The sequence below is a fragment of the Rhizobium sp. Leaf453 genome (genome assembly GCF_001425605.1).
Classification (GTDB): Bacteria; Pseudomonadota; Alphaproteobacteria; order Rhizobiales; family Rhizobiaceae; genus Pararhizobium.
In genome coordinates this window covers 389,737-445,158 of record NZ_LMRG01000001.1, presented here as the reverse complement: position 1 = coordinate 445,158, position 55,422 = coordinate 389,737, and the positions used below count along the sequence as shown (strand labels likewise).

Sequence of the window (55,422 nt, the reverse complement as noted above, 5' to 3'; positions counted from 1 at the left end):
CATCACCCACAATATGGGTGTAGTGGCCGAGACCGCCGATCGCGTCATCGTCCAGTACAAGGGCCGCAAGATCGAGGAGGCGGACGTGCTGTCGCTGTTCGAATCCCCGAAGAGCGAGTACACGCGCGCGCTCCTGTCGGCGCTTCCCGACAATGCCACCGGCGACCGTCTGCCGACGATCGCGGAATTCCTCAGTGACGACCAGATCTTTGCAGGAGCTGTTCGATGACCCCAGTTCTCGAAGCCAGAAACCTTGTCCGCGATTATCACATCCCGGGCAGCCTCTTGAAAAAAGGCAAGACCGTTCACGCCGTCAAGGGCGTGAGCTTCTCGGTTGAGCAGGGCAAGACGCTGGCGATCGTCGGCGAAAGCGGCTGCGGAAAATCGACGCTCGCCCGCATCGTCACCATGATCGATCCAGCAACCTCGGGCGACATGCTGATTGACGGCCAGAAGGTCGATATCGCGCATCAGAAGCTGACGCCGGATATGCGCCGCAAGGTTCAGATCGTCTTCCAGAACCCTTACGGCACGCTCAATCCGCGCAAAAAGATCGGCGAAATCCTCACCGAGCCGCTGATCATCAACACGAGCATGAAGGCGGACGATCGGCGCGACAAGGCGCTCGCCATGCTGAAGAAGGTCGGCCTGGAAGAAAAGCATTACGGTCGCTATCCGCACATGTTTTCCGGCGGTCAGCGCCAGCGTGTCGCAATCGCCCGTGCGCTGATGCTCAATCCGCGTCTTCTTGTGCTCGACGAGCCGGTCTCGGCACTCGATTTGTCGGTGCAGGCACAGGTTCTCAACCTGCTGGCTGACCTGCAGGACGAGTTCCAACTTACCTATGTCTTCATCAGCCACGACCTATCGGTGGTGCGCTACATCGCCGACGACGTCATGGTGATGTATTACGGCGAGGCGGTGGAATACGGCAGCCGCGAGGAAGTCTTTGCCGATCCCAAGCACAGCTATACCAAGACGCTGTTCGCGGCGACGCCGCGGGCCGATGTCGATAGTATCAAGGCACGCCTTGCCCGGAAAAATGCCGCCTGATGGGCGGCATGATTTCGCAATCATGGTTCCACTAACCGGCGATCTGCGATAAAGCGCCAGCGTCACAACAATTTCAGACTGCGGTCCGCCGCATTTCATGAGGAATGGAAAGATGGATATCAAACGCTTCGAAACTGGTCCGCGCATGAGCCAGGCCGTCGTTCACAACGGCACCGTCTATCTCGCAGGCCAGGTCGGCGAGGCCGGCTCGGACGTTACCGAGCAGACCAAGCAGGCACTCGCATCCGTCGATCGCCTGCTGGCACAGGCCGGCACGGACAAGACCCGCATCCTGTCGGCCACCGTATGGCTCGCCGACATGGTCGATTTCCCGAAGATGAACGCTGTTTGGGATGCATGGGCACCGCAGGGCAACACCCCGGCTCGCGCCACCGGTGAGGCCAAGCTGGCAACACCGGAATATCTCGTCGAAGTCATCGTCATCGCTGCTCTCTGATCAGAGCATCGCATAGATGCAGAGCCGGTGCTCAGGCGGGTGCCGGCTTTTTCATTGTACAGTCAGTGTCAGTTTCCGATCCGCGCGATACCCGATTCGCCATTGTCACGGATCCATTTGACCTTGTTCGGTCCCGCGTCCGTCAGGTCGAAGCACATTTTAGAGCCGTCATACCAGACCTTGAACTGCTGGCAGAGCTTGTCGGACTGGATCCACCAGCGACCGCTGTCTGTCGGCTGGATGAACTTGCCAAGCCCCAGCGCCTTGCCACTTCCATCCACCACGCCCGAGGTTCGATAGTTGAGCGGGAATTCACCGCCCATCGGGGCTGCCAGATAGATTGTTCTTCCGATGATCTGGCTGCGGATATCCGCTTCCTTCATCTGGGTTGCCTCCGCCGCGGCGGCAAGGCCAGACGCTGCAATCCCGAAGCAGGCAACAAAAAGCGCCTTCATGACCATCTCCATCGCTTGATGCAGTTCGATACGCCGGGAAGGAGAATTGGATCACATCCGTTTCTTGCAAAAGTTTCTTCATCACCGACGTAGTCACGCGGAACAATCGCATGTCCACTTCGTTATGAGGATAATCCTTCGGGATGTTCTCCAACTATAAAAGGGACGTGCCATGTTGTACTGGTTGCCGAGGATTTTTCTGTTCCTGCTCATGGGCGCCATCCTGGGGCTGGGCGTTGTGTCCGCCACCTCGGATGATATCGCCAACACGCTGATCGTGGTTATTCTCGGTCTCGGTCTGTTTTCACTTACGCTTCATGTTTTTCCTCCGGAAAGATACTGACGACGCGGGCCCATATAGGGTGATAAAACGGTTTTCTTTTTTTATGAACGCTGTACGTTTGCAACGTAGACGTTCATGGGGAATTGCTCGGTGATCGGTTCGCGCATTTTGGCGAGAACAGGCTGTCCCGGCGGGAGAGGGACTTGACCGTCATGCACGGGGGCAGGTTGTGGTGATCGGGCGTTCGGTATTTTCCCGGACAGTGCCGCTGATCCTGTTCGCAGGCGCAGTCCTCCTTTTAGGCCTTGTGCTGGTTTCGCTCCGCTTCGCCTATGAGGCGGGGGAGAATTCTCAACAAGCTCTGGAGGCATCGCGCCTGAATGCGCGCGCCCTGCTTTTGTATAACCTTGTCCAGGATGCGGAGACGAGCCAGCGGGGTTATCTGCTGGCCGGAGAGGAAAAATACCTGGCGCCATTCAAACGTGCCGAGGTTCTGATCCGCCTTCAGTTTCTCAGCATCACCGGTGATATGGTCAAGGTCGGCATCAGCGGCATAACCGTTAATCGGCTGAAATCGCTGATTGATGCCAAGATCAGCGAATTGAAGAGCACCATCGCGCTTCAGGCTGCGGGGCGGCACGATGAAGCATTGGCCGTCGTGCAGACCGATGCCGGCAAGATGGCGATGGAAGAAATCCGCCAGATCATGACCCGGATTGACGCCATCACCGGCAATATCGGATTCCAGAGACGCCAAGCGCTGAACAGCGCCACCGCATGGCTGATGATTACTATTGGCGGCGGTGCGGTCCTGCTTGTCGCGCTCGTCGGCGGAGCCATTCTTCTGGTCTTCAACCATACCCGTCAGCTTGAGGAGGCGCGCAGGGCGCTGGCCGAGCAGAACGAAACCTTGGAGACGAGAATCCGTCAGCGCACGCAGCATCTGGAGCGTGCCAATCGTGAGTTGCAGAGTTACGCCTATATCGTTGGCCATGATCTGAGAGCGCCACTCGTCAATATCATGGGCTTCACCTCCGAACTGGAACGGGCGTCGGCGATCTTTTCCGATTATGTGAAAAAGCCGGATGGCGAGCGCGATGAACTTATCGAAAAGCAAGCGTGCGAAGCGGTCAATGTCGATATTCCCGAAGCGTTGGGGTTCATTCGATCCTCGATGAGGCGCATGGACGATCTGATCAATGAAATCCTGCGGCTGGCACGCGCGGGTAGTCGGCAATTGACACCGGAACGGGTAAGCCTTGCGGAACTTCTGTCCGAGGCCGTCGCCAACCTGCAGCACCGGCTTGATGAAACCGGTGCCAGCGTGGAAATCGCTGCGGATTTGCCGAACATTTCGTCCGACCGGCTTGCCCTGCAACAGATTTTTGGCAACCTTCTGGATAATGCGGTAAAATACGCACACCCGTCCCGGGCCCCCGTGATCCGCGTAACAGGCGTGGTGGCCGGAGATCAGGTGGTGATCGAGGTCGGGGACAATGGCAGAGGTATCGCTGAACGGGATCTGGAGCGGATCTTTGAACTCTTCCGGCGTTCAGGACCTCAGGACAAAGCAGGGGAAGGCATAGGTCTGGCGCATGTCCGTGCGCTTGCGCGGCGTCTGGGGGGAGACGTTCAGGTCAAATCCGCGCTGGGAGAGGGAACGACGTTTTTCGTCAGCCTCGCGGCAGATTTGCGGTTTGTGAAAGACAGGGGGGAGCAATGAGCAATGGTCTACAGCCCGTCGTCATCATCATGGTCGAGGATGATGAAGGCCATGCCCGTCTGATCGAAAAAAACATCCGCCGCGCGGGTGTCACCAACGAGATCGTCCCCTTCGTGACCGGAACGGCTGCGCTGTCATATCTGCTGGGCGCGGACGGTTCCGGCGCGGACCACGAGGGCAAGCAACTGCTGATTCTGCTCGACCTCAATCTGCCTGACATGACCGGCATGGATATTCTGGCGCAGGTGCGCGAGAGCGAGCATTTGAAGCGGCTGATGGTGATTGTCCTGACAACCACCGATGATCCCGTCGAGGTCCATCGCTGTTATGATCTCGGCGCCAATGTCTATGTCGCCAAGCCCATGCAATACGAGAAATTCGTTAATGCGATCCAGCAGCTTGGTCTTTTCCTCTCCGTGGTGACCGTGCCGGAGGCGTCCTGATGGATCGCTTTACCGGTGGCGATCGCGGCGAGATGCGCATTCTCTACATCGATGATGATGAAGCGCTTGGCGTTCTTCTGCGCAAGAACCTGACGCGACAGGGCTTTCAGGTCATTACCGCACTCGACCGCCAGGCCGGCATGGCTGTGCTGGAAGATGGCGGTGTGGATGCGGTTGCCCTCGATCATTATCTGCTCGGTGAAACCGGCCTCGATATCCTGCCGGCCATCGTTGCCATGCCCGACCATCCGCCCGTCGTTTACGTCACCGGTGCCGGCGAGGCGAGTATTGCCGTCGAGGCTTTGAAGCGCGGCGCTGAAGATTATGTGACGAAGAGCGTTTCGGCAGAGTTTTTCGATGTTCTGGGAACGGCACTCCGGCAGGCGCTGGAACGGGCGCGGTATCGCAAGGAGACGTCCGCGGCACAGGAAGCGGTGCGCCAGGAGCGTGACAAGGCTGAGCTTCTTTTGCGCGAAGTCAATCACCGTGTCGCCAACAGCCTCAGTCTGGCGGCATCGCTGGTGCGGATGCAGGCCTCGCTGGTAACCGATCCTGAGGCTCAGGCCGCACTGCAGGAGACACAGGTCCGCATCCACGCGATCGGCAATGTGCATCGGCATCTCTATGCCAAGAACCAGGTCGGCATTGTCGATATCGACGATTATCTGAAGAGCCTGCTGGAGGAGCTTCAATCGTCGATGCGTGACGATGCGCGCCCGCATACGATTGTCGTTTCGGTTGATGCTGTGCAACTGCCGACCGACAAGGTCGTGCCGCTAGGGCTGATCGTGAGCGAACTGGTCACCAACGCCTTCAAATATGCTTATCCGACGGGGAGCGCAGGTGAGATCCGCGTTCGCGTATCGCGTCTGGAGGATGAAACCGTGGAACTGGTGGTCGAGGATGATGGCGTCGGGCACGATCCGCTGCAGCCAGCCAAGGGGACGGGGCTGGGGACCAGGATCCTGAATGCGATGGCATCGACAATGGGCGGAAATCTGGCCTACGACAACGTTGCCGTCGGCACTCGAGCGCGCATGACATTCCAATACAGGTGATCCGTCGATACTGGAGAGCCGGACGGCTCTCCAGTCGTGAATGTCAGAGGCGCTGTTCTAAGCGACGGGGTGTTGCCACTTCCTGACCGTGATGAATCGATGAAACCTCCAATCGGGGCAGCATTCCATCATCGCGGATCGATAAAGCGCAATCTTCCGCGCAAAGATTCCTGCGGACGTTGTACGCCCAAAACGTAAGGCAAGGCTTATTGTTCCGGAGCAACGCCCCCGGAACTTTTTCGCAACCGTCGCGTTAACGGGCGACATGCCCTTGGCCAGCGCCCAAACGCGATCCGTCCGCGGCATTTTCCAGACATGAAGCATCGCTGCTCGACCTGTTGAACCGGGCCGGGCCAATGGAGATACTGAAAATGGGCGCCTTCCCGGCGAGTGGACTGATCAAGCAGCGGAAACAGGCGGAAATCGAGGCACGGGTTGCCGAAGCGGCGCCGCCGCAGTCCGCGCCGAAGACTGGGCTGGATCTCGTCGTCGCCTGGAGCATCGTCGGAACCTTCATCATCTTCGCATCGGCAGTGATCTACATGATGGAAGCGATCCTCATGCCTGTCACGCTTGCTATAGTCATCGGCATGGTGCTGGGGCTCGCCGCGGACCGTCTCGCCCGGTTCGGGTTGCCCCCTGTCCTTGGCGGTCTGCTTCTGGCGCTCGTCTTCGTCGTCGGGCTTTTCTTCCTTATCAATGCCATCATCGAGCCACTGTCCTCGCTGGCAGGACAGGCTCCGGCGATGCTGGAGGGGGCGATCGAGCGGATATTACCCTATCTGCAACGGTTCGAATGGGTGAAGCTCGCCATTGCCGGCACGGATGAAAAGGCGATGACGGATGTCGCCATCGCAAACGCCGGTACGATGCTCGGACTGGTCGCGTCGGGTATCACCCCGGCTTTCATCCAGATCATGATTTTCCTGGCGGCCTTGGGTCTGTTTCTGGTCGGGCGCGCGCATCTGCGCAAGACGATCATTCTCGCATTCGCGACGCGCGAACGCCGGCTCGCCGCGATCCGCATCATGAATGCCACCGAAAATGCCGTCGGTTTCTATTTCTCCACGGCGAGCCTGATCTACCTCGTTCTCGGGACGATCACTGCCGTAATTGCTTTCGTCGGAGGGCTGACGATGGCGCCGCTCTGGGGACTGTTCGCCTTTGTATCGAGCTTCATCCCCTATCTCGGCGTTACGCTGATGACGATCGCGCTCATGTGTGCGGGTCTGCTTACCCATGACGCATTGCTGCTGGCGCTCGCACCTGCCGCCGGCTTCTTCGTTCTGCATCTGGTCATGGAAAATATCGTCACTCCCTCGATTCTGGGTCACCGGCTGGAGGTCAACCCGTTCCTGATCTTCATCGCCATCATCTTCTGGACCTGGATGTGGGGTGCGGTCGGGGCAATGCTGGCCTTGCCGCTGTCGCTTATCGCGATGACCATATTCAACGAAGTCCGCACGCAGCCGCCGGAACGGCAATTGCCGGGCTGACAAGGGCCATCCGACAGGAACGCGATGGCCCGGATGCCGATCGTTATTTCATTCCGCCAATTGAGAGCCGCTGTATGCCATCAATGCTCGATGCTGGAGAGACCGCGCAGGACGACCTGCGTGGAGGACGTACTCCTTGGGGAGGGGGCGCCCTGCCTCCCCGCAAGAACCACCTGACCGAGAGTTTCAAGACCGAAGTGCTGGTCGTCGGTGGCGGGATTACCGGATCGCTCGCTGCCCAGCATCTGGTAGCGCGCGGCGTGGATGTGACCGTCATCGACAACGAGCAGCCGGGGCTTGGTAGCACGGCCGCCAGTACCGCGATGCTTCAATGGGAAATCGACCGGACGCTCGGCGAACTGACGGAGTTTTATGGCTTCGACCAGGCCGTCACCATCTATCGGCACAGTATCGCGGCTGTGCGTGGTCTCCACGATTTGGTCGGTACGCTCGGCCTGTCCTGTGCCTTTCGTCCGCGTTCGACCCTCTACCTCGCCGCCGGAGATGTCGGGCCTGCGGCCCTGCGTGACGAACACCTGTTGCGGGAGCGGGCAGGATTGCCGGGCATGCTGCTCGATCACGCCGAGCTTTTGTCGCGCACGGGTATCGACCGCGCTGCAGCGATCGCGTCGCCCGGTTCCGCCGACGCTGATCCGCTGCTTTTGTCTTGGGGGCTTATGCAAGATGCATCCATGCGCGGTGCGCGGTTAGTAGATGCCATGGTCACCGCCTATCACGACGCGCCCGGTTCGGTGACGGTCGAAACCGATAGCCCTTTCGTCATCGAAGCGCGACACGTCATTCTTGCCACCGGTTATGTCATGCCCGACTTCGTCCGCGCCGAAATCCACAAAACCTCATCCACCTGGGCGATCGCGACCGTGCCGCAGGCACAGCAAAAACTCTGGCCCGGTGGAGAACTGATCTGGGAGGCTTCGGACAATTATCACTATGCCCGCACGACGCAGGATGGCCGGATCATCATTGGTGGCGGAGACGACGACACCGTCGATCCTGACGAGCGCGATGCAAAGACGACCGTGAGGACCGCGCAACTTGTCGATACGCTTGCCGGCCTCTGGCCGGCAGCCGATCGTCAAGTGGACTTCGCCTGGTCTGGCGCTTTCGGGCAGACGGAGGACGGCCTGCCGCTGATCGGCCCAGTCGTCGGCATGCCCCGCATCTTCGCCGCCTATGGCTATGGCGGCAACGGTATCACCTTCAGCTATATGGCCTCGCGAATCCTCGCAGAGCTTTGCGCCGGCAACAGGCAGGCGTGGTTTGACGCCTTTGCGATCGAACGCCCGTCACCGAGGCAATAGAGGAAGGTTCAGGTCCTCCCGGACCGTGCGTTTTCGTCGAAGAAAAGCGCCTGGCTGATCAACGCCTTGACCATTTCGGGATTGAACGGCTTTGTCACGAGGAAGGCGGGCTCGGGCTTGGTGCCGGTCAGCAGACGCTCCGGAAAGGCGGTGATGAAGATCACCGGGATCGTCGCGCTCTTGAGGATTTCGTTGACCGCATCGATACCGGAACTGCCGTCCGCAAGCTGGATGTCTGCAAGAATCATCTTCGGTGCGGTCTTCTCGAACAGCGTGATGGCTTCGCCATGGGTTCTGGCCACGCCGGCAACGGTATGTCCGAGGCTGGTGACCATGTCCTCGATGTCCATGGCAATGAGCGGCTCGTCTTCGATGATCAGGATTTCGGTGGCCACCTGCAGCGAAATATCCTCGGACGCCTTATGCAGCAGGTTCGCGGCTTCGGCTTCACTAATCTCAAGGATTTCGGCGGTCTCCGCAGGCGAAAAGCCCTCGACCGAAACGAGCAGGAACGCTTTGCGCTCCTCCGGAGGGATCATCGAAAGATTGGCGGCCGCGCGCTTTTCCCAGCTGAAGGGTGATGCGGTTTCCGGCAGGTCGATGCTGATCTTGTCCATCTGCGAGCAGAACAACCGGAACAGATTAACCCTGTCATTGCTACCTTGCGGGAAAAGCGAGATATCGGCGATCAAAGCTTCCAGCACCGCTGCGACATAGGCATCGCCCGAAGTCTGCGATCCCGTTACCGCGCGCGAGAAGCGGCGAAGGTAGGGCAGGTGGGCTGCGATCCGCATGGAAAGTGACATTTATGACTTCCTTCAGTATGATGACGCCTCAATTTGCCGATGCGGGACGCTAATCCGAGTCGAACCATGTCGTTGGTTTGAACATGTTTTATGCTTTATGGGAAGTTTTGAAGCGGGCTGAATATGGATCGCGCCGTGGCAGAACCCGTAAAAATTCGGAACATCGCAAGAATTATAGTGTATCAAAACAGGCACAGAAAGGCATGGCGGCTTTGTGGTGCTTGCCGCCGATTCAGGAGTGAAACTGTCGATGAGTGACATCCCGGAAAATCATCGGCGTGCCGGGCCGGCAGGAAAGGCAGGCGCTTCTCTGAAAGACCCGAATGCCCAGATCGCATCCATGTTGAAAGCGCTCTACAACGCCGTCGAGCAGGAGCCCATCCCCGACATGTTTCTCGATCTGCTCGAGAAACTGGACCAGGCCGAACGCCTCGGAAAGTCCCGAACCTGAGCGCTGCCTCCACGCGACAACCCAGCCCTTAAACGTGAAAAACGGGCCGAAGCCCGTTTCTCGTCGTATCGATATATCATTCGTGCCGATCAGCAGGCGTCGACGTAGCGGCGGCCGTAGCGGTCGCGGTAATAGCACTGGCCCGGTTCACTGGCGTTGCCGATGAGGGCGCCGGCCACACCGCCGACAGCTGCACCAACGGCTGCGCCGCGGACATTACCGGTCGCTGCGCCGCCGATGATGGCGCCTGAAGCAGCACCGATGCCGGCACCCTTTTCAGTAGCGGTGCAGGCTGCGAGAGGCATAATGAGCGCGATTGCGAGGAGGATCTTTTTCATGGGTGGCTTCCTTTCATGGGTCTGAATGATGACGGAGTTCGGAACTTGCGGGTCAGATCCGACCCATCAGGACAAGGATGAGGAGGATGACGACGACCAGTCCGAGGCCACCCGAGGGACCATAGCCCCAACTGCGACTGTGACCCCAGGTCGGCAACGCGCCGATCAGCAACAGGATCAGAACAATCAGGAGAATCGTACCGAGCATTTTACTTCCTCTTCAGGTTCAAGGCCTTTTGGGCCACCAATTCCACTGCCAGAACGCCTGTCACATAATTTTGTTCCAGCGGCTCGTATGACCGTCACAGTCCAAATGGCAAGGACCGCGCGAAGGGGACGGATTCTGATTTTTTGGTAAGTTTATTCTTACGGCTTGAAGTCAGGGGGCCCAGCAACAGGAAGGCGCTGATCAGTTGATCCACCTTGTCTCCCGCTTCGGCCATGGGCAGATGGCCAACCTTGTCGAGGATGACCGTGTGAACCCGCGGCAGGCGGCCGGAGAGGTGGATCTGATGGGACGGCGGCACGATGGCGTCGTGCGCTCCGATAATGTTGAGGACGGGCACATCGATATGGGACAGCTCGGCGAACACGGATGTTCGCGACATCCACGAGACGAAGGCAGCAATTTCGTCGGCCCGGGATTTTAGTAAGTGCTCGCGCACGTTTTCCATCGTTGCCAGCGTCTCTTCGGTTTCCCATCCGACAGTCTTGTCGAATACGCTTTCGAGCGAGCCCCAACGAAAGCTCTCGCGCGTGGAAATCCATCGGGTAAAAAGCCGGATAAACAGGTGACGGCCGAGCAAAGGCAACCGGAGGATACGGGCGGCGATGCGCTCCTGGCCTTCGAAGCGGCCGCAGGCGAACGCTCCCATCAGGATGACATTGCTGACCAAATCCGGACGATGCCGCGCCAGCAGGAGTGACACAAATCCGCCGGTCGAATGGCCGATCAGGGTGACGGGTTCGCCATCGAAATCCCGTTCGATTGCTTGTGCGTAGGCATCGACGATGTCGTCCGTATTCAGAATACCGGTGAAGCCGTCCAGCATCCAAGGACTATGCCCTGGCAGGGGGTAGGCGAGCGCACGCCCCTCCTTCACGATGCTGGGCGCAAAGCTGCTCCAGAAGGAAGGTGCCATGACCATGCCGTGGATCAGCACGGTTCTCATGCCGGAATCTTCGGATAGCCAATGGGGAGATGGGGGACGCAACATGACGGACATTCCTTGAACGGCGTCAGCAGTCATGCCTGGAGAGTTGGTTGTCTGGGGCGGGCGGCCAAATCACGGCGCGGGTATCCGGGTTCACCAAGTCACGTCAGGCATTCCTTGACGCGCATTTTAAACGTCGAGTGAGTTCCAAAAGTTCCCGTCGATTTTTCGGGAACATCCGGGCGTGTGTGTCCGTTGTCTTGGCAAGTGAATCATTGTGCAGGGAGCACGAGGATGGAACACATAGCCGCAATCATGATGCTGGTCGGATGCAGCCAGGGCAACATCGAATGCAAGGAATTGCCGGCGCCAGCCGTCGGGTTCGAAACCGCCGAGGAGTGCCAGGAACTGCTGCGTCCGTCCATCAATGAGGTCCGAAAGGGTTACAAGATCGTCTACGGCAAGTGCGCCGAGATCGATCCTGCACTTTACATCGAAGACGCTACGATCACCTGGGACATCACCCCGTCGAACGAACTCGATGTCCAGATTACCTTCGATGAACCTGCATCGCCGATGATGGTCGCCGAGAAGGCCGGTCGCAAGGCCGTCATTTCGAACTGATCATTGGCGGAACCTTTTCAGGACACCCCGCGTTCAATCAACACCAACCAGAGGAGCACAATCATGAATTGGGACATTATCGAAGGCAAGTGGACCGAATATCGCGGCAAGGCCCAGACCCAGTGGGGCAAGCTGACCGATGACGATCTCGATGTCATCAACGGCCGCCGCAAGGAACTGGCCGGCCGCATCCAGGTCCGTTACGGCGTCGAAAAGGATGAGGCCGAGCGGCAGATCGACGAGTGGTCCTCCCGCCACTGATCCATGCGGGTAAAATCACTTGCAGGCTAAAAATCAGACGGCACGCGGATGTTCATCCGCGTGCCGTTTTGCGTCCGGGTAACTCGCGGCGGAAAATTCGGGGAACAAAACCGGGCTGTTTTCGTTCTCCGAATGTCATTTTGGCGGCGAGCCATAGGCCCCGCAAACAACTCCACTTCCATGAAGCATGAAGGAGCACACGATGATCCGCACTCTTTTGGCGACGACGGCCCTCGCGACATTCCTGGTATCAGGCGCTCTGGCTCAGGATGCTGCCAACCGGTCCGCGCCAGCGACAGCCGAAACCCCCAACACGCAACAGGGGCCGAACGGTTATTTTTCCGCGGCTCCAGAGCAGATCCTCGCAAGTTCGGTCCTCGGCAAGACCGTCTACACGGGCTCCGATGAACAGGGCGAGGCGATCGGTGATGTCAATGACGTTGTGATCAATGCCGATGGTGGTGCCGAAGCGCTGGTTGTCGGCGTCGGCGGCTTTCTCGGTCTTGGCGAAAAGGATGTGGCCGTCGGCTTCGACCGGGTTTCCTGGTCGGACCGTGACGGCCAGCGCATCATCGTGGTCACCGCCACCAAGGAGGAACTGCAGGCCGCACCGGAATTCGAACGCGGTGCGATGATGGAGGGCACTGCAGCAACGCTGCCCGAGGATGAAAGTGCTAATGCCGGCTCAGCCAAACCACCTGTGCTGGCAGACGAGACAGCGCAATCCACGCAGCCGGATCAGCCGACACTCGGTACCACACCGCAAATGACGGATCCGGATGCAGTGATGCCACTCGATACCAACACGACGGCATCAACCGACCCGGAAATGAAGCTGGTCGACCCGGCTTCGATATCGATCGATAAACTCATCGGCACAGACGTGAAGGTTGCGGATGACACGAAGGTCGGCGAGATCGGCGACGTCATCCGGACCACGGACGGCAAGGTGGAAGCGTATATCATTGATGTCGGCGGCTTCCTCGGCATTGGCCAGAAGCCGGTGGCAATGAGTGCAGAGAGTGTCCAGGTCATGGCGGACGCCGACGGCATCATGACGATTTACTCGCCGTTCACCCGCGAGCAACTCGAAAGCCAGGTCGCCTATGATGAGACGGCGTACAAGGCCAATCCCGAGGGAGTGTTGCTGCGCGCATCCGCGAATTGATGAAATATTTGAGGCTGGCATCGGAAAGAATACCAGCCTTTTCATTCCGGAATTTTCGAGGTTCAGACAATAAAAATGGCGGCCGGGTGGCCGCCATTTTCGTTTCAGCTGATCATGAAATTCTACTTGTCGCCATCGCGTTCTGACGCGTCGAGCTTGCCGAGAAGATCTGCGAAATGTCCTTCTGTCTTCGGCATGTCGTCCTTGAAGTACAGATCGCGCAGGGTCTTGCCGATATGCAAGTTCTTGTCCCGCGCCCGGATGGGTTGGCGGACTGCGGCTGCGGCCGACTTCCAGATATTCGATGTCGATACGGTCATTTTACTATCTCGCATGATGTATATGCCTTCACAACGTCACCTGCGCCGGTAATGTTCCGTGAATTGCGTGGCTTAACCGTGTCAAATTGGGGCAATTTTCCCCGTCATGGTTAAGGAAAGGTGTAGATTTGCCTTGGCGTGGCGCGCTGTGGAACGGCCGGAACAAAACTACTCCTAATACGTTTATGGCAAGACGAACAAACCAAGGAGAATTCACCATGCTGTACTATGCTCTCGTCTTCCTCGTCGTTGCCATTATTGCCGGTGTCCTGGGCTTCGGCGGCATCGCTGGCGCTTCCGCCGGTATCGCGCAGATCCTGTTCTTCCTGTTCCTGGCTTTCCTCGTCATCTCGCTGGTGGCTGGCCTGATGCGCAGAACCTGATCCCATCTCGGGTGATGCGAACAAAAAGGAGCGATGCGAAAGCACCGCTCCTTTTTCTTTGGGTTGATTTTCGGGACTGAGGCGACCTGTCGCGGTCCTCGCCTTGCCGAAGGACCACGGCTTGGCTATTCATGGCCGAAGCATTTCGCAATCGCACAATTGGAGCCATCAGCAGCATGAAGTCGCTGGAACTCATCGTCGAACGGATCATCCTGTCGAGCCGCTGGCTCCTGGTGGTTTTCTATCTAGGGCTTGTTGCCGCGCTCGGCCTCTATGCAGTCTCCTTCGTCTACAAATTCTACAAGGTCGCGATCATGGTCTTCGTGTTCGACGAATCCGACATGATTCTCGCGATGCTGGGACTGATCGATGCGGCGCTCGTCGCCAGCCTGATCGTCATGGTGATGATTTCGGGCTACGAGAATTTCGTCAGCCGCTTCGACGAGGCGGATGCGGAGGTCTCTTTCCTTGGAAAGCTCGATTCCGGCAGCTTGAAGATCAAGGTCGCCTCGTCGATCGTGGCGATCTCGTCCATTCACCTGTTGCAGATTTTCCTGAACACGCAGCAATATACCAATGACCAGCTGATGTGGGCGACGATCATCCATATCGCCTTCGTTGTATCGGCCCTGATGCTCGGCTTCCTTGAGCAGATCATGGCGAAGCTGAAGAAATAGATGTCGGCGAAGCCGGGATTGGAGAACGGGGCATGAAGACAGACGTCGTTGTTTTGGGGGCAGGCATTGTCGGCCTGTCGACAGCCATCCATCTGGCGCGGCGCGGCAAGTCCGTCGTCCTGCTCGACCGCCGCGGCGCCGGCGAGGAAACGTCCTACGGCAATGCCGGCCTGATCCAGCGCGAAGGCGTTTTCCCCTATGGTTTTCCGCACGATTTCGGCGCGCTCTTCCGCTATGCACTGAATAATACGATCGACGCGCACTACCATTTCCGGGCGCTGCCGGGTCTCGTGCCCTTCCTCATTCGCTACTGGTGGAATTCCGGTTTTACCCAGCACCAGAACATCGCCTCCATGTATGCTCCGCTGATCGAAAACTCGATTGCCGAGCACAGTGACCTGATCAACGCATCCGGGGCCGGCGATCTCATCCGCAAGGATGGCTGGATGAAGGTATTCCGTACGGAAGCCGCCCGTGATGCCGCCTACAAGGATGCCGAAAAGCTTTCATCGACATTCGGGGTTAGCCACCAGAAGCTATCGACCAGCGAATTGAAGACCATGGAACCGTCGATCAAGGCGGATCTCACCGGCGGCCTGCGCTGGACCGATCCGTGGTCGATTCTCGATCCCCATAGTCTGAACAAGGCCTATCTCATCTATTTCCAGTCGCTCGGCGGCAGGCTCGTTTCGGGCGATGCGGCTACTCTGGAGCATGTGCTTGAGGGTGCCGGCTGGCGTGTCGCAACGCCTGAAGGTCCGCTGGAAGCCAAGGAAGTCGTCGTAGCACTCGGTCCCTGGGCCGATACGGTCACCCGAAAGCTCGGCTATCGCTTCCCGCTCGCCGTCAAGCGTGGCTACCACATGCATTACGGCATGCAGGAGGGCGCGGAGCTCAACAACTGGGTGCTGGACGCGGAAAAGGGCTATTTCCTCGCACCGATGCTGCGCGGAGTACGCCTAACGACGGGGGCCGAATTCGCCAATCGCGATGCACCGAAGACCCCTGTTCAGCTAACCCGCGCCGAGCGTGTCGCCCGGGAGTTCTTCCCGCTGGCCGAGCGGCGCGATGACGAGCCGTGGATGGGCGCGCGCCCGTGCACGCCGGACATGATGCCGATCATCGGTAAGGCACCGCGCCACGAAGGCCTGTGGTTTGCCTTCGGCCATGCGCATCACGGCATGACACTCGGCCCGGTCACCGGAAGAGCGCTGGCCGAGAGAATGACCGGCGAAAAGACGGTGATCGATATCAAGCCCTATCGTCCGGACCGTTTCGTCGCCTGATTTGCGGCGATCTGTAAAAAAGTTTCTGTCCCGCGGAACAAACCTCGCGTTCGGCCGTTCAGCGGTTTGGCTGAAAACGAGGGTTCGGTCTGTCGCGCCATGCGCGGCCCGTGAAAATGACTGCCGAACACACGGCAGCGGGAGCAGATATTTCATGCAGAAGCAGGTTGTCGAGTTCAACGGCGAGGCCGTTGGCGCGCTGGTGCCGGAGGGCGAGCGGTTCCGGTTTATTGCGGTCAAGTTCAACGTCTGGGCTCTGGATGGGCGAGCGTTTTCCGCGCCGCTGGAAGCGCGGCGTGCCGTGATTGCATTGCTGTCGAGGGAGCCGGGGCAGACCATGCCATCGGCGAGTTTCTGGGTTCCCGGCGAGGATGATCCGTCCGAAAGCCAGTTCAAGTGGAACGAGACCTCCACAGTTCCGCCGGCCGCTGTCTGATCAGATCGGCCTCATTCGATTCAAGGATCGGTATAGCCCGATGCGCGAATATCGAGGGTGTGGGCCGACGGATTCTCCTTGAACAGCAGGGTTCCGGTTGCGCTCGACTTGTCCGGTACATAGTCGAAGGTGACTTCTCTTATTTCGATCGTAGTATCGCCGTCGGTTAGCGTTCCGGTGACTGGAACGCCAGCCGCGGTCCTCGTGCCCCGGTTTTCCACGACAAACGATACCTGATGGCCGCCGGCGACCTCCCGCTGGCCGGTGATGCGGACGGTGAGATCAGGCTTTCCGCCTGATACTGTTGCGCCTTCGTATCCGATCCAGCCAATCATGCTGACAACGAGAACCGTGCATAGAAGCCCTGTTACCCATTCCACCCAATGAGCATCGCGCGACACTGTACGGCTTCTGCTTGTGCCATCACCCTCTTGAGCCATCACGCCATCCTCACAGGATCAGCCGCGCGGCCGCCGCGCCGATCGCGCCGGGAAAGGCGAGAACGATCATGGCCATCATTGCGGGCGTGAAGGAGCCGCCATCGAGCCGTCCGAAACTCCAGAGGGCGTAGAGGCTGATCAGCAACGCAATCACGTAACCCGGCAAGGTGAAGCGGATCAGCGCATGCCAACGCGGTGTGTCGTCGGCCAGTTCGTGGCCACCCTTGAACGAGACAGCATAGACGAAGGCGTGCATGATCGCGATCGAGAGAAGGATGGTCGCGAGCGCATGCCAGGGTGTCATCTTGTAGGAAATGAGGATCATCTCCTCCGTCGGTGCCATATTGAGGTTGAGGAAAAGAGCGCCGACCGCCATCATGAAAAGCTCGCTGCCATAACCGGCCTGCGGATCGTCGTCGGCATCATCATCTCCGCTGCCAAGTTCGCTGCGCCCGAGCAATGCGCCGATGCTGGCGGGAACCGCCTGTACCGCGATCTTTCCGGTTATCTCCTGCAGCGGCATGTCTGACATCAGAAGCTTGAACAGCAGGAGAATCACTGCGCTGGTGACGATGCCAATGCCATAGGCGATCATCGCGTCGCGGGCGCTCTCGCGGAGCGAAAACGTTTCTTCGAAGCCGATTCTGTGGGAAATGCCGATCAACAGCGGAATAGCCAGAACAAGCAGGAGAGCGAGGCGCCAGCGATCCATGGTGAAACCGAGTGCCCACATTTCCATCGTCATCTGCATGGGCAGGGCAAAGAGAAGTGCGCCAGCGAACCCTCGCCCAAGGCCGACCAGAAACCGCGCCGGCGTCACTGCTCTTTCGTCAGACTCCCAAGGGCCGGCTGTCTCCATCCGTCGCCTCGTTACTCATCCCAGTCCGCGGGAATGCCTTCATCGACACCGCTTGTCGTCAGGCCATTGCGAATCTTGATGACGCCGGGAACTGCGTAGATCATCGCTTCGATCCTTCCGCGCTCGTGTGATGTGTCGACGGTACCGCTCAGCCAGACGGCCCCGCGGCGTACGGTGAGGTCAACGCCGGCTGTCTCGATCTCGCTGTCTTCAAGCGCAGTGGAAATCCTGTCTTCCAACGCGTCGTCGTTGACATCCGCCTCGGTGTCGTCGCCAAACAGGTCAGGGCCATTGGCACTTTCGATGACGGTATCGCTGCTTCGCTCGAAACCCGGATTGCCTGCTTCGTCGAAATTCTCGGCGGATTGTCCATAGGACCCGTTGCCGATCCTCGTCTGCCGTCCCGGCGTGCCATCGGCGTAGGGCCAGCCCTCGTTCACATCGCGATCCTCATAATCGCGATAATCCTCTTCCCGCCCCGTGGTTTTGGTGGTCCTGTCGATCATGGATCTGTCCTCGATGTTTGGATTGGAGAAGAAACGGATGGCCGTGCATTTGGTTCATTTGGAAACCATCGTGCCGGGACGAATTTACGGAATAAAAAAGGTGGAACTGCTGGCGCGGCTCCACCTCTTCGTCTGTCCGTACCGGCGGTTAGTTGGCCGGAGCGGTCTCATTGGTCTGCGGAGCCATGCCGTTGGTCTGGGGCTGCTGGTCAGCACCCGTGGCAGGGGTCTGCGTATCAGGAGTTGCCGGCGTGGCGTTCGGTGTCGCCGAGGTGTCCGGCGTAGCGGTGCCCGGTGTCGCGCTATTATCGGCCGGCGGGGTAGAATTGTCAGCCGGAGCGGTCGTCGACTGGTCGGTCGTGGCCGGCGGGGTTGCAGTATCCGTCGGCTGATCGCTCGACATTTCTGCCGGCAGCCAGACGAGCAGGGCCAGAACCAGGCCTGCAAGAAGAACAATCAACACAGGCCAGGTCGAGCGGGACGAACGCACTTCGACCTCCTCGGGCCGACGCTGGTTCAGGAGGGGATCATTCACCGGCTGAGATGTCACCGGATCGATACGCTGGCCAACCGTGTCGGCAGGCCATGCCGTCGGATTGACGGGGCGGTCACTGGGGTCAAAACGTTGATTCATGGCGTTCACATCCTTTCGAGAAATGGTGCCTGTGCCATCAAACGTTGAAGGCAACTGAGCCCTAAACGCCTTGGTAAGGCGAAGGTTCCTTGAAAAGCTGTCGCTACCGTGAGCGGTTTAAGAGGAAGGTAGCTCAGCGATCTCCCCATTGCGCCAGCAATCGCGGGCTGGTCATGTCGCCGGACTCTTCATCGACCTCGACGGCATAGGCTGCAACGCCGGCAAAACGACTGGCCATGGCACCCGCGATCTTCTCGGCGCTGACGGCATTGGAAGCCTGTCGCATCTCGCCCGGTACCAGATTTCCACGAACCTTGCGGTAGGGAAGGACAATGAATTTCTCGGCCATGATCGGCGCCTTTCAGAATCTCGGGCAGTGGGATTGCTTTTGCTGGTACGCCGGTGAATGGACAGAGCGGCGTATTGTGTGCTGCCTGCTGTAACATCGATTGCACAATCGCGTACTGGCAATCCGCAGAAGTCAGTGTTTCTTGAAGCAAGCGTCAGTTGCGCGAAGAAAAGGGCGTCGTTCGCGGCGGCAGCGCGACGACATCGAAATGTTCAGGCGGCAGCTTGGCCTTGGCCCGCTCCACCATCGTCTCGTAGGCGCTTTCCAGATGGCGGCAGAAGCGTTCGGCGTCGAAAAGCGGTGCGGTCAATCTCTGCTGGCCGATCACCTGTTTCAGGCGTGTGACTTCGGCCGGATTTTCCGCCAAGGTAACGGCCATGTCCACGAAAGCGTTTGCATCGGACCCCACCAGCCCTGGCATGCCCAACGCTGTGAGCAGGCTTTCGGAGACTCGCGAGGCGAAATTGTTGCCCTTGAACGTCACCACGGGAAGCCCGGCCCAGAGCTTGTCCGATGTTGTCGTATGGCCATTGTAGGGGAAGGTATCGAGCCCGATGTCTGCGGCCTGCAGCCTTGCGATATGGGCCTCATACGGGGCAGATTGCGCAAAGATGATCCGGTTTGGGTCGATGCCGCGTTCTTCGAACGCCGCAAGAAAATTGCTGCGGGCAAGCGGGCCGTCGATCATCACCCAGAGGACGGTGCAGCCAACTCGTCGGAGGATTTCGGCCCAGTGGTCGATAACCTCGAGCGAAATCTTTCGGGGTGCATTGAAGGCGGCAAGAACGATGTTTTCTTCGGGCAGTCCGAGGGACTGGCGGTGCGCCGCCGGCGGCAGGGCGCGATGGACGGGGTCATTCGGCTGGTAGCTCTCCGGCAGGCGGCAGAATTTCTCGTGATAGAAGGGCTTTGAGCTGTTGGGTAGAACGATCCGGTCGCCGATGACGAAGTCGCAGTCGATATTCGTGCCGCTGCCGGGAAAGCCGAGCCAGGCAACCTGGACCGGCGCCGGCATCTGGTTGAGAATGTTTGAGCGCGATCCGCCCGTATGCCCCTTGAGATCCACCAGGACATCGATGCCTTGCCGGCGGATGATCTCGGCGGCTTCAGCGTCGGTCTTGCCGAGGATCGGGACGATGCGCCCCCACCGTGCACGGTTGTCTTGATCGCCCGCCGTGTGGTGATCCTGCGTGTAGCAGAACAGGGTGACGTCGAAACGATCGCGGTCATGCGCCTCCAGCACGCTTTGCAGCAGCCGCATGGTGGCATGCGCGCTGAAGAAATCGTTGGAGAGGTAGCCAAGCCGGATTTTCGCTCCCCAGGCATGCGGTCGCGTCCGCCTTTGCCGGCTGGCCGCAGGCGAGGGAGGCGCCGTCAGGCCCGGATTGTTCGTTGCATGCCGGTTCAACCGTTCGTCACCGCAGCGCAGGAGATTGGAATAGGCGGTTTCCCCCTCCAGTGCGGAGAGGTCCCCTGCCTTCAGCTGCACGGCCAGCGCCTTTTCGAGTACCTCGATCGCCTTGAAGTCGCAGAAGTCGCGGGCGACCGACATGAACTTGAACTGCGTAAAGGGATCATCCGGATAAAGCGCCGCCAGCTTGCCGAAGACCGTCAGCGCTAGCGGGTTGCGTTCCTCTTCATTCAGGATTTCGCCCGCAAGCTTCAGGTGATCGGTGTCATTACTGGTGCAAAGCGTTTCCTTGACCAGATCGATGAGGGAGTGATCGCCGCTGCGCCGGAAGGAGCGGGTCAGCGCATAAGCGAGTTCCTTATCCTGTGGTAGGCTGTCGAGAAGTCGGATGCCGAGCAATTGTGCCCGGTCGTCATCACCAGCCTCAACGTAAAGAACAACGGCCCGCTTGCGCAGTAAGGGCGCCCCAAGACTATCCGCGCCATCCGCGGCCTGTTCGAAAATCTGCGCCGCCTCCGCGGGAAGGCCGAGCTTGACCAGTGTTTCGCCGAGGAGTGTCCGGGCGGCCGGATCCATGGCATCGCCGAGCATCGGCGTGAGGATCGTCAAGGCTTCGATGTAATCGCCTCGTTCGAAATCGGCGCGCGCCGCCGCCAGTGCTTGCCCGTCATCCATATGCGCTATTCCAAAAGACGCCCTGTCGGGCAAAGCAGGCACGCTAGAATGCACTCCTTGTGCGAGGCGGGTCTTGGAATCAGATGGGAGCGTGCTTGATGAAACAGGACGGCCACGTTCTTTCGTGGCAGCGAGAGAGACGTCAATCTGCTCGCCCGACCCTATTCTAAAGTTAATAGCAGTCGCGTCCGATCCTTGCGGATGTCGTCCGTTTCGCAGATTTTGCGGACAATTGATATGGGGATGATGTCAAATTGTCCGGGTTCGAAACGGGAAATACGTGGACGCGTCTGTTCACATCTCGACGGATCTCGCCATCAGGCATTTAACAGTGTTGCCCACCCATGCTATCCGGGACGTTCCATATGAAAGGATCACTGCGAATGTTCGAGGCAAAAGCGATATCCGGAACGGACAAACCCGCGTTCTACCGTGAACTCGGCGCTCAGTTGAGTGCCTTGCTGTCGGGCGAAAGCGATCCGATAGCCAACGCCGCCAATACTTCGGCGCTGATCTTCCAGATGATGCCGGACCTCAACTGGGCCGGGTTCTATTTCCTGCACAGCGAGGACGAACTGCTGCTGGGACCATTCCAGGGGAAGCCTGCCTGCGTGCGCATTGCCGTCGGCCGTGGCGTCTGCGGAACAGCCGTTGAACGTGGTGAATCCGTGCTGGTCGAGGATGTCCATGCTTTTCCGGGCCACATCGCCTGCGATGCCGCCTCCCGCTCGGAACTGGTCGTGCCGCTGCTGAGCGATGGAGGAGGTGTTTTCGGTGTCATTGATCTCGATAGCCCGCTGCCGGGCCGCTTCGATGGGGATGACCGGGACGGGATCGAGGCTTTGGCGGCAATCTATGTCGCCGCCACGTCCTGGAACGATTGATCGTCATTTGCCTTAAGGGGCAGAGCGCTTGGTCGGCGAGGGCACGCCGACGCGGATCGCCTTCGAGAAATCCGGCGACAGACCATCCGCTTTCGCCCGTTCGGCGATGTGCGCTTTCTCGCGCAATTCGGCAAGCGGCACGGATGTGTCGACGGCTTCGTGTTCATAAGCGTAGTCGGGAAGGTAGCCGTTGACGATCAGGCGCCAGTCGAACGGGATGCGACCACCGACCGCCCGCATCATCTTGACGACGGTGGTCGTACAATTGGTTGTCAGCGAATTATAGAATTCCGGCGTTTGCGCCAGCTTGTTGGCATCCGTGACATATTCCATCAGCAGTGTTCGCGCGGCCTGCGGAGATGCGCGCAGCCGGTAGATCTGCACGTCCTCCCCGCGCACGTTCGAACGAACGCCGACGACATCGCGTTCGTCCGCGGCAACGATGACCAGCGGGTTGGTCTTGAACAGGTCGGCAATAGGCGAGAAGGAGCCGCCGACCTTGCGGCGAACCTCGACAGACCAGGCAAGCTGGTCCCCGCCTTCGAAGCCGAAGCTGAGAATGAAATGGGCCATCTCCGGTCCCGCCCAATAGGACATGAACAGATCGATCCCTTCGATCTTGGTGAGATCATAGGTGCGCGTGTCCCATCGTTCGGTGAAATCGGTATTGCTCCGCCACGCGAAATTACGCACACCGGTTAGCGTCAGGACGTCGCCATCAACCGTGCCGGTCACCTGCCTGACGACATCCGGCGCCCAGTTTGCATCTCTTTCGGGTTCGATCGTGCTCCACCAGATGCAGACCAGTGCGAAGGCGACGGCATAGGCGGCAAACGCCTTCGACCGGTGACGTCCGAACAGTATGATCAGGGTGACGAGACCGAGAAGGCCGAACAGCGCGGCCCCGATCCCTCGGGGTATATCCGCCGCCGGCAGGCGATACCATAGCGCAAGACAGGCCCAGATGGAGGTCACGACCACCATCAGAATGAGCGCGGCGACAATGATGGTACGCGGGATGAAGCGCAAACCGGCCCCCTGAGACAACTGCAACCATGAAGGATGCCTTTATTCAGTATCTGCTCCTCAACCCGCTTTCAAGCGGTGTAAACACAGAGAAAGATTTAGGTCACGATACAGGCAAGGGTTGAGAAAACAGGCGGCGTTGGCCCTAGGTCCAACTATACATCCGCTTCTGAGGTCGCGAGAATACCGCGACACGAAATGGGTTGATTGAGCCGTTTTGGCATCTCCGAGCCAGTAGCACGTCAGCCGGCAGGTTCTCTGCGCATGTGGCAGGGCATCTCGGTCAAAAGGGGATTGAACATGTCTCGGATCTTTGGATCGCGCTTAGCCGCAGGCCTCGGACTGATGCTGGTCTTCGGGATATCGACGATTGGACCGGCGCATCTTTCGCCTGCTTTCGCGCAACAGACTGCGGCGGCCGACCCGGCGACTGGCGCCGAAGAATCGACCGATCCTCTGACCGACGATGAACTTGAGGTTCTTGTTGCACGCATCGCGCTCTATCCGGATGAACTCGTTGCGCTGGTGACGTCGGCGTCCCTCTATCCCCTGCAGATCATCGAGGCGCAGCGCTATCTGGACCAGTTGAAGAAGGACCCGAAGCTGAAACCCAAGTCGACCTGGGATGGCAGTATCGTCTCGCTTCTGAACTACCCGCAGATCGTCAAGATGATGAGTGATGATCTCGACTGGACGCAATCGCTTGGTGAGGCGCTGACGAACCAGCAGAAGGATGTGCTGATCGCAATCCAGCAATTGCGTGACAAGGCTGTCGCCGATGGCATCATCAAGACCGACGACAAGATCAAGGTGATCCACGAGAACGACAACGTCCTCATCCAGCCCGTCAGCTCCGAAACAGTCTATGTGCCGCAATATGCGCCGCAGATGCTCTATGAGCCGGGCTATGCGCCCGCGCCGATCGATTATTATGATGAACCCTATCCGAGCTACTACCTGCCGACCGCGACATTCTTTGCCGGTGCGGTGACCGGGGCTATCTGGGCGTCCGCCGTCGACTGGGACGATTGGGGGGTCTGGGGCGGCCGCTGGGGCGGCGATGTCGATATCGATTGCAACAATTGTTTCAATGATCGAGATTTCAACGGTAAATTGAATATCGGCGATGTCGATTGGAAGAACGTCGACCGCAGCAAGATCAATTTCGACAGGAACCAGTTCAACCGGATCGACCATCACGATTTCAAGAACAACATCAAGGCTGACGGTCGAAACAGTTTCAAGGCCAAAGCCAACACGATCAACAAGGATCGCGTTAGCAACATCCGCAACAAGCCCGGCAATATCTCGGTCAAGGACGTCCGCAACAGCAAGATCGATTCGGACAGGATCAATCGGGACAGAGCCAAGGCAGCAACTCGCAACAAACCCGGCCAAGGTCAGGCGGCGGCAGCGGCGGCAAACAGGAAGCAGGGTCAGGTCAACCGGCCGGCAAATGCGAAGCCGAAAGCGAAGGGCAGTGTGAAGGCCAACAGGCCGGCCGCCAAGAAGAAACCGGCCGCCAGGGTCGACAATCGCTCCAGGAAGCCGTCAGCGCTCGGGAAGGTCGATCATGGGCGGCGGACGCAGATGCAGTCCAATCGCGGCAGGCAATCGGTGGGTGGCGGCAATCGCGGTGGCGGACGCCAGATGCACCGTGGTGGCGGCGGTGGACGCCAGATTCATCGGGGCGGCGGACGGCGTCGGTAACTCTCGGCAACAAGGAAGACAGTCATGACACTCTCCGTCAAAAAATTGCTTCTGAGTTCGGTGTTCTCCGTTCTGTTGCTGGGCGCGACAACCGGAGTTGTAACCGCCGAGGAGCCCACCGAGGAAACCGTGATCGCCGGTTACGCGTCCGAGACCGATCCGCCCGTGTTCGACACGCCGGAACAGGCCGTCGATGCTTTGAAAGCAGCACTGGCGGCGGATGATTTTGACAAGCTCGCGACATTGATGGGTCTTGACCCTGCCAAGACGAAATTGGCCGAAGGGGTGATGGACACCTATGCGGATATTCGTGACGGCGTGAAGACAAAGCTTGTCGTGCGCGACGTCGAGGGCCGCAAGCTGCTCGATATCGGCGACCAGCTCTGGACGTTGCCGTTCCCCATCGTGAAAGGTGACGATGGAAAATGGGCCTTCGATACATATGCGGGGTTTGAGGAAATCCTGAACCGGCGCATCGGCGAGAACGAACTGCAGACGATCGATACCGTGCGCGCCTATGTGGATGCGCAAAAGGAATATGCCTCGGCGGACCATGACGACGACGGCGTCATGGAATATGCCCAGAAGTTGATAAGCAGCGATGGCAAGACCGATGGCCTCTACTGGCCTTCGGATTTGGGCGCCGGCGATAGCCCGGCGGGCGATGCTTTCGAAATGGATGAGGTCCTCACAAAGGCGAAGGCGGGGGCCGGTTATTTCGGATACCGCTACCGTATCCTGACTGCGCAGGGCGAGAACATTGCCGGGGGCAAGTTCGATTACATCATCAATGGCAACATGATCGCCGGCTTCGGTCTGATCGCCTGGCCCATTCGATATGGCCAAACCGGGGTGAAGACCTTCTCGGTCAACGCCAATGGCACGGTCTACGAAGCGGATCTCGGGAATGACACCGAAAAGATCGCCGCCGGCATCAAGACGTTTAACCCGGATGACAACTGGGAAGTTACGCCGGAGTGAGGAAAGCTGGCCTCAGTTGGTCGGGTCGCCGCCTTGATTGGTCTTGTCGTGTCACCTGATCAGGGGCATCTCCGGGTATCGCGTGCGTCGCCGGATAGCCGTTATTCAGCTGTGATCGGCCGCGCAAAGATCGTGATTGGCAAGCGCCCGGATGACGTAACAATCCCTGACCTGATTGCCATGGCAATGGCTGGTGATGCGCTCGAGCTCTGTTTCGAGCTTGCGTAGCTTGGCAATCTTGCGGCGCACCTCGGCCAATTGCGTTTCGGCGATCTTGTCGGCATCCGCGCAGGGATGGTCGGGATGCTCGCTGAGGTCGATCAGTTCGCGGATCGCTTCAATGGTCAGCCCGAGATCACGGGCGTGGCGGATGAAGGACAGTCGCTCCTGTTCCCTTGACGAATAACGCCGCTGGTTGCCGTCCGATCGCTCGGCATGGGAGAGCAGCCCCATCTGCTCGTAATATCGGATCGTCGGAATCTTGACGCCTGTCGAGCGGGAGAGATCACCAATGGTCAGCATGCTGCAACTCCGTATCTGTTTGTCTAAAGTGATCTTCCCCCGTTGTCGTTTCAAGGCACTGCCGGTGGTCGCAGCAGCCGCAGCGCATTGATCGTGACCAGCACCGTCGCGCCGGTATCCGCCAGGATCGCCGGCCAGAGCCCGGTGATCCCGATGACGGTGGTGACGAGAAAAACCGCCTTCAGGCCCAGCGATATCGCGATGTTCTGGCGGATATTGGCCATGGTGCGTTTCGACAGGTCGATCATCCCGGCGACATCGGCGACACGGCCGTGCAAGACGGCCGCATCGGCGGTCTCCAAAGCGACATCCGTGCCTCCGCCCATGGCGATGCCGATATCGGCGGCAGCCAGCGCCGGCGCGTCATTGATGCCGTCCCCGACCTTGGCAACGACAAAGCCCTCGGCCTTCAGTTCGCCGACAATACGCTGCTTGTCCTCAGGCATCAGTTCGGCGCGAACCTCGATACCGAGTTGCTTGCCAATGGCTTTTGCCGTGCGGGCATTGTCGCCGGTCAGCATGACCGTCCGGATGCCGGCATCCGTCAAGGCTTTCAGGCCGGCCAGGGCATCGGCACGCGGTTCGTCGCGCATGGCGATGGCACCGGCCAGAACATTGCCGATGATCAGCACCGATACGGTCTTGCCATCGTCGTTCAGTTCCGTGATCCGAGCCATCTGCTCGTCCGAAAGCGTAACACGTTCGCCGCCGGCGCGGGGAGAGCCGAGAAAGATTTCCGTGCCATTCACGATCGCGGTCACACCCTTTCCGGCCAGCGCCTTAGCATCGCTGGCCGGGGGAATAACCAGTCCCTGATCCGCGGCCCTGGCCAGGATGGCGGTTGCAAGCGGATGGCTCGATCCGGTCTCCAAGGCTGCCGCATAAGCCAGCACGTCCTGTTCGGAGCGCTCGAAGGCAACGATATCCGTGACCTTCGGCTTGCCGGCGGTGAGTGTGCCGGTCTTGTCGAGGGCAACGGCGGTCACGCGACCGATGTTTTCCAGGACCGCGCCGCCCTTGAGCAGCAATCCGCGCCGGGCGCCGGCTGAAAGCGAAGCGGCGATCGCCGCAGGCGTCGAGATGACGAGCGCGCAGGGGCAGCCGATCAGCAGGATGGCCAGGCCCTTATAGATCCATTCGCTCCAATTGCCGCCAAGAAGCAGCGGCGGCAGGACCGCCACAAGCGCGGCCACAACCACCACGCCCGGCGTGTAATAATGCGAAAAGCGGTCGATGAAACGTTCCGTCGGCGCCTTGGATTCCTGCGCCTCTTCCACCAGTTTGACGACACGGGCAATGGTGTTATCGGAAGCAGCCGCGCTCACGCGGATGCGCAGAGTGGAAGCGGCGTTGATGGTTCCGGCGAATACCGTGGCATCCACACCCTTGTTGACCGGCGTGCTCTCGCCTGTCACCGGCGATTCATCGATCGCCCCTTCGCCGGAGACGATGACGCCGTCGGCGGGGATAAGGTCGCCGGGACGGACGAGAATGATATTTCCGATCGCCAGCGTGTCGGCCGCGACCTCGCGCGTTTGATTGTTCCGTTCGACAAGGGCAGTCTTCGGGACGAGTTCGGTCAGCGCCTGGATGCTGGCACGCGCCTTGCCGGCTGCCACACCTTCAAGCAACTCGCCGACAAGGAAAAGGAACACGACAGCGGCCGCTTCTTCCCCGGCATTGATGAAGATGGCGCCGACAGCCGCGATCGTCATCAGCATTTCGATGGAGAAGGGCGTGCCGGCCATCGCTGCCATGACCGCGCGCCGTGCGATCGGGATCAGTCCGACCAGCATGGCTGCGATGAAAAGGGCAGGCGCGATCGATGGCACAAGATGGCCGATGGCATAGGCGACAGCCAATGCTGCGCCGCAAGCGATCGCCAGCTTGCCTTTCCGGCTCTTCCACCAGGAACCATCCGTAGGGCCATGATCGTGGCCGTGCAGTCCCGCCGCGGCCGGTTTCGCGTGATCGTGGCCATCGTGATGTTCGTGGTCGTGCGCGCTCGCGTTGGTATGATCATGTCCGTGACCATGGTCATGCCCGCAGCAGGACACACTTGCCGCCGGTGCGGGGTCTCTTTGGTCAAGCGGCGAAACGGGATAGCCGAGCCCGGTGACTTTCTTCGCGATCGCCGCAAGATCGCTGGTCGTATCGTGATGTACGGTCATCGTGCCCGCGGTCACCGACACGGAGACATCGGAAACCCCCGGCATACGGCGAACGGCCGTGTCGATCTTGGACGCGCAACTGGCGCAATCCATGCCGTCAACCCGGTAGCGGGACTGTGTTGCGTTCGTCTTCATGATGGGACTCCTGTTATCAGGCCCTACCAAGTACATGCTCTAGTAACTAGAGGTGCAAGAGGGAAAATCAGCAATTTTCGCCAACGGTGCGCTCTGGAGCCCTGGATGTTATCGACCTGGCGAATGAAACGCGATTTCGCCGAAAGTGATCCATTCATTGTTACCGTAACGTACTTCTCAACAGGCATTGAATACATAGAGTGCGACTCTCGTACTCAATGGGGAGGTAGACGCCTTGGGCCGAGGAAGCATCAACATAGGCCCGCTCCACGGCGCAGGGGGGCGGGGGTTGCGGCGGCTGATGCTTAGATTGCCGGGACTTCGCGGCAAACTTCAGTCGCTCGCGGCCAAGTCGGTGCCTGTCAGCAATCTCCTCGAAGCTTATGAGGATGCCAGTGTTGCGCTTAATCAACTGCGTACCGCTCCCGGGGAAGACAATTGCCCGCTTGTGAAGGAATACGACTCCATCTGCGCCGAGATCGAGGCCGAGATCATAGAATACTGCCTTGAGAAAAGAGCGTGAGGACAGGAAACGGACGCCGTCCGCTGCTATTTTCTGGACGGCTTTGAATGGCGTTCAACAGAGCAGTCGGCGACCCGTCCGATTTCCGCAAGTTCATCAGCTCGCTCGTTGCCCGCGAGACCGCTGTGGCTCTTGCACCATGCGACCGTCATCAAAGGCAGGTGAACAAGCCGCGCATCAATGGCCTGCCACAGGTCCGCGTCGGGGATGGTCCGCTTCCGCATCTTTGTATTCGGGCTGATCTTCTTCCAACCATTGTTCTTCCAGATGTGCCGCCAGCGATTGCAGCCGCTGACCGCATACGTGGAATCCGTCCAAAGGGTTACGGCTTCTTCCGTTGCATTCTCCTCGATCCATTGGGCGGCATTGAGGAGAGCAATCAGCTCCATTGTGTTGTTGGCTGTATCCAAGACTCCGCCGAAAGCGGATGCGATCTCAGTCGCATCCCGATACGCAACATAAGCCCAGCCACCTCGCCGGCTGCGCGGTTCGCAAGAACCGTCTGCAAAGACATTCAAAACGAGGGCCGTCTCCTGATGGGGCAAGCAGGCGTTCGTTCCGATCATGACATCATATGTTTCGAGCGACGCCCTGTTGCCGTCATGGGTTCTTCGACCGCAGCGTGGCGAAGACTGGAGTCGCGGCGTGCACGCCGACGATCGTTACCCCGCCGACCGCTATCGCGAGGATGGCCTGGATGGCCGATGTTACCAGCCAGTGAATGATGTCGGATAGAAACCCTATGGCGTGGCTGGCCAGGCTGGCGATCTCTTCGATCAGGTGCTCCGGCGCGTGATAACCGAGTTGGGCCAATCCGTGGACGAGGATGCTGCCGCCAACCCAGAGCATGGCCGCCGTCCCGATAGCCGCCAGAATTTTCAGAAACACGGGGACGCCGACGACAAGGCCGCGACCGAAGGCGCGCAGCATCGCGATTGACGAACGAGTCAAGGCGAGGCCCGCATCGTCCGCCTTGACGATCAGGGCGACAACACCGTAGACGGCGAGCGTGATCAGGATACCGACCGCCGCCAGCACGGCAGCTTGCGAATAGATGTTCGAGGTGGCGACATTGGCGAGTGTCAGGGCCATGATTTCTGCGGACAGGATGAAATCCGTGCGGATCGCGCCACGGATCTTCTGGTTCTCCAGCGCTACGGGATCTGTGGTGTCCAGAAGCGCCTCTTCGTGGGCGTGCGCCGCGTGCGGCATCACCGCTTCATAGAGCTTTTCGGCGCCCTCATAGCAGAGATAGATACCCCCGAGCATCAGCAGCGGCGTGATGAGCCAGGGCGCGAAATAGCCGAGAAGGATGCAGGCAGGAAGCAGGAAGAGCAGCTTGTTCTTCAGGGAGCCCAAGGCGATCTTGGCGATGATCGGAAGCTCGCGCGCTGGTGAAAGGCCGACAACGTAACGTGGCGTGACTGCGGCGTCGTCGATCACGACGCCGGCGGCCTTGGCACCTGCCTTTACCGTCTGGGCTGCCACGTCGTCGAGCGATGCCGCCGCCAGCTTGGCGATCGCCGCAACGTCATCCAATAGTGCCAATAGCCCTGTCGCCATCTCTGTCTCCCTTGATCCATCACGAGGATTATTGCCTCCTGCATGCGCTTGTCGAGTGCTTATCCGCCCACGCGAACAAGATCATCGTTGACGCCGCTGCTGTGCAGCCGTCTATTGCCGTGCAGAGGCTTGGGAGATCGTCGGTGCAGTGTCTTGATTGGATTGCCTTTGTGTTATTTCTGGTCACGTGGATCGGCATCGAACCGATGATGGCCATAGGGTGGCCGCGTCGCGCAAACAGCCTGCTTCTCGACATGGCGCGTGTACGCAAGGCCTGGATGCGTGAGGTGTTGACCCGCGACAACAATTTCATCGGAGACGCCGCCATCCTTGGCCATACCATTAATTCGGCCTCCTTTTTCGGCTCGGCCAATCTCATCGTTATCGTCGGGATGAGCAGCGCGCTGTTCATGGAGCCCAATCTCGGCGGTGAGACTGGTATCATTGCCAAGGTCACGGCGATTGGCCCGACCTGGCTGTTTCAATGCAAGGTCGTGCTGGTGATGGCGACGCTGTTGCGCGGATTGTCGGATTTCATCTGGGCCGTGCGGCAGATCAACTATTGCCTCGCCGCTATCGGCGCCAGCCCTTCGCGGGAAGAACAGCGGGACATCGAAGCGTGGACAGAGGCGTTGACGCTGGTGGTCAATCCGGCCCTGCGCTCCTTCAGCGTCGGTGTCCGGTCGTATTATTTCACCGTGGCGGCCGCCCTCTGGTTCCTCGGCCCGATTGCTTTCATCATCGCCACGCTCTGCTGCGTCGCCCTTCTGGTCTGGCGCCAGAGTTGGTCGGATACGGCAAGAGGCGTGAAAGCGATCCGCAAATTGCTTGACGGACCGCTGCTGCCCAAAGACGTGACGCCAGCGCCGGAAACCGTGCAACCCGTCCCGCGGGAAAAGCTGGGTGTCTGACCCAAGGCTGCGAATGCACTGGGTTGGCCAGTGTATGTGTTGCCAGAAAACCCAATCGGACGCGTTTTATGCATCCGATCGCGTTTGGCAGCTTCTAAGGTGCGGGTTAGCGCGGGCAATCCTAATCGCGCGTGGTGCGCAGGTTCACGACGACGCGGCGGTTCTGCACCTTGCACGAGCGGTCGTTGCAGTCGCGAACTTCACGGTCGTTGCCATAGCCCTTGGCCCACATGCGCTTGGGGTCCACGCCCTTCGAGGCGAGATAGGCCATCACGGCATCCGCACGCTTCTGCGACAATGTCACCATGCTGCCCGCAGAGCCGGAATCGTCTGAAAAGCCTTGCAGTTTCACCAGCCAGCGCGGATTCAGATTGAGCCAGTTTGCTTGCTTGTCCAATGTCGCCCTTGCAACAGAATCAAGGTTGGCCGAATCCTGTGCAAAATAGATGCGGCGTCCGACATTGAGGATGAAGTCTTCCTCGCTGCCGAGAGAGACGGTCTCAAAGCCGGGAGCCGGATCGTTGGTATTGCCGGTCATTGGCACGACAGTCGGTTCTTCGACCGCGGCGATATCGGGTGTGGTACAGCCGGCAAGCGCCAGAAGAGCGGCCGCGGCGGCAAGGCGCCTCGTGAAAACGGTCATAGACATCGAGGATTTCCTATTCCACCTGGGTTGCGTCGCTGACCTGGGGTGCCTGGTCGGCAATATGCGGGAGAACCTGCACAGCCGTTCCGATGGGGCAACGCTGATAAAGGTCGATGGCGTCCTCGTTGAACATGCGGATGCAGCCGCTGGAGGCATCCTTGCCGATGCTGCCAGGGTCCAATGTCCCATGGAAGCGGTAGCCGGTATCGACACCGTCACGCAGCAGGTACATGGCGCGAGGACCCAGCGGGTTCTTCGGCGAGCCGCCCTCGACGAATTCTGGAAGCTCGGGATGGCGCTTGCGCATTTCAGGTGGTGGCGTCCACTTCGGCCACAGGGTCTTCTGGTCGATCGTGGCGCGGCCGTACCATTTGAAGCCCTCTTTCCCGACGCCGACGCCGTAGCGGATCGCTGTCTTGTTCTCCATGATCAGGTAGAGAAAATGATGCCGTGTGTCGACGACTACGGTGCCGATCGGCTCGGTGCTGAAATATTTAACAACCTGGCGGTGCCACTTCCTGTCGATCTTGGCGAAATTTGTAGCCTTGTACGTGACGCCATTATCGACGGCGGTGCCGTTGAAATACGATGCTGCAGCGGCGAAGGCCTGTTCTTGCGCTGCACCGGCGCCGAGCAGGGCCAAGCCACCAAGCAACGTTTCCCGTCGAGTCAAATTCATCGGCATTCCCCCTGAAAGCCAAGCAACGTCATGGCAGTAAATCAGATTTTTTATCTCCCACAACAGAAAACTCTTCGCTGACGATTCTTTCGGCTGACTGTTGCATTGTTTCCCATGCCGTTGATTGACGTCGTGTTCATGCGATCCAGTAAGCGGCCACCACGACCGGAAGCATCTCTCCATGATTGCAAATGCTGACAATTTCCGCCGTTGGCAGCCCTCGCTTCGGTGTCGCGCCAAAGAAGTCTCTGGCCTGCGTGCCGGTTAGCCTGCATGCTAAGCGGGATACCGATGGGGACGAGTCATGCTGAAAAATCAAAAGCCGTCCGCCGCAAAACGGGCGCTCGGCGTTAAGACGGCGTCGCTTGCGGGCAATTTGCCAACCTATGAGCACATCGTGACCGATGTGAACGAGACGTTTCTCTGGCGGGTCGATGATTATCCCTGGGAGCGCAATGTCTGGAATTTCCATCCGGAGATCGAAATTCACCTGATCCGCAATGCCAGCGGCATGGCCTTCGTCGGGGACCATATCGGCGAATTTCATTCGGGTTATCTGACGGTCGTTGGCCCCAATCTGCCGCATGACTGGGTAACCGCGACGGAGCCCGGTGAACTCATCCCGGGCCGGGACGTCGTGATCCAGTTCGATCCGGCGCGTGTGAAGGCGATCGCGGAGACCCTGCCGGAGTTCAGCCAACTCGACGCCTTCTTCAGCCGGTGCGAGCGCGGCCTCGTGTTCACCGGAAACACCCGGCGCGATGGCGCAGAGATGATCGAGCGGATGGGAGGCCTCAAGGGATTTGCCCGTCTCTCCCTCTTCATTCAGCTTCTCGAGCTTTTGTCATCCTCTGACGAATACGAAATCCTGTCCTCGCCGGAATTTGCGCCAAAACTCGACGCGGGCAACCTCGATGTGCTGCAGCGTTCACTCATCTATATTTTCGAGCATCTCGCATCCGATATTCACATCGACGAGGTCGCCGAACTTGCGGGAATGAGTGAAAGCGCCTTCTCACGCTTCTTCAAGAAGAATACCGGCAACAGCTTTACCGATCACGTCAACAAGTTGCGCATCTGGCAGGCCTGCAAGCTGCTGTCGGAAACCGACATGCCGATCACCGACATCTGCTTCGAGGTCGGCTATCTCAATATATCGAATTTCAACAGGACTTTCCTGAAGCAGCACAAGGTTACGCCGTCGGCCTATCGCAAGCTGACGAGCCAGCGACGCCCGGTCCGGGCGCTCGACACACAATCCGCATAGCGCATTAAAGTACAGATTCGATGCATGGAGCGCGCTAGTAGTCTGCGTCATGGCTCGTACTATTTGTCCGCGATCAACATCGCCGGGAGGCGCAGAACGATTGGGAGATCGTCTGCGTCAGGGACCTTTGGAGGACATCATGATCATCAAATCGCTCGTTTCGAGCATCGCTATCGCATGCGCAGTTTTCGGCGCCGCAATCCCTGCAGCCCATGCCGCAGAGTGCTCCGGCACCATCCGCGTCCTGGCTCAGCCGCGAGACGGCCTGACCCTCTTGGAACAGTACAAGGACGAGTTCACCAAGCTTTCGGGCGGCGCGGATTTCCAGATCGACTATCTCAACGAGAATGATCGCCGCGCCAAGACCAAGGCCGATGCCTCGACCATCGGCAAGTACAATGTGTATTATATTGACGAGGCCAATGTCGCGCTTTTCGCGTCGTCCGGCTGGGTCGCGCCGCTGCTCGACTATTACCCCAAGGATTACGACTACGCCGATTTCGATCCCGGCCGCCAGAAGGTCGCGACCTATGACGGCAAGGTCTGGTTCGCGCCGCTGACCGGCGGCGGTGACCTGATGGTCTATCGCAAGGACCTGCTGGAGGCCGCCGGCATCCAGCCGCCGAAGACGCTCGACGAATATGTCGCGGCGGTCGAGAAGCTGAATCAGCCCGACAAGGGCATCTATGGCACGGCGCTGCGCGGCCAGCGCGGTTCCGGCGCCAATGTCTGGCGCTGGATGCCGTTCTTCAAGGGCTTCGGCGGCAGCTGGTTCGACGGCAAGACGCCGGCCTTCGACAGCGAAGCGGCCGTCAAGGCGACCGAAACCTACCTGCGAATCTTCAAGTCGTCCGCGCCGGGCAGCCAGACGGGTGGTTGGGACGAGGCCGTCGGGGCCTTTACCTCGGGCCAGGTTGCGATGCTGATCGAATCCACGCCGCTGGTCGGCATGGCGCTCGACAAGAAGTCGTCGCAGGTGGCCGACAAGATCGGCTACCTGCCGCCGCCGACGCCGCTGACCGGCGGTGGTTATGGCCACGGCCTTGCCATCGGCACCAAGGCGAATGCGGACGATGCGGCCAAGCAATGCGCCGGTCTCTTCATCGGCTGGGCGACATCGAAGGAAAACGAGCAGCGCCGTCTCGACGAAGGCCAGTTCAGCGAGCTGAACCGCACCAGCGTCATGACCAGCGACAAGTTCGCCGAACTCTATGGCCCGGATCTCGGTCAGGCGCTGGCCGATACCGGCAAGGTCACGGCCGTCAACTTCTGGCAGAGCCCGCAATGGCCTGATCTCGGCGACCGCTGGGGTATCATCCTCGAAGAGTTGATCACCGGCACCCGCACCGACGTGAAGGAAGGCCTCGACGAACTCGACGGCTTCGCCAAGGATCTGGTCGCGCGCAGCCAGTAGTTCTCGTCCCTTGTTTCGTGTCCCGGCGGGCTCATTGTTCGCCGGGTTTCTGTCCATCGGCGTTTGATCGCCGGAGGGGTACCCCATGAAAGCCAAACATATCCTGCCGGCGGTCTTTGTGACGCCTGCAATGGCCATCCTGGCCGTGCTGGCCCTCGTGCCGACGGTCTATGCCATCGTCATCTCGTTCCAGGATCGCGAACTGAGCCGTCCGGACGGGCAGTTCATCGGTCTGGTGAACTACCTTTCTCTTTTCTCCGACAGGCGCTTCATCAACGCCATCCAGGTCTCATTGACGTGGGAGGTGCTGACGGTCGGCCTGACGCTGCTGATCGCGATCGGGCTCGGCATCCTGCTGTTCGAATGCGCGACGCCGAAGACGCGCAACATCCTGTCACTGCTTTTCCTCGTGCCGGTGATCCTGCCGCGCGTTTCCGCCGCCTTCGTCTGGAAATTCGCTTTCCATCCGCTCTACGGAATCATCACCTATCCCTACAAGGCCATTACCGGACAGCCGCTCGATCTGTTGTCCAATCCGCTGACGGCGCTGGCCACCGTTGCGTTGGTCGATGTCTGGCAATGGGGCCTGTTCTTCTCGGTCATCGTGCTGAAGCTGTTGGAAACCCTGCCGCCACAACCCTTCGAGGCGGCACGGCTCGATCATGCCCGGACCTGGGAGGTCTATGCCTATGTGGCCTTGCCCATGCTCAAGGCGCCGCTCATCTCGCTTGCCTTCGTCAAGATGATCGAGTCGCTGCGCGCCTTCGACCTGATCTATGTCATGACCCGTGGCGGCCCCGGCATTTCGACGGAGACGCTCGACATGTACGCCTTCTCGCAGGGCTTCATCGAGTCCGGCCGGATTTCCTATGCGTCGAGCATGGCCGTCTTGATGATGATCGCGACGTCGGTCGCATTCACCTTTCTCTGGAAGAGGGCCAGGATATGAGCACGCGTCACCTCGGCCGCACTGCCGGAAAAGCCATCCTCGCGCTGGCAGCCTTTTCCGCCGTCTTCCCCGTCTTCTGGACTGTTCTCAACGCCTTCAAGAACCGCGTCGATATCGTCACGCCGACGCCGCTGTTCATTTTCACGCCGACACTCGACAATTTCGCCTATGTGCTGGGGCGCGACAGCGTCTTCGCCGGACTGCTCAATTCGGTGATCATCTCGGGAATGGCGGTGCTGATCGGCGCCGTTCTCGGCCTGCCGGCAGCCTATGCCATCGCGCGTTATCCGAACCGCTGGTCGAAGGACATCCAGTTCTTCGTCCTGTCGCTGCGCTTCCTGCCGCCGGTCGCCGTCGCCATTCCGCTGATGGTGATCTGGCTGGATTTCGGCTTCTACGACACGCGCCTGTCGATGATCGTGACCTATACTCTGCTGACGCTCGCGACTATCGTCTGGCTCAGCGTTCCCGCTTTTGCGCGGGTGCCGAAGGAGGTCGAGGAAGCGGCGCGCGTCGATGGCTACGGTCCGTTTGCGATCTTCTTCCTGATCGCGCTGCCGATCGCGTCGCGATCGCTGATTGGCGCCGTCGCGTTCAGCTTCGTGCTGGTCTGGAACGAGTTCCTGATCGCGCTGATGCTGACCACTTCGGATGCCAAGACGCTGCCGATCGTCGCCTCGGAACTGACGCAGCTTGGCCGCGACGTGCCCTGGGGTATTCTGAATGCCTCGGTCGTTCTTCTTTCCATTCCGCCGCTGCTCTTCATCGGAGTTTTGAGCGGCATGCTCAACAGCGCCTTCAAGCGTAAGTCATCGTAAAGGATCATACAGATGGAAGCTCTCGTTCTGGAGCAAAAGGGCGTACTGGCGCTCAGGGATATCGACCTGCCGGCGGACATCGGCCCGGACGACGTCAAGATCCGGATCCATACGGTCGGCATCTGCGGCAGCGACGTGCATTATTATACCCATGGTGCAATCGGCCCCTTCGTGCTGCGCGAGCCGATGGTTCTTGGTCATGAGGCGGCCGGAACGATCGTCGAGATCGGCAGCAATGTGAAGGGATTGGTGCCAGGCGACCGCGTCTGCATGGAGCCGGGCATTCCGAACCTCTCCTCGCGCGCGTCGAAACTCGGCATCTACAATGTCGATCCGGACGTCCGCTTCTGGGCGACGCCACCGGTCCATGGCGTGCTGACCCCCTCTGTCGTCCACCCGGCGGCCTTTACATACAAGCTACCGGATAATGTCAGCTTTGCGGAAGGCGCGATGGTCGAGCCTTTCGCGATCGGCATGCAGGCGGCTGCACGGGCGCGGATTTCGCCCGGCGATGTCGCTGTTGTCGTCGGCTGCGGACCGATCGGGATCATGGTGGCGCTTGCCGCGCTCGCCGGCGGTTGCGCCTCCGTCTATGTCTCCGATTTCAGTGCGGAAAAACTGGAGATTGCCGGCCGCTATCCGGGCATCATCCCCGTCAATATCGGCGAGCAGAGTTTGAACGACGTTGTTCAAGCCGGTACGGATGGTTGGGGCGCCGATATCGTCTTCGAAGCCAGCGGCAGCGCCAAGGCCTATGCCGGCCTGTTCGATCTCGTCCGGCCGGGAGGTGCCGTGGTTCTCGTCGGCCTGCCGGTCCAGCCGGTGAGTTTCGATGTATCCGGCGCCATCGCCAGGGAAGTGCGCATCGAGACGGTGTTCCGCTATGCCAATATCTTCGACCGCGCGCTGCAACTCATTGCCTCGGGCAAGGTCGATCTGAAGCCGCTGATCACGCAGACCTTCGATTTCGCCGAGAGCATCGCCGCTTTCGAGCGAGCCGCCGCCGCCCGGCCGACGGACGTCAAGCTGCAGATTCGCATGCCAGTGGGAGGAAACTGAGATGTCGAATATCGTTTGCTCCGGCGTCGACAAGAATTACGGCGCCATCAACGTCATCAAGGATTTCAACCTCAATGTCGCCGATCGGGAATTCATCGTCTTCCTCGGCCCTTCCGGATGCGGGAAATCGACCTTGCTCAGGATGATCGCCGGCCTTGAGGATATTTCCGGCGGTACGGTGTCGATCGGCGGCACGGCGGTCAACGAACTGGAACCACGCGACCGCGGCGTCGCCATGGTCTTCCAGAACTATGCGCTCTATCCCCACATGTCGATCTACGACAACATCGCCTTCGGCCTGAAGCGTATGAAAATACCGAAGGCCGATATCGACCGGCGCATCAAAGCCGTTGCCGCGACCCTGGGGCTTGAACCCTATCTGTCGCGCAAGCCCACCGAATTGTCCGGTGGCCAGCAGCAGCGTGTGGCGATCGCCCGCGCCATGATCAAGACCCCGAAAGTGTTCCTGTTCGACGAGCCATTGTCCAATCTCGATGCCAAGCTGCGCCATCACATGCGCGTCGAGATCGCCCGGCTTCACCAGAAGCTGCAGACGACCACGATCTATGTGACGCATGACCAGCTGGAGGCGATGACGCTCGCCGATCGGATCGTTCTGATGAAGGGCGGCGCCATCGAGCAAGTGGGAACTCCGGCGGAAATCTATGGCAGGCCGCGCACGCTGTTCGTTGCCGGCTTCATCGGCACGCCGAACATGAACCTGATCGACGTCACCGTCGCGCGGGGGGAGGCGGGCTGGCTGCTGCGGACGGAAGGCACGGACATCCGTATTTCCGGCCATGGGTTCGATCTGAAACCCGGCCAGGAAGCCGTCCTGGGCATCCGCCCCCCGGATCTGGTTCAGGCATCCTCGACTGCCGGCAATGTCCTGACCGGCGTGGCCGATCTCATCGAATTCCACGGCAACGATGCCCTTGTGACCTTCAAGCTTGATGGCAAGGAAATCGGGGCTTTGGTGGATGCCGTTTCCTGCCCGAAAACGGGCGAGCGGTTGGCATTTTCCTTCGATGAAGCCCGCATTCACCTGTTCGACAAGGCGACTGGACTGACGCTGCGGCGCGATGGTGGAAGCATTCAATAACCTGGTGGAAATCTCCCTCCACCAGCGGGTCGGGCGAGGGTGTCGAACATGATGCTCTCGCCCGGCGTGCTTTCCGATGGTGCACCCATCGCGAGGGCAACGAACTGGATGCTTGCGCATTCTTGACTGGAGCTCGCAATTGCGGTGCTGTCCTCGGGTCCGCCTTTCGGCTGGACGAGAGGAGATGCATCATGAAGCAGTTTATCGGTGGTTGTCGGTGCGGCGATATCCGGTTCGTGGCGAGCGGAGCCCCGTATCGGGTCGGTATCTGCCACTGCCTCGATTGCCGCAAGCATCACGGCGCATTGTTCCATGCGTCGGCGATCTTTCCGGAGGATGCGGTGACGATCGAGGGCGAGACGCGCGATTATGCCGGCCGCTTCTTCTGCCCCCGCTGCGGCTCGCCGGTCTTCGGCCGGACGGGAGACGAGATCGAGATCAATCTCGGATCGCTCGATGCGCCCGATCAGTTCCAGCCGACATACGAACTCTGGACGATCCGCCGCGAATCCTGGCTGCCGCCGTTTTCGACACGGCTTTACGAGCGCGACCGGGAGAGCGAAAGCCGCTTCGAAGACTGACGATTCCGCTCAGTCCTCGATGGCGGCGAGTGCCGCGCGCAGCTTCGTCGGGCTTTGCCCGAAGGCCTGCGAAAAGGCGCGGGAGAAATGCGAGGCATTTTCGAACCCGACTTCGAGCGCAACCTCGATCAGTGGCGCCTTGGTCTTGGTCAGCAGCTGCTTGGCCCGCTCCATCCGCACCCGCCGATAGACGAGTGCGGGTGAACTCTTAGTCTCGTTCATGAACAGCCGCTCCAACTGCCGCCGGGAAAGGCCGACGGACGAGGCCAGTTCCTCGATCGGCAGCGTTCCTTCGACATGCTGCTCCATCATGATCAGCACGGCCCGGATCCGCGGGTCCTTGCACTCGATCGAGAGCGGCTTGCGGGTCTGGATGGCAAGGGCGGTGCGGGCTTTCTCGATCTGCAGCACTTCCAGCGCGTTACGCTCGGCTTCCTTGCTGATGTGCCGCCGGACGATGAAGGCCGCCATGTCCGCGGCACTGCTGCCGCCGGCACAGGAGCCGCGCGTCCGGTCGAGATTGAAAATCCGGTCGGAGCGCACCGGATGGTCGGGGAAGCGCTCGCGGAACGTGTTGTAATGCAGCCAGCTGACACAGGTCCGATGCTCCTTCATCAGCCCGATTTCGGCGAGAATGAAGGTGCCGGTGCAAACGCCGATCAGCTTCACGTTCTTGGCTGCCGCTTTTTTCAGGAAATTGACGGTATCCAGATCCACGGTCGCGCTGTTGTTCAGCAGGCCGCCGACCACGACGATGTAATGAAACTGGCTGGGATCGACGAAATCCGACGTCGGCGCGACCTTCACGCCGCAGCTTGAGGTGATCAGATGCCGCGTGCTGCCCAGCACTTCCCAATCGGCGAGCACGCGCCCCGACCGGTCGAACTCGTCACTCGCCAGCCGCAACGTATCGACGAACAGCGCGAAGGCCGACAGCGTAAACGACTTCGCCAGGACGAAGCCGATCTTCAGTCTTTCCGCCGGCATGCGTGCATCCGTGGATTTCATTCGAGCTCCATCGCAGTCCCTGCGTCTTGTTCTGGGAAGTTCGGCCGCACCCAGCGATTATTGTCTACAAATAGTATACACGTCTTCAGCGCTGCGGAAAAGATATGGTTTAACGGCGCCGGTCTCCGCAAATCGACGAAAATAAAACGCCGATTGTCGCATGTTTCTGATCGGCATGAACGCGAATTTGCGGATTCGGGTTGCCTGGAAACGCACTGTTTACCGGAATTGGCCCTCGCTTTGGCTGAATTGGCCCGCAGGCCGATCGGCTCATCGGCCCTGCAGCCCTGTACCCATCGCCGGCGATTTCGCTTTCCGTTCTTGTCGCCGTCATGGCACATGAATGGGCCTCCCTGATACGCGAAGAAGGCGCGTCTATTGGCAAGTGCCGGTATGGCACCTTTAAAATTGTTGGAATTTCCCGAACTGCGTCATGCAAACGGCATTTGAGGAGATGCCGTTTTCTTCATCACGGCACGACCCGATTCACCGCGTAATGCACAGGTTTCTGACAACGTCATTCAACCAAGGGGCAAGAAGGGATCGTTACAGCATGAAGTCGTCCTTTTGCAGGGCCATAGCCTCATCAAGCTGGATGCTGAAATCCGCAGACTTGTCTCCGTTGACGTCGGCATAGATGTACGTGTTCGATCCCTTCTCCTGATAGCGCAACTGGCCCGCTTGACCTGAAAATGACCCGTTTCCAATGAAAATGAAGGCCTGGTTTCCAACCGCATTTGAATTTGCGTCGATGGAAGAGAGGTCAATCCGATCGCCGCTCGATGCCGTGAAATCCACGATGACGTCACGGCCGATGCTTGTCGGGCCGCTTTCGGAGAGCGAATTGAAATCGAAGATGTCCGACCCGTGGCCTCCGATCAGTTTGTCCACGCCTGCACCACCGGCCAGCACATCATTGCCGTCACCGCCGTCCAGAGTGTTTTCGCCGGTGTTGCCGGTCAGCCTGTCGGCAAAGCTTGAACCCGTCAGGTTCTCGATCGAAGAGTAGGTGTCGCCCTTGGCGTCCTGCGTATTGACCGCAGCATCGGACAGGTTCGCCATGACGCCCTTGCTCGCGCCGGCATAAGATGCCCGGTCAATGCCGTTGCCGCCAATCAGTCTGTCCGCTCCCGCGCCGCCGATCAGGATATCGTCGCCGTCGCCGCCATCCAGCGTGTTGTCGCCGGCGTTCCCGGTGAGCCTGTCGGCAAAGCTTGAGCCAGTCAGGTTCTCGATCGAAAAGTAGATATCGCCCCTGGCATCCTGCGTGTTGACGGAGGCATCGGACAGGCTTGCGGTAACGCCCCTGGTCGCTCCCGCGTAGGACGCCCGGTCAGCACCGCTGCCACCAACCAGCTTGTCGGCACCACCGCCGCCGGTCAGGATATCATCGCCATAGCTGCCATCCAGCGTATTTGCAGCGGCGTTGCCGATCAGCCTGTCGGCAAAGCTTGTGCCAGTAAGGTTTTCGATCGACGCGTAGGTGTCGCCCTTTGCGTCCTGCGTATTGACCGATACATCGGACAGGCTTGCCATGACGCCCTTGTTCGCGCCGGCATAAGACGCCCGGTCCATACCGCTGCCGCCAATCAACGTGTCAGCGCCAGCGCCGCCGATCAGGACATCGTCGCCGTCGCCACCATCGAGGACGTTTGCGGCGGTGTTGCCGGTCAACCTGTCGGCATAATTCGTGCCGATCAGGTTCTCGATTGACCGGTAAAAATCGCCCGAAGCGTCGTTAGAATTGTAGCTGGTGTCAACCAGGCTGGCGATGACCGCCTTGGTGGCGCCGGCATAGGAAGCGGTATCAAGCCCAGCACCGCCTCTGAGATCATCGTATCCTGCGCCGCCGATGAGGATATCGTCGCCATCTCCACCAGAAAGCGTGTTGCCGCCGGAGTTGCCGGTTATCACGTTGGCCAATTCATTGCCGGCTGCGGTGATGTCGGCGGTACCGGAGAGTGTCAGGTTCTCGAGATTGCCGGAAAGAACGTAGCTGACCGACGCTCGAACGAGGTCGATTCCTTCACCAGCATTTTCGATTGCCTTGTCGCCTGCTCGATCAATCAAGTACGTGTCGTTGCCCAAACCGCCGATCAAAGTATCGGTGCCTGTGCCGCCGTCGAGGATGTTATCGCCTGCATTGCCAATAATAACATTGATGAGGCTGCTGCCGGTCCCGTTGATGTTGGAGGTGCCAGTAAGTGTGAGGTTCTCGACATTGCCGGCGATTGTGTAGCTGACAGACGAGCGGGCGATATCCATACCTCCGCCTGTCTTCTCGATGATTTTGTCGCTCGAACTGTCAACCACATAGGTGTCGTTTCCCGCACCGCCAATCAGGGTATCGGCACCTGAGCCGCCATCAAGTATGTTCCTGCCGGCGTTGCCGGTGATGATATTGACGAGGCCGTTACCGGTTCCATCGATATCGGACGTACCAGTGAGGGTAAGGTTCTCGATATTGCCGATAAGGGCGTAGCTGATCGACGAGCGGACGAGATCGGTGCCTTCATCCGCTTTCTCGACGATTGTGTCGCTGGTGCTATCGAGAATATAGGTATCGTTGCCGAGGCCACCGGCGAGAGTATCAGTGCCGAGGCCGCCGTCGAGCGTGTTGTTGGCAGTGTTTCCGGTCAGGCTGTCATCATACCGGGAGCCAATGATGTTCTCCACGCTTGAATACGAGTCTCCGGCGGCACCTCCTGCGTTCAGCGCATTGTTTGCAAGATTGAGCGTGACGCCGACGGTGGCTGCGGCGTAGGACGCAGTATCAGCGCCGCCGCCGCCGTTAACGGTATCCGATTTGGCTCCAGCGATAAATGTATCGGCTCTCGCCCCGCCGGTTACGGTGTTGCCATCGGCGGACAGTGTAACGACAACAGCTCCCACGTCCTGGAGTGCCTTGGAAAAGTTGATCGCGCCGGAACCGGAGATAAAAATGGTAACCGAATACGTAGCCGGGCCGTGCGAATCATAATTTGTGATGCGCTCGAAACTTGACAATTGAGTGGTGGTCGCAGTGATGCTCTCCCCATCGACATCGAGAACCTCGACCTCTGAAACGGTTAAGCCCTTCATATCTCCATTGGCGACCATGATATCCCAGCCACTGCCGCCAATGGCCGTAACGACTCGTCCACCCAAACGACTGATGGCCAGGAAGTCATTGCCGTTGCCACCGTTGACGGTGTCATTTCTGCCCCAGGCGGTGATATGGTCGTTGCCGTCGTTTCCATTAAACGTATCGTTGTCATCGACACTATAGTTGTCCCAGAATTCGTCATCCCCGGCCCCGCCGTTCAGAATGTCGTCCCCCGCATTGCCGTACAACTGATCGTCCAGATCTCCGGCCGTTACAGTGTTGCCATCAGCGGATGTATGGACATTGACCTTCCGCACGCCTCCAAGCGCTTGAGTAAGATCGACCGATCCTGCCCCGGAAAGCCAATAGGTTCCGCCGGTTTCCTCATCGTACAAACCCGCGCCGATCCACTCGAAGCTCGACAGTTGAGCCGCCGTTATCGTAATTTGCTTGACCGCCTCCAGAATCTCCACCCCCGAAATGGAGATTTTGGAGATATCACCGGACGTCCGAAGGCGGTCCACACCAGCGCCGCCGTCGATCTTGCTTACTGTGCCGGCAATTATGATGTCTGAGCCGGCGCCGCCGTTGACGATGGCGTATTTCGATCTGGCGTAGATCGTATCGTCTCCGTCTCCGCCATTCAGGATGTCGCGGCCCAAGCTGCCATAATTCATGCTGCCGTAAAGCGTATCGTTGCCTTTGCCGCCATTCAGCGTGTCGGACGCATCACTGCCGTAGATCGTGTCGTCTCCATCACCTGTCGTAATCGTATTCCCGGCCTCAAAGGCAAAGACCTCCACGGCACGGATCCCCTCCAGCGCCAAGGAAAAGTCGATTGTCCCGATGCTCCCGATTTGAAGGGAGACGGTATCCGTCAGATTGGCCGGCTGATCATATGTGACGATGCGATCGAAGGTCGAAAATTCAGCTGCGGTCATCGTGACCGTAACTCCGTTCGTTTCCAGTATTTTCGCCATTCTCGAATCGATCCCCAATCAGCATGTGGTTGTCAGTACCGAAGCAAATTTCACACAGGTTACTCAGCTTCAAGTCAACCATTATTTGAGGAGGTACTGAACTTTCGGTTGTATCGGTTCGCGGCTGGGCTTTGAAACCAAAAATCAGGCAAATCCTGTTGAAGGCCAACGTGCTGTGTGGGCAAGATATTGATCGCGTTTTGCTTTGCTTGAACTTGTAAAAAACAAAAGCATTTCTCGCCCGAGAACGCGGCGTCAGCCACGCCATCAAATCCTTGCTCCGTCGGGAAAGCTCCATGATGGCACCATCAACTAGTTCACCTCGAACCACGCCCAGAAAAAGGCGTATGACTGGAGATTCAAGGAATTTAGAGTTTTTAGGGAGATTTGGCTGGGGAACCTGGATTCGAACCAGGACTAACGGAGTCAGAGTCCGTGGGTCTACCGTTAACCTATTCCCCAACGCTCAGGGGCGATATGTGCGCCCGGCTGGTGAGGCGGGCTTATAAACAAAGAATCGGCGGATGCAAATAGATTTTGGAAAAAATTTTGGAAGCGGTGGAATGTGTGCCAGCCTGTGGCGCGAAAGGTGCGGCTTGCCGAAACATAAGCGATGAAAGCGGCGGCGCAAAAAGAATTTGGTGAATTGGGCAGGCGCTGGTAAAGTCTGGTCAACGAAAATCAAGAGAGCGCCTTGAGCGGCATTCGTTCTGCGCGGCGCAATGGACAGACACGTGAGAGACCCCGACAGCGGCGAACAGCCGTCCGTTTCCGGGGCGTCGGCAGCAGGCCGTAACGAGGGGCAGACACCGTCCCGTTCCGGCAAGGGCAAGCGCAGGCGGGGAAAGCCGTCGCGCATTGTCCCTGCGAATGCCAGTTCTTCCGGCCATGCCGGAGAAACAGGGCGTCCCGAAGTGAGAGATGCGACCGGCGAACCCGTGCGCAAACGCAAGCGTCGACGCCGGTCGAAATCCGGCCAGGCGCAGCCAGGCGCACCGAATCAACCCGTTGCCGCAAGCCATCCGAACGCTTCCGCTCTCGCTGAAAAGCCGGTGGCTGCTGCCGGTCCGGATCACGCCAATCAGAAGCGAAGCAAGAAGCACCGGCAAAGGCGCAGCCTGCAGGGGCGTCCGCTGGCAACGAGCGAAAAGCCGCGTCCCCTGGCGGATACTGCTACAAGGCCACAGCCGTTTCATGTGTTTCCAGCCCGAAAGACCGAGGATCGCCCGGCTAGCCAACAGAACGGCAGTGACGAACGGCGCGGCAACGGCGCTGCGCACGGACATGCTCACGGGCACGGCTTCGAAAGTTCGCCGCTCTATGCAGCGCTCGATCTCGGCACCAACAATTGCCGTCTGCTGATCGCCCAGCCGACGCGCCCCGGCCAGTTCCGGGTCGTCGATGCGTTTTCACGGATCGTGCGGCTGGGCGAGGGGCTCGGCGCCTCCGGCCGGCTGTCTCAGGATGCCATGGACCGGTCGATCGATGCGCTCAAGGTCTGCGCTTCCAAGCTGAAGACCCGCGATATCCGCAAGACCCGGCTGATTGCTACGGAGGCGACACGCGCCGCCGAGAATGGCGAGGCTTTCCTCGAACGCGTTTTGGCGGAAACCGGGCTTGAGCTCGAGATCATCACCCGCGAAACCGAAGCGCGGCTCGCCGTGTCCGGCTGCTCGTCGCTGGTTGGGCGCGAGACGAAATCGGTCGTACTGTTCGATATCGGCGGTGGCTCCTCGGAAATCGCCGTCATCAAGATCGGCGAAAACCGGTCCAGCCGGCTGGCCAATCACATCACCCACTGGACATCGCTGCCGGTCGGCGTCGTCACGCTGTCGGAACGCCATGGCGGCCAGGATGTGACGCCGCAGGGTTTCGAGGCGATGGTGAGCGAAGTTCAGGGCATGCTCGCCAAGTTCGATTGCCCGGCGATCCATACGCTCGACAATCCCGGCGACGAGAACGGCTTCCATCTGATCGGCACGTCCGGAACGGTAACGACGCTCGCTGGCGTCCATCTCGATCTGCCGCGCTACGATCGCCGCAAGGTGGACGGGCTGTGGCTGTCGGATGACGAGGTGTCGGCCATGCAGGCGCGTCTGCTGTCCTGGGATTTCACCGCGCGAGCGGCCAATCCCTGCATCGGACCGGATCGGGCGGACCTGGTTCTGGCCGGCTGTGCCATTCTCGAAGCCATCCGTCGCCGCTGGCCGTCGGAGCGCATGCGCGTTGCCGATCGTGGGCTGCGCGAAGGCCTATTGACCGACATGATGGCCGATGATGGTGTCTGGCGGCGCGGTCGCGCCCGGCGTCCCATGCGCGGCCCACACGCTTCCCACGAAGGAAACACGCAATGACCAAACCCCCGATCGGCGGAAACCGCACCGGGCGCAAGCTTGGCCAGAAGGTCAAGAAGGGCAAGCTCAAGGCCTCGTCGCGGCGCTGGCTGGAGCGTCATATCAACGATCCCTACGTGCAGCGCGCCCAGCTCGAAGGTTATCGCGCCCGCGCGGCTTTCAAGCTTCTGGAGATCGACGAGAAGCACAAGATCCTGTCGGGCGCCAAGCGCATCATCGATCTCGGCGCCGCGCCGGGCAGCTGGTCGCAGATCGCAGCCAAGGTCACCAATTCGACCGATGCCGAGCCGAAGGTTGTCTCCATCGACTTTCTCGAGTTCGACCCGCTCCCTGGCGTGCATATCGTGCAACTGGACTTCCTCGATCCGTCGGCGCCCGAAAAGCTGATGACGGCACTCGGCGGCACGCCGGATCTCGTGCTCTCCGACATGGCGGCGCCGACGACGGGCCACCGCCAGACCGACCATATCCGCACCATGCATCTCTGCGAGGTCGCGGCCTATTTCGCCATCGACGTGCTGGCCGAGGGCGGGCATTTTCTGGCCAAGACCTTCCAGGGTGGCGCCGAGCGCGAACTGCTGACGCTGCTCAAGCAGAATTTCAAGCAGGTCATCCATGTAAAACCGGCTGCGTCGCGGGCGGAATCGGTCGAGATGTTCCTACTTGCCAAGGGCTTCAAGGGCCGCAAGCCTGGCGCGCCATCGCTGCGGGAAACCGAAACGGCGATCGACGACCGCTATCTCACCGACGAGCGGGATCCGGTCGAGGCCGAATAAGAATGCTTCTCTATGTGACTCTCGGCAGCAACGATCTCGCCCGGTCGCAACGCTTCTACGATGCGACGTTGGCGCCGCTCGGTCTTTCGCGCCGCAAGCAGGATGATGTCGAGATCGGCTATGGCGCCGAGAGCGACAGCCGGTGCCGCCTGTGGGTGGTCACGCCCTATGACCGGAATGCCGCGACGATCGGCAACGGGTCGATGGTCGCTCTGGAGGCGGACAGCCGCGCGGCCATCGACGCCTTTTATGCGGCAGCCCTTGCCCATGGCGGCACGGATGAGGGCGGGCCGGGCCTCCGGCCTTTCCACGCGCATTTTTATGCGGCTTATGTTCGCGATCCCGATGGCAACAAGCTGTCGGCCGTCTGCGAAAAGCCGGAATAGTCTCGGCTATTTGACCGCCACGATCTCCTCTTCGGGGTCGAGATGTTTCCCGTGTCCCGATACCGAGGCACCGGCAGTCTTCGACATGCCGATCAGCGGGATGACGGCCGAGAGCGTGATGGCAGAAATCAACATGAAGGCGGTCTGGAAGTCACCCAGTTCCAGCGGCGATCCCGTTAGCGTCGTCTCGATTTCCAGGATCGCACCGGCAACCGCGACGCCAAGCGCCAGGCTCATCTGCTGCAGCACGGCAGTCATTGAGGTCGCCTTGCTCGCCATCGAATCCGGAATGTCGGCAAAGGCCAGCGCGTTGACGCTGGTGAAGAAGAACGACCGGGCAAAACCGGCCAGCAGCAGGATCACCATCATCACCGCGTAGGGTGTCGCCGGGGTGAACAGGCCGTTGACGAAGGTCAGGATCGCGCCGGTGATGCAGGCGAAGATCAGTGTCGTGCGGAACCCGGCGAAGATCAGGACGCGCTTGGCGAAGAATTTCGTGGTGAGTGCGCCGACGGCACCGACGAAGGTGATCATGCCGGATTGGAACGGCGTCAGGCCGAAGCCGACCTGAAGCATCAGTGGCATCAGGAAGGGCACGGCGCCGATCGAGATTCGGAAGAGCGTGCCGCCGATTGCGGCTGCCCGGAAGGCACTGTCCTTGAACAGGTTGAGATCGAGAAGCGGCGCCGGGTGGCGACGGGCGTGCCGGACATAGAGAACCGCGCAGACGATGCCGATGGCGACAGCGACTGCTCCGACCTGTGGCGGCAGGGCCGGCAGGCTCATGACCGACAGGCCGAACATCGTGCCGGAGGCGGCGATGGCGCTCAGGAAGAAGCCCTTGATATCAATTGGCGGTGGCGCTTCGCTGACGATTTCCGGCAGATAAATGCCTGAGAGGATGTAGCCGAGAATGCCAACCGGGACGTTGATCAGGAAGATCCAGTGCCAGGAGAAATAGGTGGTGATGAAGCCGCCGAGTGGCGGGCCGGCCAGCGGTCCGACGAGGGCGGGAATGGTCAGAAGCGCCATGGCGCCGACCAGCTCGCTGCGCTGGGTGGAGCGAACCAACACGAGACGCGCCACCGGCGTCATCATCGCCCCGCCCATGCCCTGCAGGAAGCGGGCGAGCACGAAGGCAAGCACGCTGTTGGCAAAGGCGCAGAAGATCGACCCGAGGATGAAGACGAGGATGGCGGCGCGAAAGATGCGCTTGGCGCCAAACTTGTCAGCCATCCAGCCGCTGAGCGGAATGAAGATCGCCAGCGATACCATGTAGGAGGTCAACGCCAGTTTCAGCGTGATCGGCCCGACGCCAAGGTCATGGGCGATCGCCGGCAGCGAGGTGGCAATGACGGTGGAATCCATCTGCTCCATGAAGAGAGCGACGGCGAGGATCATCGGGACGATGCGGTTCATGCGAAGGCCTTGCATGCGGGAGGATGAAGCGACGGAGATAGGGCTTTTCAGGCCAAAGTCGGGTCGCGGCGTTCAACTTGCGATCACATCCGTGTGAGTCCTGCAGGCATTGTTTGTCAAGGCGCTAGATGTTGCCTTGCCGGATGTCGCCATCCGCAATCCATTGCCAGAACCCCATTGGAGAACAGCAAGATGACATCTTTTCCCTTGAGCCGTCGTGCCTTATTTGGGACAGCAGCCGCCGGCGCGCTGGCCGCACCTTTTGTCATGAGCAGCAGCGCCCTGGCGCAAAGCGAACCGAAAGCCGACAGCATGAAATCACCGGCAGGCAGAACCAACAGTTTCAAGATCGGCTCCTTTGGCGTCACCGTCATCAGCGACGGTATCCGCGTCGCCGAGAAGCCGCATGAAACATTCGGCACCAACCAGTCGCCCGAGGCAGTGGCGGACCTTCTGAAAGCGAATTTCCTGCCGACCGAAAAATTCGTCAACGGCTTCTCGCCGACCCTGATCGATACCGGCACCGATATCGTCCTGTTCGACACGGGCATGGGCGAGGGCGGCCGGGAGGCCGGTGCCGGTCATCTGCTCGAAGGCCTCAAGGCTGCGGGTTATACACCGGATCAAGTGAGCGTCGTCGTCCTCACCCACATGCATGGCGACCATATCAACGGCCTGATGGAAGGCGGTGCGCCGGCTTTCAAGAATGCCCGTTATGTCGCCGGCCAGGTCGAATTTGATTTCTGGAAGGACGAGGCCCGTGTCGGCACGCCGGCCGAGAATGGCCATAAGGGCGTCTTGAAGAATGTCGTGCCGCTGGCCGATAAGATGACCTTCATTGGCGATGGCGCCGAAGTCGTGCCGGGCATCACCGGCATGGCCGCTTTCGGCCATTCGCCAGGCCACATGGTGTTCAAGGTTGAATCGGAAGGCAAGGGTCTGGTGTTGACCGCCGACACCGCCAATCATTTCGTCCTGTCGCTGCAGCGACCGGATTGGGAAGTGAAGTTCGACATGGACAAGGCAAAGGCGGCCGCCGCACGCAATACGGTGTTCGACATGATCGCCACCGACCGTCTGCCTTTCGTCGGTTACCACATGCCGTTTCCGGCCGTCGGTTTCATCGAAAAGCACGAGCAGGGCTATCGGTTCGTGCCGGAGACCTATCAGTTCGAAATCTGATGCCGCATTGCACAGGAAACTTGGCAGACCCGGCGTTTTCGCCGGGCCTTGCCACTTTCCAACCCGTCATATCCGTGTTACCAGCCCTCGCCAACTTCCAAGAAACTCTCGCCCGTTGATCGGGGCGAGTCTCCCGCCGCACGGTTTTCGATTGTGCGGGGAGGGTTCCATTTACCGAAGGGATTGGCCATGGCACGCATCATCGAAACGGCGACCGGTTTGGAGGCATTGACCTTCGACGACGTTCTTCTGCAACCGGGACATTCCGAAGTCATGCCGGGGCAGACCAACATTGCCACCCGCATCGCCCAGGATATCGACCTCAACCTGCCGATTCTGTCGTCTGCCATGGACACGGTCACCGAAGGCCGCCTGGCGATCGCCATGGCGCAGGCCGGCGGTATCGGCGTTATCCACCGTAACCTGACCCCGATCGAACAGGCAGAGCAGGTCCGCCAGGTCAAGAAGTTCGAAAGCGGCATGGTCGTCAACCCGGTGACCATCGGTCCCGATGCCACGCTCGCCGACGCACTGGCGCTGATGAAGATGTATTCGATCTCCGGCATCCCGGTCGTCGAAAATGCCAATGGCTCTGTTCCCGGCCGCCTCGTCGGTATTCTGACCAACCGCGATGTGCGCTTCGCGTCCGATCCCGGCCAGAAGATCTACGAACTGATGACCCGGGAAAACCTGATCACGGTCACCGAAAACGTCGATCAGAAAGAAGCCAAGCGCCTTCTCCACACTCACCGCATCGAGAAGCTGCTGGTCGTCGATGGCGATCGCCGCTGTATCGGCCTGATCACCGTCAAGGATATCGAGAAGTCGCAGCTCAACCCGAATGCTTCCAAGGATGCTCAGGGTCGCTTGCGTGCCGCCGCCGCCATCAGCGTCGGTGATGATGGTATCGAGCGGGCCGAGCGGCTGATCGATGCTGGCGTTGACCTCATCGTTGTCGATACCGCGCATGGCCATTCGCAGCGCGTTCTCGATGCTGTCACCAAGGTCAAGACCATGTCGAACTCGGTTCGCATCATGGCCGGGAATGTCGCCACCTCCGATGGCACCAAGGCGCTGATCGATGCCGGTGCGGATGCTGTCAAGGTCGGTATCGGCCCGGGCTCGATCTGCACCACCCGCATCGTCGCCGGCGTCGGGGTGCCGCAGCTTGCGGCCATCATGTCGGCTGTTGAAGCCGCGCAGGCCTCCGGCATTCCGGTCATCGCCGATGGCGGCATCAAGTTCTCCGGCGACCTCGCCAAGGCGATCGCCGCCGGCGCATCGGCCTGCATGATCGGCTCGCTGCTCGCCGGCACGGACGAAAGCCCGGGCGAGGTGTTCCTCTATCAGGGCCGTTCGTTCAAGGCCTATCGCGGCATGGGTTCCGTCGGTGCCATGGCGCGCGGCTCGGCAGACCGCTACTTCCAGGCGGAAGTGCGTGACACGCTGAAGCTGGTGCCGGAAGGCATCGAAGGCCAGGTGCCGTATAAGGGACCGGTCTCGGGTGTGCTGCACCAACTGGCCGGCGGTCTCAAGGCTTCGATGGGTTATGTCGGCGGCAAGACCATCAAGGACTTCCAGGAACGCGCCACCTTCGTGCGCATCTCCGGCGCCGGCCTGCGCGAAAGCCATGCCCATGACGTGACCATCACCCGCGAAAGCCCGAACTATCCGGGCGCGATGTAATTATTGTTTCATGTTTGAAATTTGAAAGGCGGCGAGGGCAACTTCGCCGCCTTTTCATTGATCTCAATGGCCGAGTGCCCGGCGGAGCGCCTCACTGCCGTAGTGATGCCCCTTCACCTCATAGCCGAGTACCGGCACGAGTGGCGCGAACATCAGGATCACCAGGCAGAGCGTCATGCTGACGCCTGCGGCAGCACAGGCGACGGAGAGTATGACGATCGCCGTCATGCCGGCCATCAGCCAGACATAGAACGTCTCCATTTTGCGCAGCAGGTAAACGTAGAAGCCGAATATCAGCGAGATATAGGCAAAGACTGGGATGGCGACGGTGAGAACCGCGGCCACCGCGCCGATATGGGCCTTGTGCTCGATATAATAGGCGGCGACGTGGAGCCCGGCGCCGGTGGCGGCAATGGCGGCAAAGACGAGCATGTTGCCATAGCCCCAGACGAAGGACCGGTTGCGGAAGACGTGCAGCACCCGGCCTGCCGGCAATATGAAATAAAGCCACCACATGCCGAATGTCAGGCCGGTACCGGCAATGCAGACGAGGATGGCGTCGAGGTTCCAGCCCTGTTCACCGGTGATGGCTGAAATCGACGCCACCGTGCCGACGACGCCTTCGCCGAGCGTGATGATCGCCAAGAGGCCGTAACGTTCGGCTATATGATGCGCATGCCAGGGCGTGCCGCCGTTGGTGCGTTCGGCAATGAACGGCCCCAGCATTTCAATGAGCGTCAGTGTAATGACGCAGATGGCGGTCACAAGCAGAGGCATGTCGATGAAGATCGAGATGACCCAGCCGACCTGGGCGATGGAGATGGCGGTCACATAGGTGAGGCAGGCCTTGCGCCGTTCCGGATTTTGCCGAGCCGCCCGCAGCCACTGGAACACCATCGCGATGCGCATGATGACGTAACCGAGCACCATGACGCTGTTGTTGACATGCTCGCCATGATCGATCGTCTCGAACATCTTCGGCAGGCCGAGCGCCAGGACGAGCACACCGACCATCTGGATCATGGTGGTGACACGGTAGACCCAATCGTCGGTATCGAAGGCGGAGGCGAACCAGGAAAAATTGACCCAGGCCCAGCAGACCGCGAACATGGCAAAGCCGAAGCCCATCAGGCCGGCGGCGTAATGCCCTTCGGCGAGCAGGTGAGCGAGTTGCGACGCGGCGATGCCAAAAGCGATGACGAAGGTCAGGTCGAAGAGCAGTTCGAGTGGTGTCGCCACACGGTGATGTTCATGCGGGTCGCGTCCGGTCATTGCCGAAACATGATGGTGGGGAAGCGGTTCGGCGGCGGGATTTTCGGACATTCGTATTCCACTCGTCATTGGCGGGCGCGGGTCATGGCTCCCGTGTTGCAGTATGGGCCGACCTTCTCCCATCGGCAAAAGGGGAGTCAAGCCACCGTCGTTTCTGGATTTGGGCCGCCGTCGCTATACATGATCCCTCATTCGAATCGACGGAGTCTTCATGCCCACATCGACTGCAATCTTCTGGCCTGTCATCGCGCAGGTCGGGCTCGTCTTCTCCATCTATTTCCTGATGATGCGCCGCAGGTTCGGTGCCGTGCGGGCCGGAACGGCAAAGGCGCAGGATTACAAGATCCCGACGATCGAGCCGGCACCCAGCGCCACCGTCGCGCGCAATCTGATCAACCAGTTCGAACTGCCGCTGCTCTTCTATCTCGTCTGCGTTATGCTTTACGTGACGGCTGGGGTCAGCCAGGCAGCAATTATCGTCGCTTGGCTGTTCGTGCTCAGCCGGTTTGCGCATGCCTATGTGCATGTGACATCGAACCGCCTGAAAGTGCGTCAGCGGCTTTTCACCGTCGGCTTCGTGCTGAACTTCGTGCTCTGGGTGCTTTTCGCCGTGCACATCGCCACGATTTGACCGTGATGCACCGTCACATTCTGTTGCATTGCGCAGTGCACAAGGCTGGACTATCATCCCCTCCATTAACAGGAAATGGAATCCGCTCGCCGACAGCAAGCGTCTGAAATAAATAAACTATCATCCCCTCTATCGTCTTTCCGCATTACCAAAACTTAATCTGCGAAAGCGGAACGTGGCCTCCCTTCCGGGCGTTGTCTGTTCGCCGTCGCAGCATTCCAGAGGTAAGTATCCGGTGAGCACCATTCCCACAGAAAAGACCGTGCTGGTGTTTCAGGGCGGCGGCGCTCTCGGCGCCTATCAGGCCGGCGCCTACGAAGCGTTGCACGAGGCCGGCATCCGCCCCGACTGGCTGGCCGGTATTTCGATCGGCTCGATCAATTCGGCGATCATCGCTGGGAGCCCGGTCGACAGTCGCGTCGATAATCTGCGCACCTTCTGGCATCGCGTGTCATCGGGTCTGTCAGGCCATTTCTTCGGCAATGGCGACGTGATGCGCAAATGGTTCAACGAATCCGCTGCCGTGCTGGGCTCATTGACCGGCGTTCCCGGCTTCTTCACCCCGCGCGCCTTCGCGCCTTGGAACATCCCTGGCGACCCCATGGCCGCCATCAGCCTCTATGATACGGCGCCG

58 protein-coding genes, 1 tRNA gene and 1 pseudogene (2 of these 60 cut by a window edge) are annotated in these 55,422 nt (G+C 59.7%); 36 read left to right on the top strand and 24 right to left on the bottom strand.

The window, feature by feature from the left end; genetic code table 11:
* The 3 genes from ASG68_RS02200 to ASG68_RS02190 form a co-directional block, all read left to right on the top strand.
* Positions 1–229 carry the final stretch of an ABC transporter ATP-binding protein gene (locus tag ASG68_RS02200; protein WP_082478344.1) on the top strand. The gene continues 626 nt to the left of window position 1, outside the view, so only the last 229 of its 855 coding nucleotides appear in the window; its start codon lies beyond the left edge, outside the window; its stop codon occupies positions 227–229.
* Positions 226–1,053 carry a dipeptide ABC transporter ATP-binding protein gene (locus tag ASG68_RS02195; RefSeq protein WP_062583535.1) on the top strand — a complete coding sequence of 276 codons (828 nt, stop codon included), beginning with the start codon at positions 226–228 and terminating at the stop codon, positions 1,051–1,053. Before ASG68_RS02200 ends, ASG68_RS02195 begins: the two co-directional genes overlap by 4 nt.
* Before the next feature lie 112 nt (positions 1,054–1,165).
* Complete coding sequence (locus tag ASG68_RS02190; RefSeq protein ID WP_062583536.1) at positions 1,166–1,510, top strand: RidA family protein; 345 nt, start codon at positions 1,166–1,168, stop codon at positions 1,508–1,510.
* A 68-nt stretch (positions 1,511–1,578) separates the two neighbouring features.
* On the opposite strand, the gene ASG68_RS02185 is transcribed toward ASG68_RS02190, so the two are convergent.
* Entirely contained in the window at positions 1,579–1,965 is a 387-nt protein-coding gene (locus ASG68_RS02185; RefSeq protein ID WP_062583537.1) for a hypothetical protein, read from the bottom strand.
* A 172-nt stretch (positions 1,966–2,137) separates the two neighbouring features.
* Here ASG68_RS02185 and ASG68_RS31800 point away from each other — a divergent pair, with 172 nt between their 5' ends.
* The 6 genes from ASG68_RS31800 to ASG68_RS02160 all read left to right on the top strand — a co-directional run bounded on the left by ASG68_RS31800 (position 2,138) and on the right by ASG68_RS02160 (position 8,290).
* Positions 2,138–2,308 carry a hypothetical protein gene (locus tag ASG68_RS31800; RefSeq protein ID WP_164491899.1) on the top strand — a complete coding sequence of 57 codons (171 nt, stop codon included), beginning with the start codon at positions 2,138–2,140 and terminating at the stop codon, positions 2,306–2,308.
* A gap of 169 nt (positions 2,309–2,477) precedes the next feature.
* Positions 2,478–3,971, top strand: coding sequence for a sensor histidine kinase (locus ASG68_RS02180; RefSeq protein ID WP_062583538.1), 1,494 nt, complete (start codon positions 2,478–2,480; stop codon positions 3,969–3,971).
* On the top strand, positions 3,968–4,414 hold the full coding sequence (locus ASG68_RS02175; protein WP_062583539.1) for a response regulator: 447 nt from the start codon (positions 3,968–3,970) through the stop codon (positions 4,412–4,414). The genes ASG68_RS02180 and ASG68_RS02175 overlap by 4 nt, the downstream gene beginning before the upstream one ends.
* Positions 4,414–5,472 carry a sensor histidine kinase gene (locus tag ASG68_RS02170; protein ID WP_062583540.1) on the top strand — a complete coding sequence of 353 codons (1,059 nt, stop codon included), beginning with the start codon at positions 4,414–4,416 and terminating at the stop codon, positions 5,470–5,472. The genes ASG68_RS02175 and ASG68_RS02170 overlap by 1 nt, the downstream gene beginning before the upstream one ends.
* Before the next feature lie 356 nt (positions 5,473–5,828).
* Complete coding sequence (locus tag ASG68_RS02165) at positions 5,829–6,968, top strand: AI-2E family transporter (RefSeq protein WP_062583541.1); 1,140 nt, start codon at positions 5,829–5,831, stop codon at positions 6,966–6,968.
* A 74-nt stretch (positions 6,969–7,042) separates the two neighbouring features.
* Positions 7,043–8,290 (top strand): NAD(P)/FAD-dependent oxidoreductase, encoded by a 1,248-nt coding sequence (locus ASG68_RS02160; RefSeq protein ID WP_062602610.1) that lies wholly within the window; start codon positions 7,043–7,045, stop codon positions 8,288–8,290.
* Positions 8,291–8,298: 8 nt separating this feature from the next.
* Here the strand turns inward: ASG68_RS02160 and ASG68_RS02155 are convergent, their stop codons facing one another.
* Complete coding sequence (locus tag ASG68_RS02155; protein ID WP_062583543.1) at positions 8,299–9,096, bottom strand: response regulator; 798 nt, start codon at positions 9,094–9,096, stop codon at positions 8,299–8,301.
* A 250-nt stretch (positions 9,097–9,346) separates the two neighbouring features.
* Between ASG68_RS02155 and ASG68_RS02150 the strand changes: the two genes are divergently transcribed.
* Positions 9,347–9,547, top strand: a complete 201-nt coding sequence (locus ASG68_RS02150) for a NepR family anti-sigma factor (RefSeq protein ID WP_062583544.1) — start codon at positions 9,347–9,349, stop codon at positions 9,545–9,547.
* Positions 9,548–9,636: 89 nt separating this feature from the next.
* Here ASG68_RS02150 and ASG68_RS02145 read toward each other — a convergent pair whose 3' ends face one another.
* The 3 genes from ASG68_RS02145 to ASG68_RS02140 all read right to left on the bottom strand — a co-directional run bounded on the left by ASG68_RS02145 (position 9,637) and on the right by ASG68_RS02140 (position 11,057).
* Positions 9,637–9,885: a glycine zipper domain-containing protein gene (locus ASG68_RS02145; RefSeq protein WP_062583545.1), complete on the bottom strand. Its 249-nt coding sequence runs from the start codon at positions 9,883–9,885 to the stop codon at positions 9,637–9,639.
* Between the two features lie 52 nt (positions 9,886–9,937).
* On the bottom strand, positions 9,938–10,093 hold the full coding sequence (locus tag ASG68_RS30200; RefSeq protein WP_082478251.1) for a DUF3309 family protein: 156 nt from the start codon (positions 10,091–10,093) through the stop codon (positions 9,938–9,940).
* A gap of 94 nt (positions 10,094–10,187) precedes the next feature.
* On the bottom strand, positions 10,188–11,057 hold the full coding sequence (locus tag ASG68_RS02140; RefSeq protein ID WP_062583546.1) for an alpha/beta fold hydrolase: 870 nt from the start codon (positions 11,055–11,057) through the stop codon (positions 10,188–10,190).
* Between the two features lie 276 nt (positions 11,058–11,333).
* Here ASG68_RS02140 and ASG68_RS02135 point away from each other — a divergent pair, with 276 nt between their 5' ends.
* The 3 genes from ASG68_RS02135 to ASG68_RS02125 all read left to right on the top strand — a co-directional run bounded on the left by ASG68_RS02135 (position 11,334) and on the right by ASG68_RS02125 (position 13,092).
* Positions 11,334–11,663: a hypothetical protein gene (locus ASG68_RS02135; protein ID WP_062583547.1), complete on the top strand. Its 330-nt coding sequence runs from the start codon at positions 11,334–11,336 to the stop codon at positions 11,661–11,663.
* A gap of 63 nt (positions 11,664–11,726) precedes the next feature.
* Positions 11,727–11,924, top strand: coding sequence for a CsbD family protein (locus ASG68_RS02130; protein WP_062583548.1), 198 nt, complete (start codon positions 11,727–11,729; stop codon positions 11,922–11,924).
* Between the two features lie 202 nt (positions 11,925–12,126).
* Positions 12,127–13,092 carry a PRC-barrel domain-containing protein gene (locus ASG68_RS02125; protein ID WP_062609113.1) on the top strand — a complete coding sequence of 322 codons (966 nt, stop codon included), beginning with the start codon at positions 12,127–12,129 and terminating at the stop codon, positions 13,090–13,092.
* 122 nt (positions 13,093–13,214) lie between these two features.
* Here the strand turns inward: ASG68_RS02125 and ASG68_RS02120 are convergent, their stop codons facing one another.
* Positions 13,215–13,412 carry a hypothetical protein gene (locus ASG68_RS02120; RefSeq protein WP_062583550.1) on the bottom strand — a complete coding sequence of 66 codons (198 nt, stop codon included), beginning with the start codon at positions 13,410–13,412 and terminating at the stop codon, positions 13,215–13,217.
* A 218-nt stretch (positions 13,413–13,630) separates the two neighbouring features.
* Between ASG68_RS02120 and ASG68_RS30195 the strand changes: the two genes are divergently transcribed.
* The 4 genes from ASG68_RS30195 to ASG68_RS31795 all read left to right on the top strand — a co-directional run bounded on the left by ASG68_RS30195 (position 13,631) and on the right by ASG68_RS31795 (position 16,194).
* Entirely contained in the window at positions 13,631–13,795 is a 165-nt protein-coding gene (locus ASG68_RS30195) for a DUF1328 domain-containing protein (protein ID WP_037105882.1), read from the top strand.
* 176 nt (positions 13,796–13,971) lie between these two features.
* Entirely contained in the window at positions 13,972–14,472 is a 501-nt protein-coding gene (locus ASG68_RS02115) for a TIGR00645 family protein (RefSeq protein WP_082478346.1), read from the top strand.
* A 32-nt stretch (positions 14,473–14,504) separates the two neighbouring features.
* Positions 14,505–15,758, top strand: a complete 1,254-nt coding sequence (locus ASG68_RS02110) for an NAD(P)/FAD-dependent oxidoreductase (protein ID WP_062583551.1) — start codon at positions 14,505–14,507, stop codon at positions 15,756–15,758.
* Positions 15,759–15,912: 154 nt separating this feature from the next.
* Entirely contained in the window at positions 15,913–16,194 is a 282-nt protein-coding gene (locus tag ASG68_RS31795) for a hypothetical protein (protein ID WP_082478257.1), read from the top strand.
* 20 nt (positions 16,195–16,214) lie between these two features.
* Here ASG68_RS31795 and ASG68_RS02100 read toward each other — a convergent pair whose 3' ends face one another.
* From ASG68_RS02100 to ASG68_RS02075, 6 genes are all read right to left on the bottom strand, one after another.
* Positions 16,215–16,634 (bottom strand): TIGR02588 family protein, encoded by a 420-nt coding sequence (locus ASG68_RS02100; RefSeq protein WP_082553954.1) that lies wholly within the window; start codon positions 16,632–16,634, stop codon positions 16,215–16,217.
* A gap of 10 nt (positions 16,635–16,644) precedes the next feature.
* The gene (locus tag ASG68_RS02095) at positions 16,645–17,493 is read right to left on the bottom strand and encodes a TIGR02587 family membrane protein (RefSeq protein WP_062583553.1); all 849 of its coding nucleotides are present in this window, start codon (positions 17,491–17,493) and stop codon (positions 16,645–16,647) included.
* A gap of 11 nt (positions 17,494–17,504) precedes the next feature.
* Entirely contained in the window at positions 17,505–17,999 is a 495-nt protein-coding gene (locus ASG68_RS02090) for a BON domain-containing protein (protein ID WP_062583554.1), read from the bottom strand.
* Between the two features lie 148 nt (positions 18,000–18,147).
* On the bottom strand, positions 18,148–18,633 hold the full coding sequence (locus tag ASG68_RS02085) for a hypothetical protein (protein ID WP_062583555.1): 486 nt from the start codon (positions 18,631–18,633) through the stop codon (positions 18,148–18,150).
* A 133-nt stretch (positions 18,634–18,766) separates the two neighbouring features.
* Positions 18,767–18,982 carry a hypothetical protein gene (locus ASG68_RS02080; protein ID WP_062583556.1) on the bottom strand — a complete coding sequence of 72 codons (216 nt, stop codon included), beginning with the start codon at positions 18,980–18,982 and terminating at the stop codon, positions 18,767–18,769.
* 154 nt (positions 18,983–19,136) lie between these two features.
* Positions 19,137–21,068, bottom strand: coding sequence for a hypothetical protein (locus ASG68_RS02075; RefSeq protein WP_062583557.1), 1,932 nt, complete (start codon positions 21,066–21,068; stop codon positions 19,137–19,139).
* Positions 21,069–21,451: 383 nt separating this feature from the next.
* Here ASG68_RS02075 and ASG68_RS02070 point away from each other — a divergent pair, with 383 nt between their 5' ends.
* Positions 21,452–21,952, top strand: coding sequence for a GAF domain-containing protein (locus tag ASG68_RS02070; protein WP_062583558.1), 501 nt, complete (start codon positions 21,452–21,454; stop codon positions 21,950–21,952).
* Positions 21,953–21,964: 12 nt separating this feature from the next.
* Here the strand turns inward: ASG68_RS02070 and ASG68_RS02065 are convergent, their stop codons facing one another.
* Complete coding sequence (locus ASG68_RS02065; RefSeq protein ID WP_062583712.1) at positions 21,965–22,936, bottom strand: DUF4105 domain-containing protein; 972 nt, start codon at positions 22,934–22,936, stop codon at positions 21,965–21,967.
* A gap of 342 nt (positions 22,937–23,278) precedes the next feature.
* Between ASG68_RS02065 and ASG68_RS02060 the strand changes: the two genes are divergently transcribed.
* Together ASG68_RS02060 and ASG68_RS02055 are read left to right on the top strand one after the other, a co-directional pair.
* A complete protein-coding gene (locus ASG68_RS02060; RefSeq protein WP_062583559.1) occupies positions 23,279–24,688 on the top strand; it encodes a DUF3300 domain-containing protein in 1,410 nt (469 codons plus the stop codon).
* Between the two features lie 24 nt (positions 24,689–24,712).
* Positions 24,713–25,669, top strand: coding sequence for a DUF2950 family protein (locus tag ASG68_RS02055; protein WP_062583560.1), 957 nt, complete (start codon positions 24,713–24,715; stop codon positions 25,667–25,669).
* Positions 25,670–25,774: 105 nt separating this feature from the next.
* Here ASG68_RS02055 and ASG68_RS02050 read toward each other — a convergent pair whose 3' ends face one another.
* A complete protein-coding gene (locus tag ASG68_RS02050) occupies positions 25,775–26,191 on the bottom strand; it encodes a MerR family transcriptional regulator (RefSeq protein ID WP_062583561.1) in 417 nt (138 codons plus the stop codon).
* Between the two features lie 50 nt (positions 26,192–26,241).
* Complete coding sequence (locus tag ASG68_RS02045; RefSeq protein ID WP_062583562.1) at positions 26,242–28,497, bottom strand: heavy metal translocating P-type ATPase; 2,256 nt, start codon at positions 28,495–28,497, stop codon at positions 26,242–26,244.
* A 289-nt stretch (positions 28,498–28,786) separates the two neighbouring features.
* On the opposite strand from ASG68_RS02045, the gene ASG68_RS02040 reads away from it, so the two are divergent.
* Positions 28,787–29,020, top strand: a complete 234-nt coding sequence (locus tag ASG68_RS02040; RefSeq protein ID WP_244484077.1) for a hypothetical protein — start codon at positions 28,787–28,789, stop codon at positions 29,018–29,020.
* A 26-nt stretch (positions 29,021–29,046) separates the two neighbouring features.
* Here ASG68_RS02040 and ASG68_RS02035 read toward each other — a convergent pair whose 3' ends face one another.
* Positions 29,047–29,586 carry a ribonuclease H family protein gene (locus tag ASG68_RS02035; protein ID WP_062583564.1) on the bottom strand — a complete coding sequence of 180 codons (540 nt, stop codon included), beginning with the start codon at positions 29,584–29,586 and terminating at the stop codon, positions 29,047–29,049.
* A 34-nt stretch (positions 29,587–29,620) separates the two neighbouring features.
* On the bottom strand, positions 29,621–30,583 hold the full coding sequence (locus tag ASG68_RS02030; protein ID WP_062583565.1) for a DUF808 domain-containing protein: 963 nt from the start codon (positions 30,581–30,583) through the stop codon (positions 29,621–29,623).
* A gap of 143 nt (positions 30,584–30,726) precedes the next feature.
* Between ASG68_RS02030 and ASG68_RS02025 the strand changes: the two are divergent.
* A pseudogene (locus tag ASG68_RS02025) lies at positions 30,727–31,416 on the top strand (DUF599 domain-containing protein); the annotation flags it as partial.
* Between the two features lie 199 nt (positions 31,417–31,615).
* Here ASG68_RS02025 and ASG68_RS02020 read toward each other — a convergent pair.
* Entirely contained in the window at positions 31,616–32,143 is a 528-nt protein-coding gene (locus tag ASG68_RS02020) for an OmpA family protein (protein WP_062583566.1), read from the bottom strand.
* Between the two features lie 10 nt (positions 32,144–32,153).
* Positions 32,154–32,819 (bottom strand): L,D-transpeptidase, encoded by a 666-nt coding sequence (locus ASG68_RS02015; protein ID WP_062583567.1) that lies wholly within the window; start codon positions 32,817–32,819, stop codon positions 32,154–32,156.
* Positions 32,820–33,123: 304 nt separating this feature from the next.
* On the opposite strand from ASG68_RS02015, the gene ASG68_RS02010 reads away from it, so the two are divergent.
* From ASG68_RS02010 to ASG68_RS01980, 7 genes are all read left to right on the top strand, one after another.
* On the top strand, positions 33,124–34,086 hold the full coding sequence (locus ASG68_RS02010; protein ID WP_062583568.1) for an AraC family transcriptional regulator: 963 nt from the start codon (positions 33,124–33,126) through the stop codon (positions 34,084–34,086).
* Between the two features lie 139 nt (positions 34,087–34,225).
* On the top strand, positions 34,226–35,500 hold the full coding sequence (locus ASG68_RS02005) for an ABC transporter substrate-binding protein (RefSeq protein ID WP_062583569.1): 1,275 nt from the start codon (positions 34,226–34,228) through the stop codon (positions 35,498–35,500).
* 85 nt (positions 35,501–35,585) lie between these two features.
* Positions 35,586–36,449, top strand: a complete 864-nt coding sequence (locus ASG68_RS02000) for a carbohydrate ABC transporter permease (protein ID WP_062583570.1) — start codon at positions 35,586–35,588, stop codon at positions 36,447–36,449.
* A complete protein-coding gene (locus ASG68_RS01995; RefSeq protein ID WP_062583571.1) occupies positions 36,446–37,267 on the top strand; it encodes a carbohydrate ABC transporter permease in 822 nt (273 codons plus the stop codon). Before ASG68_RS02000 ends, ASG68_RS01995 begins: the two co-directional genes overlap by 4 nt.
* A gap of 12 nt (positions 37,268–37,279) precedes the next feature.
* On the top strand, positions 37,280–38,326 hold the full coding sequence (locus tag ASG68_RS01990) for an NAD(P)-dependent alcohol dehydrogenase (protein ID WP_062583572.1): 1,047 nt from the start codon (positions 37,280–37,282) through the stop codon (positions 38,324–38,326).
* Between the two features lies 1 nt (position 38,327).
* A complete protein-coding gene (locus ASG68_RS01985; protein WP_062583573.1) occupies positions 38,328–39,428 on the top strand; it encodes an ABC transporter ATP-binding protein in 1,101 nt (366 codons plus the stop codon).
* A 191-nt stretch (positions 39,429–39,619) separates the two neighbouring features.
* On the top strand, positions 39,620–40,009 hold the full coding sequence (locus ASG68_RS01980) for a GFA family protein (protein WP_062583574.1): 390 nt from the start codon (positions 39,620–39,622) through the stop codon (positions 40,007–40,009).
* Positions 40,010–40,018: 9 nt separating this feature from the next.
* Here the strand turns inward: ASG68_RS01980 and ASG68_RS01975 are convergent, their stop codons facing one another.
* The 3 genes from ASG68_RS01975 to ASG68_RS01965 all read right to left on the bottom strand — a co-directional run bounded on the left by ASG68_RS01975 (position 40,019) and on the right by ASG68_RS01965 (position 45,544).
* Complete coding sequence (locus ASG68_RS01975) at positions 40,019–41,017, bottom strand: GlxA family transcriptional regulator (protein WP_062583575.1); 999 nt, start codon at positions 41,015–41,017, stop codon at positions 40,019–40,021.
* Between the two features lie 546 nt (positions 41,018–41,563).
* The gene (locus tag ASG68_RS01970) at positions 41,564–45,043 is read right to left on the bottom strand and encodes a beta strand repeat-containing protein (protein WP_062583576.1); all 3,480 of its coding nucleotides are present in this window, start codon (positions 45,041–45,043) and stop codon (positions 41,564–41,566) included.
* 427 nt (positions 45,044–45,470) lie between these two features.
* Positions 45,471–45,544, bottom strand: a tRNA-Gln gene (locus tag ASG68_RS01965).
* 272 nt (positions 45,545–45,816) lie between these two features.
* Here ASG68_RS01965 and ASG68_RS01960 point away from each other — a divergent pair.
* The 3 genes from ASG68_RS01960 to ASG68_RS01950 are packed head-to-tail and all read left to right on the top strand — an operon-like array spanning position 45,817 to position 48,598.
* On the top strand, positions 45,817–47,436 hold the full coding sequence (locus ASG68_RS01960; protein WP_062583586.1) for a Ppx/GppA phosphatase family protein: 1,620 nt from the start codon (positions 45,817–45,819) through the stop codon (positions 47,434–47,436).
* Positions 47,433–48,212 carry an RlmE family RNA methyltransferase gene (locus tag ASG68_RS01955; RefSeq protein WP_062583587.1) on the top strand — a complete coding sequence of 260 codons (780 nt, stop codon included), beginning with the start codon at positions 47,433–47,435 and terminating at the stop codon, positions 48,210–48,212. The genes ASG68_RS01960 and ASG68_RS01955 overlap by 4 nt, the downstream gene beginning before the upstream one ends.
* A 2-nt stretch (positions 48,213–48,214) precedes the next feature.
* Positions 48,215–48,598: a VOC family protein gene (locus ASG68_RS01950; RefSeq protein ID WP_062583588.1), complete on the top strand. Its 384-nt coding sequence runs from the start codon at positions 48,215–48,217 to the stop codon at positions 48,596–48,598.
* A 6-nt stretch (positions 48,599–48,604) separates the two neighbouring features.
* Here ASG68_RS01950 and ASG68_RS01945 read toward each other — a convergent pair whose 3' ends face one another.
* On the bottom strand, positions 48,605–50,017 hold the full coding sequence (locus tag ASG68_RS01945; RefSeq protein WP_062583714.1) for a DHA2 family efflux MFS transporter permease subunit: 1,413 nt from the start codon (positions 50,015–50,017) through the stop codon (positions 48,605–48,607).
* Positions 50,018–50,209: 192 nt separating this feature from the next.
* Here ASG68_RS01945 and ASG68_RS01940 point away from each other — a divergent pair, with 192 nt between their 5' ends.
* Together ASG68_RS01940 and guaB are read left to right on the top strand one after the other, a co-directional pair.
* Positions 50,210–51,199 carry an MBL fold metallo-hydrolase gene (locus ASG68_RS01940; RefSeq protein WP_062583589.1) on the top strand — a complete coding sequence of 330 codons (990 nt, stop codon included), beginning with the start codon at positions 50,210–50,212 and terminating at the stop codon, positions 51,197–51,199.
* Positions 51,200–51,388: 189 nt separating this feature from the next.
* Complete coding sequence (gene guaB / locus ASG68_RS01935) at positions 51,389–52,885, top strand: IMP dehydrogenase (RefSeq protein ID WP_062583590.1); 1,497 nt, start codon at positions 51,389–51,391, stop codon at positions 52,883–52,885.
* A gap of 63 nt (positions 52,886–52,948) precedes the next feature.
* On the opposite strand, the gene ASG68_RS01930 is transcribed toward guaB, so the two are convergent.
* Entirely contained in the window at positions 52,949–54,208 is a 1,260-nt protein-coding gene (locus tag ASG68_RS01930) for a low temperature requirement protein A (RefSeq protein WP_062583591.1), read from the bottom strand.
* A gap of 160 nt (positions 54,209–54,368) precedes the next feature.
* Between ASG68_RS01930 and ASG68_RS01925 the strand changes: the two genes are divergently transcribed.
* Positions 54,369–54,788 (top strand): MAPEG family protein, encoded by a 420-nt coding sequence (locus tag ASG68_RS01925; protein WP_062583592.1) that lies wholly within the window; start codon positions 54,369–54,371, stop codon positions 54,786–54,788.
* A gap of 235 nt (positions 54,789–55,023) precedes the next feature.
* On the top strand, positions 55,024–55,422 hold the beginning of the coding sequence (locus tag ASG68_RS01920) for a DUF3734 domain-containing protein (RefSeq protein WP_062583715.1). The gene runs 729 nt beyond the window's last position; the window shows 399 of its 1,128 coding nt (coding positions 1–399); its start codon is at positions 55,024–55,026; its stop codon lies off the right edge, out of view.

Coding starts and splice junctions, on each gene's coding strand:
- ASG68_RS02195 (WP_062583535.1), top strand. CDS start 226: ATGACCCCAGTTCTCGAAGCCAGAAACCTTGTCCGCGATTATCACATC.
- ASG68_RS02190 (WP_062583536.1), top strand. CDS start 1,166: ATGGATATCAAACGCTTCGAAACTGGTCCGCGCATGAGCCAGGCCGTC.
- ASG68_RS02185 (WP_062583537.1), bottom strand. CDS start 1,965: ATGAAGGCGCTTTTTGTTGCCTGCTTCGGGATTGCAGCGTCTGGCCTT.
- ASG68_RS31800 (WP_164491899.1), top strand. CDS start 2,138: ATGTTGTACTGGTTGCCGAGGATTTTTCTGTTCCTGCTCATGGGCGCC.
- ASG68_RS02175 (WP_062583539.1), top strand. CDS start 3,968: ATGAGCAATGGTCTACAGCCCGTCGTCATCATCATGGTCGAGGATGAT.
- ASG68_RS02170 (WP_062583540.1), top strand. CDS start 4,414: ATGGATCGCTTTACCGGTGGCGATCGCGGCGAGATGCGCATTCTCTAC.
- ASG68_RS02165 (WP_062583541.1), top strand. CDS start 5,829: ATGGAGATACTGAAAATGGGCGCCTTCCCGGCGAGTGGACTGATCAAG.
- ASG68_RS02160 (WP_062602610.1), top strand. CDS start 7,043: ATGCCATCAATGCTCGATGCTGGAGAGACCGCGCAGGACGACCTGCGT.
- ASG68_RS02155 (WP_062583543.1), bottom strand. CDS start 9,096: ATGTCACTTTCCATGCGGATCGCAGCCCACCTGCCCTACCTTCGCCGC.
- ASG68_RS02150 (WP_062583544.1), top strand. CDS start 9,347: ATGAGTGACATCCCGGAAAATCATCGGCGTGCCGGGCCGGCAGGAAAG.
- ASG68_RS02145 (WP_062583545.1), bottom strand. CDS start 9,885: ATGAAAAAGATCCTCCTCGCAATCGCGCTCATTATGCCTCTCGCAGCC.
- ASG68_RS30200 (WP_082478251.1), bottom strand. CDS start 10,093: ATGCTCGGTACGATTCTCCTGATTGTTCTGATCCTGTTGCTGATCGGC.
- ASG68_RS02140 (WP_062583546.1), bottom strand. CDS start 11,057: ATGAGAACCGTGCTGATCCACGGCATGGTCATGGCACCTTCCTTCTGG.
- ASG68_RS02135 (WP_062583547.1), top strand. CDS start 11,334: ATGGAACACATAGCCGCAATCATGATGCTGGTCGGATGCAGCCAGGGC.
- ASG68_RS02130 (WP_062583548.1), top strand. CDS start 11,727: ATGAATTGGGACATTATCGAAGGCAAGTGGACCGAATATCGCGGCAAG.
- ASG68_RS02125 (WP_062609113.1), top strand. CDS start 12,127: ATGATCCGCACTCTTTTGGCGACGACGGCCCTCGCGACATTCCTGGTA.
- ASG68_RS02120 (WP_062583550.1), bottom strand. CDS start 13,412: ATGACCGTATCGACATCGAATATCTGGAAGTCGGCCGCAGCCGCAGTC.
- ASG68_RS30195 (WP_037105882.1), top strand. CDS start 13,631: ATGCTGTACTATGCTCTCGTCTTCCTCGTCGTTGCCATTATTGCCGGT.
- ASG68_RS02115 (WP_082478346.1), top strand. CDS start 13,972: ATGAAGTCGCTGGAACTCATCGTCGAACGGATCATCCTGTCGAGCCGC.
- ASG68_RS02110 (WP_062583551.1), top strand. CDS start 14,505: ATGAAGACAGACGTCGTTGTTTTGGGGGCAGGCATTGTCGGCCTGTCG.
- ASG68_RS31795 (WP_082478257.1), top strand. CDS start 15,913: ATGCAGAAGCAGGTTGTCGAGTTCAACGGCGAGGCCGTTGGCGCGCTG.
- ASG68_RS02100 (WP_082553954.1), bottom strand. CDS start 16,634: ATGGCTCAAGAGGGTGATGGCACAAGCAGAAGCCGTACAGTGTCGCGC.
- ASG68_RS02095 (WP_062583553.1), bottom strand. CDS start 17,493: ATGGAGACAGCCGGCCCTTGGGAGTCTGACGAAAGAGCAGTGACGCCG.
- ASG68_RS02090 (WP_062583554.1), bottom strand. CDS start 17,999: ATGATCGACAGGACCACCAAAACCACGGGGCGGGAAGAGGATTATCGC.
- ASG68_RS02085 (WP_062583555.1), bottom strand. CDS start 18,633: ATGAATCAACGTTTTGACCCCAGTGACCGCCCCGTCAATCCGACGGCA.
- ASG68_RS02080 (WP_062583556.1), bottom strand. CDS start 18,982: ATGGCCGAGAAATTCATTGTCCTTCCCTACCGCAAGGTTCGTGGAAAT.
- ASG68_RS02075 (WP_062583557.1), bottom strand. CDS start 21,068: ATGGATGACGGGCAAGCACTGGCGGCGGCGCGCGCCGATTTCGAACGA.
- ASG68_RS02070 (WP_062583558.1), top strand. CDS start 21,452: ATGTTCGAGGCAAAAGCGATATCCGGAACGGACAAACCCGCGTTCTAC.
- ASG68_RS02065 (WP_062583712.1), bottom strand. CDS start 22,936: ATGGTGGTCGTGACCTCCATCTGGGCCTGTCTTGCGCTATGGTATCGC.
- ASG68_RS02060 (WP_062583559.1), top strand. CDS start 23,279: ATGTCTCGGATCTTTGGATCGCGCTTAGCCGCAGGCCTCGGACTGATG.
- ASG68_RS02055 (WP_062583560.1), top strand. CDS start 24,713: ATGACACTCTCCGTCAAAAAATTGCTTCTGAGTTCGGTGTTCTCCGTT.
- ASG68_RS02050 (WP_062583561.1), bottom strand. CDS start 26,191: ATGCTGACCATTGGTGATCTCTCCCGCTCGACAGGCGTCAAGATTCCG.
- ASG68_RS02045 (WP_062583562.1), bottom strand. CDS start 28,497: ATGAAGACGAACGCAACACAGTCCCGCTACCGGGTTGACGGCATGGAT.
- ASG68_RS02035 (WP_062583564.1), bottom strand. CDS start 29,586: ATGATCGGAACGAACGCCTGCTTGCCCCATCAGGAGACGGCCCTCGTT.
- ASG68_RS02030 (WP_062583565.1), bottom strand. CDS start 30,583: ATGGCGACAGGGCTATTGGCACTATTGGATGACGTTGCGGCGATCGCC.
- ASG68_RS02020 (WP_062583566.1), bottom strand. CDS start 32,143: ATGTCTATGACCGTTTTCACGAGGCGCCTTGCCGCCGCGGCCGCTCTT.
- ASG68_RS02015 (WP_062583567.1), bottom strand. CDS start 32,819: ATGAATTTGACTCGACGGGAAACGTTGCTTGGTGGCTTGGCCCTGCTC.
- ASG68_RS02010 (WP_062583568.1), top strand. CDS start 33,124: ATGCTGAAAAATCAAAAGCCGTCCGCCGCAAAACGGGCGCTCGGCGTT.
- ASG68_RS02005 (WP_062583569.1), top strand. CDS start 34,226: ATGATCATCAAATCGCTCGTTTCGAGCATCGCTATCGCATGCGCAGTT.
- ASG68_RS02000 (WP_062583570.1), top strand. CDS start 35,586: ATGAAAGCCAAACATATCCTGCCGGCGGTCTTTGTGACGCCTGCAATG.
- ASG68_RS01995 (WP_062583571.1), top strand. CDS start 36,446: ATGAGCACGCGTCACCTCGGCCGCACTGCCGGAAAAGCCATCCTCGCG.
- ASG68_RS01990 (WP_062583572.1), top strand. CDS start 37,280: ATGGAAGCTCTCGTTCTGGAGCAAAAGGGCGTACTGGCGCTCAGGGAT.
- ASG68_RS01985 (WP_062583573.1), top strand. CDS start 38,328: ATGTCGAATATCGTTTGCTCCGGCGTCGACAAGAATTACGGCGCCATC.
- ASG68_RS01980 (WP_062583574.1), top strand. CDS start 39,620: ATGAAGCAGTTTATCGGTGGTTGTCGGTGCGGCGATATCCGGTTCGTG.
- ASG68_RS01975 (WP_062583575.1), bottom strand. CDS start 41,017: ATGAAATCCACGGATGCACGCATGCCGGCGGAAAGACTGAAGATCGGC.
- ASG68_RS01970 (WP_062583576.1), bottom strand. CDS start 45,043: ATGACCGCAGCTGAATTTTCGACCTTCGATCGCATCGTCACATATGAT.
- ASG68_RS01955 (WP_062583587.1), top strand. CDS start 47,433: ATGACCAAACCCCCGATCGGCGGAAACCGCACCGGGCGCAAGCTTGGC.
- ASG68_RS01950 (WP_062583588.1), top strand. CDS start 48,215: ATGCTTCTCTATGTGACTCTCGGCAGCAACGATCTCGCCCGGTCGCAA.
- ASG68_RS01945 (WP_062583714.1), bottom strand. CDS start 50,017: ATGAACCGCATCGTCCCGATGATCCTCGCCGTCGCTCTCTTCATGGAG.
- ASG68_RS01940 (WP_062583589.1), top strand. CDS start 50,210: ATGACATCTTTTCCCTTGAGCCGTCGTGCCTTATTTGGGACAGCAGCC.
- guaB (WP_062583590.1), top strand. CDS start 51,389: ATGGCACGCATCATCGAAACGGCGACCGGTTTGGAGGCATTGACCTTC.
- ASG68_RS01930 (WP_062583591.1), bottom strand. CDS start 54,208: ATGTCCGAAAATCCCGCCGCCGAACCGCTTCCCCACCATCATGTTTCG.
- ASG68_RS01925 (WP_062583592.1), top strand. CDS start 54,369: ATGCCCACATCGACTGCAATCTTCTGGCCTGTCATCGCGCAGGTCGGG.